The sequence below is a fragment of the Ruegeria sp. AF1 genome, assembly GCF_056542125.1.
In genome coordinates, this window is the sequence record NZ_JBQFZG010000016.1 from 1 (window position 1) to 55,780 (window position 55,780).

A 55,780-nucleotide genomic window follows, 5' to 3' on the forward strand; every position below is an offset into this window, starting at 1 on the left:
TCCAGCGCTTCCAACGGCTATAAAGCGTCTTGTGTGGACCATAGGCTTCAGGAGCGTCGCGCCACCTTAACCCATTGCGGTTGATGAAAATTATCCCGCTCAGAATCCGCCTGTCGTCGACCCTTGGCTTACCGTGCGACTTTGGAAAGTAGGGTTTCAGACGCGCCATCTGTGCGTCGGTCGGCCAGAAAGGATTGCTCATGTCACCGCTCTGTTTTCAGAGCCGTGAAACACGCAGCGCTCGGGAAATCAATGCATCCTGACCCTAAGAAACTACGCATTCCTTGTGATGACGCCTTGAAAGGTAGCGAAGTCCGCCCTGGCGCTGCGATCATTCATTCGTCGAATCGTCATTCCGGCTTGGGAAGTGACCTGCCCCGAGGCTCCCTCATTTATAACGAGAGTCTGCGGGTCTGATTTTCATATTCCTCTTCGTCGTTTTGGGTAAGCGCGTCGGTCGCGGAGCCATCAAATTGCTCAAGCGTTCGACGCGCTTCTACGGGTGTTTGGTTGCCGAGCGATGAGTGCGCCCTAACGTTGTTGTAGTCGTATCGCCAGAGCGCTAGCTTTCACCGTGCATCAGGTTGCAAGGCTCCACTGTCGCTAGCCTACCTAAGTCCAAAAGGTGGATATTTGGGTGGATAAGTTAAGCCAGATGCATGATTTATTCATTATAATCATAAAATTAGGAGATTTTTATGGTGCCGGGGGCGGTAGTTCTGCTCCCGTTACAGGCACTTCTTCAGCCGGTTTCTCCAGCAAAACAAGGGGTACGCGACGGGCTGTGTCGCTGTCAACAGGCACCATATGGTCTACGGAATGGTCTACGGCTGCTGTGAGAGTCCCTCAGCGACGCCCTGAGGATCAATGCGATTCCCGGGGGCGGAGTATAAAAGGATACATAAGCTTATAATTTATAATCAATAATTACCCAGATAAAACTTAGTGTACCCCGATCGATACCCCCAAATTGTCTAGCCCCCATGTTCTGGGCCATTTCGGACTAGAGTTTCGGGGACTGATGGGCGCATGTTGAGGGCCTGATGGGGTCGGGTTTGGTTGTATTGCCTGAGCCAGCAATTGATCACAATCTGTGCCTGCTTGGTCGTTGTGACCCATTCGGAATTGAGAACCTCGCGGCGGAGCGTTCCATTGAACCTCTCGTTGTATCCGTTCTCCAAGGGAGAGCCCGGGTAGATCCGGACAGGGTTCACACCGACCTTCCCGAGCCAACTCTGGGTTGCCCGTGAAGAGAACTCTGGGCCGTTATTGCTCCGAACGAAATCAGGCTTTCCATGGCGCAGGAACAGCCCGTAGAGTACCTCCAGCACATCTTCAGAACCCATGCGGGTCCGAACTACCACTGCAAGCGCCTGGCGGGTGTATTCATCCAGAACCGTGAGCATCTTGTAGCTCCCCCATTGCTCAGCGTGTCGTGAACGAAATCGACGCTCCAGACAGGGTTGGGATGCGTCGGTCGGAGCCGAATGATCGAGCTGTCCTTGTGGTAGAGGCGACGCTTCTTCTTGTACCGCTGCGGGAGTTGCAGACCTTCCTCCCGCCACAGCCGTTCTACCTTCTTGTGATTGACACGCCAGCCCTCGATCCGAAGCAGCTGTGCCACCTTGCGGTAGCCGTACCGGCCATAGCTCTTGGCAAGACGGATCATGGCCAGTCGAGGAGCATTATCGTTCTTCTCTACGGCCTGGTATTGCATGGAGCTGCGTGCAAGGCCGACCACCTTGCAGGTGCGGCGCTCTGATGTGCCGAGCTTCTGGAGAGCATGAATGACGGCCTGACGAAGTTGGCTCGTCGTCAGGCCCTCGGTGTTAGGTAGTTCAGACTTTCCTTAAGGATCAGCTTGTCCAGTTCGGCCACGATCTTCTTCAGTCGGGCATTTTCTTTCTCCAGGCTGCGCAACTCCGAAAGTTGCGACTTGCCCATGCCACCGAACCGACGCCGCCAATTGTAGTAGGTCGCAACCCTGACACCGACACCACGACAGGCCGTCCGAACATCGTCGCCATCTGCCAGCTTCAGTTCAATCTCACGCAGCAGCTTCAGAATGTCTTCGTCCGAGCATCGCTTCCGAGCCATCTCTTGTTCCCCTTCTCGGCCAAAGTAGTGGCCCAATTTTAGGGGGCAAAGACACTTCGGGAAGAAGGGTTCAAGACGGGCCATCTACTCGTCGCTCAGCCAGAATAGGTCAGACATGTTCACCACTTGTTTTAGGAGCGATGAAACACGCGGCACAGCGGATTTCAATAGGTCCTGAGCCTAACACGAGCCGCTAAGAAACTGATTTTATTGATCCCAAAGGTGAATCTGAGGGTGTAAGCTTGTACCATTGGTATACAGCGTGAGAAATTTGGTGCCTACCAACGCGTTTTGACTGAGACCAAACGGTGCTAACTAACTTTTGGTACCGAAAAAAACAGAGTTTCGGGTTAAACTTTCCAAAACATCGAAAACTTTCTTTTCTAGTAGGCATCGAACCTACCAGTAAATTAAAGACAAATTCCTATTGCAACGAACTGCTTTGTTATTCCTAGTATGAATCCACTACTCGGCAAGACTTCCAAAGGCCTACACGAACTGGGGACACAACCTTAACCCAAGCGCCATTGCGCCGAATCACCATTTACGGTACTGTTCCACTTTATTGTTATTTTTGAGGTACCCTTCAATGCCTCCATTTTCACAACTGATATTTCTAAGCTTTGGCATACTGTTTCTTGCCCAGCCTACGATTCTTTACAGCGAGCCTGCAAAAACGAGATACGAGGGTATGATCGTGTTTAGAGATGAAACTGGCGTAGAAGTTGAAACTCCAGTGGAAGTCGAAAGGTTAGAACAATTTCTAAGCGCCGAGTTGAAAGACCATCAGAGCCCGGAAAATACTGCTTACGGCTTCTTGCCGGTTACTTTTGACGAAGAGCCAGACGAAGAGCTAAAAACACTCGTTACATACAACCTCACTCTCAACAATCTTTTCCGCGCACCTCCGGTATATATCGATATTGATTACAACTTTGGAGGTTACGACTTAGATGAAAGACTGGAGATTAGAAGGCACAGAGGTGACGTTCAGCATCATCTAATCGTGACGCGTTACTTCCCAAATCGCGATGCCAGAATAAACGAAATCAATCGCTCTCTAGCAATCCAACCGCTTGAGCCAAACGATTGGGCAAGAGTATTTCGAATGGCCGTTGGGCTCAGTCAGGACGACATGTTGTCTCTAGAAAATGGCGCGCCAAACTTGAGCGCGAAATTCGAAGACTACAGGCGAATTGTAGATATTCTAAGGCGGATGATACAGTCTGAAGCTTTGGTCACACCTCAAATAGTAAGTGAACTACGAAGGATGGAAGAAAACGGGACTTTCTTAGAACTGGAACCAAAACACCAATTCAAGATTCTTGCCGGAGTTGGTAGGTGGATGTCTAAATCCAAGACACTGGACCAACCCATTTCTCCTGACTTGACCTACTATCAGCTCGCGCAACAGTTCTTTCAGTTGGCAGCAAACTTGGCTAGATCTGATCCAACAAAAATTAGTGCTAGTGATAGCATTAGGATGCTTCAAGAGTGGTATTTTTTCGAATGCGAGCACGGGTTGCCAGAAGACTGTTTTTATACATTGAAGGATGCGGCAGATATCGAACGGCGCGTTGATGTACGGTCCTACGCTTCGATAATAAAGAGATTTGCAACAGAGTTAGAGCTGTTGTCAGGTATCAAAAACAATACGCTTCCAGAGCCTCAGTTTAGACGGAAAATCGCTTGTAATAGTGATCTAGTATTCTACTGGGGAATGTACAACGATACAGCAAATTTACACGATAAGATGAGTGAAGCGTCTAAATCTACAAGCAACCTGAGGCTCAACAAGGAGCGTGCAGAAGCAATAATCGTGGCTGAATGCCTAGAAGTTGAGTTGGCACAAGCGAATGTTGGAGACTAGATGGATACTACAAACGCACGAGTGGATGGACCGGATCAATTTCTCAAACGGTTTGTTGTTATGACAGTGATCTCCGTTTCATCTGTCATTGCTTTAGCAGTTATTTTTGCAGTTATACTTTTACCTGCGCTAGGAGTTAGCCAAGCGCCAGATGAGCTAAAAAACTGGGGCGGCTTGATCATTGGTTTTTACTTTGGGACGTTCCTAGGGTTGCTAAAAGACTGGCTCTCAGATCCACGCACAAACGAGAATGCGATGAGCTCCTCACTTCAACATGGAGGTACACTTACTCCTGTCACGACTCGTGATGTAGGTGTACCAAAGTCGACGTCTTCAAACTGAAAAGGACGACATCTTATGAACTACTTATCAGCCATTTTCTTAGTTGTCGCGGCTCTTTCGGTGACTTCTCCGCAAAAGAGTTTCGCAAATCCATCATGCCCGCCAAATGTGAACTCATGTTGAAAAGCTCTTTTTGGAGAATTGTCCAACTTCTGGTGGCAGCAGCTTACTTCAATTTTCCAGCCGTTGCACACGCAGAAGTGACTAAGTCGCATCAGCTTCAGACTTTGAAACAAGAAGTTATGAACGGAAATTACGAGCGCGCCTTAGGACTCGCTGATATCCTGCTTAAAACAGAGGGATTGCCTACTGAGACCGCGGTAAGCGCACTAGGATTAAAAGCGACCGCAAATAAGAAACTTGGAAACTATGAAGAAGCCTTGTCTAATAGGTCGTCAGCACTCGCGCTGTCGCCCAATGACTTCTGGCTGCTAATGAGCTCCTGCCAGGAATATGCCCAAGCAGGATTTCTTGAGAAAGCTAGCCGCGATTGTGATCGGGCTCGCTGGGTAATACGTAGAATAGCCGACCCGAAACTAGCGCTTCAAGCAAAACAGTATTTAAACTATTCTGAGGCACGTCTCGCTCAAATAAATGGTGAAATTGACTTGGCTTTGAAGTTGGTCGAATTAATTGAGAAAGACGGCGGTCCTGTTTTTGATAGATGGTACCTGGACCAACTTAAAGGGGAATTATTGAGCTCTACCGGACAATACGAAAGGGCTATTTCAGCATTTGATTCCGCTTTAGAAAGAGAAAACGGGCTAAATATTCATCAAATCAATAAGTCAAAATTCTCCAGAGCGCTGGTTTACCTTTATGAAGGACAAACTAAGCGAGCTACCGATGAAATTCAAAAAATCATCAAAAATGAAAGGTTGCACGGAGAAGATACTACCGATCTTTCAAATATTGACTATGCATATGCCCTGTGCGCGATTTCGGTAGAATACGAGCTTGTGGACGAAGCTCAAGTCGCTTGCGAAATGGCTGCGAAAATTGAGCCATACAACTCGGCAGTTCTGGAACAATTGGGAAATGCACAAGTCATTAGCGGAAATACTGAAGCCGGGATACAGACTTATCATCAGGTCCTTAAGCTTGATCCGGGGAACAGCTACGTTCAACAGCGACTAAAGACGTTGACTAAGTAGAGCGTTTCGATTTTGTGACGAGCTTGCGCAAAGAGGTTCCAAATCACACTGAGCACTCGAGCGTTTCGGACTCCAAAATAAGTGTAGTGTTTATCAAACGAGATGGCTGTGGTTAGCAAGGCTACTGCAGTGGTTCTGGCCGTTCGGTAGACCAAACATGTTGGGCGCTGGGCAAAAAGACTAGGCTCAGGGCCTATTGAAATCCGCCGTGCCACGTGATTCAGCGATTACATCAGCGCACGGGCTCTCGTTGGCAGTCCGCCAAAGGTGGATTGGCTACTCGGCGATCGCGGTTACGACGCGGACTGGTTCAGAGAAGCGTTGAAAGACAAGGAGATACGCGCCTGCATCCCGGACAGGAAGCAACGAAAGATGACCGTCCGATACGATAAGCACGTTACAAAAGACGTAACCGCATTGAGATCCTGTTTGGTAGGCTCAAAGACCGGAGGCGCTTAGCAACCCGATATGACAGATGCCCAAAAGTCTTCATGTCGGCAATCGCGTTGGCTGCTCTCGTCATTAACTGGCTATGAGATGCTGTAACGGGGCCTGCGTCACGCACGACCGTTGCCACTTGTCAGATCAGCGCCGCGCTGTCGCCATTCCCGTATTGAACCCACATGGAGGATGACGGGATGAAGTTGTTTGTTGGATTGGATGTATCGCTTGCGAAGACCTCGATCTGCGTGATCAGTGAGCATGGCAAGATCATCAAAGAGGCGGAGACTGAAAGTGAGCCCGAAGCTCTGGCGCGCAGGTTGGACGAACTTGACGGCTGCATCGCAGCAATTGGCCTGGAGGCTGGACCATTGTCGCAATGGCTTCACCGAGGGCTTATTGAAGCAGGCCTTGATGCAGTACTCTTGGAAACGCGCCAGGTGAAAGGAGCGCTGAAAGCAATGCCGATCAAGACAGACCGGCGGGATGCCGAGGGGATTGCGCGTCTGCTTCACCTCGGCTGGTTCCGTCCGGTGCATTGTAAATCTGTCTCCGCTCAGGAAACCCGGGCGGTTCTCGGCGCTCGAAAGGCAATCCAACAGAACATGATCGCTCTGGAGATGTCACTGAGAGGTCTACTGCGGAACTTTGGCCTCAAGGTTGGCGCGATCTCTCGCGGCAGATTCGAGGCCCGCATTCGAGAATTGGCAGATGGAAATCCCATGCTGGAAACCGCGACAGCACCAATGCTGCGTGCCAGAGCATCTCTGCGACAGGAACTGGCCGGTCTCGAAAAGCGCGTGCGCCAGTTGGCCGGGGATGATCCAGTATGCCTACGCCTTATGTCGATGCCTGGGATCGGTGCAGTAGTAGCGTTGACATTCCGTGCTGCGGTCGATGATCCGGCTCGCTTTCGGTCGTCAAAGAGAGTTGGTCCCTGGGTTGGCTTGACGCCTTCACGCAATCAGTCCGGTGAACGGGACGTGTCAGGCGGTGTCACCAAAGCTGGTGACGTGAATCTGAGGCGGGCGTTGTGCCAAGCCGCAACCGTCATGATGAACCGTGGCCGGTCGACTTGGTTGCGAACATGGGGCGCCCAATTGGCTCGACGCCGCGGTCGTAAAATCGCAATGGTTGCTCTCGCACGCCGCATCGCTGTCATACTTCATCGGATTTGGATCGACGGCACCGAGTTCCAGCCCGATGAGGCACCGAAAATGACCTGACCTTGTCGTTGCCTTACCCGTTGCCTGCTTGAGCGCGGGCTTTCGAGGTCCCCCAGGGACGTGGTTCCGATGATGCCGTGGTCAGGACTGTCGCTGTTCTTTGCCAAGCACGCCTATGAGATGGGCACATCGGAATTACATCGAACCAGCATCATGTTGGCAGCCATCGCGCTGACCACGAACCGAAGCAAGTACCCGAAGGATCTCAGCCGAAAGCCGCGAGAAAAGGCGGAACGGACACTAACAATACCAAGGCAGCCGCTCCGGCGGATCAATTGTCATACCCAAAAACCGCTTGACTGAAGCGACCCCGTTACCGAAGTCCTGAGCCTAGCCTGCGCTCTAAATTTTAGCAGGATTTAGAGTCGCCTTCTGTTGCTTCTCGCACCATACTAAAAAACACCCATTCTAAATGCAAATGACTACGGACTTAAATTTCGCACGAGGTAAAAACAAACTGGCAAGCAACGGACATAGGAAAGTGTTCCGTAGGAATGGTGTACTACAGCTGAAATAACATAAATGGCCTGCAACGCTTAGTGACGGTTTAGATCGCAAACATGTGTGATGGGATTCCATCATTCGCTTTTTCTTATCAAGAGACTATAGTTGTGGCATCTAAGTGTTTCTCAAGCGCGAGGGTACTATGCTTTTTATTACTAATCGATTTCCCACCCAGAGCATTCGATCGCGTAAAGGGCGAAAGTTCAATTTTGATCTAAAGAATAATGCGCCTAGTAACTCAGTCTTTTTTTGCGAGACAGGTAAAGACGGTGATCACTTGGAGATAGGAAGTTTGGATTTCTTGAAGCGTTTAAAAGACTCCAAGTATCGGCAGATACTTCTTTTTGTACACGGATTCAACAATTTACCGGACTTCATCTTTCAAATGGCAAACGAATTGCAAATGCTATGTGATCGTGAGACCAAGAAGGAAGCACTGGTTGTGCCGCTCATTTGGCCCTGCGACAATGATTTGGGGATAGTAGAAGACTACTGGGATGATCAGAAGTCAGCGGACCAAAGTGGTTACTCTTTTGCCAGAGTATTAGAGAAATTCTTGGCGTGGCGGAACTCTGAGGCCAATGATCCGCAAGAACACCCTTGCCTGAAACGTATAAATCTGCTGGCTCATTCGATGGGAAACCGAGTGCTTCGCCAAACTCTTATAAGTTGGGATCGTTACGACCTCGCAGCTGGAGTTCCATTAATTTTTAGGAATACCTTCATGGTCGCTGCAGATGTTGTCAACGAAACACTTCATGAAGGTCATCCCGGAGAGTTGATCTCACACGCATCTCGAAATGTCATAGTTTACTACGCTTCGGACGATTTGGCTTTGCGCGCCAGCAAGGCAGCAAACTTAAAAAACAAAGTTGCGTCTCGGCGGTTGGGTCATACCGGACCAGAGAATATCGAACACACGCCACGAAACGTATTTCAGGTTGATTGTGACGACATTAATACAGAGTATGACACACCTAAAGGGCACAATTACTTCCGCTACGGCAAAAAAAGCGGTCAACCTGGGAAGGTTTTTGATCACATTTTTCAGTGCATTAAAACCGGGCGCGTCTTCCCAGATGACCCCTATCAGCGCTCTACAATTTTGAAATAATTCGATTGAAAAAATCAACTTGAAAAAGAAGAATATGCGCATGATTTCTCTAAACACCGAATTTCCTTATTTTCAGTGAGCTATTTTCTAAAAAATAATTTGCTCGACAGTAATAGTGTTCAGAACACAGGCATGGATACAAAAAAGCGAAACATCCATTCTTTGGCGTGATTGTCGACAAAGTCTTGAAGCAAAGTATTGGTAGAGAAAATACGTTGACCCATTGAGGGTACAATAAGCGGTTGTCAACTCCGAAGAAACTGCTTCAAGAAGGAAGCGACCATGTGCCAACTCCTTTCTTGAAGATTGAGTAGGCTCGATTTTTTGACGTAACAGTCTTTAAAGCTAAGCTATTCGAATAGTCTATATTCAGCTTCAAAGCTATCATTTATCTTAAGTCGTTTTTGTTCTCGTCGAGCGACAGTCGAAGAATGCCCAAACTACAATTGAATGACCCAACATTCTTGGCAGCAATACCTGAAAGGGAGATTTGCCTAGCGTTGTGTCTTCTAGCGACAGTAAGTGCCAAAGATCTCTTTCGTTACCATTAGAAGGTTGTGACGATCTTATGAAAATGTGCTAAGCTACCTGTGAGAAATAAGGTTTGCAGCTCTATTTCCAATAGTCTGAACAAAGTTCAATTTTTCATATTGTTGATGCTGTAACGGGAGGGGTGAGTGTCTTTTGTTGAGTGGGTACAATCACGTTTAATCGCTCATGGGTTCGATCCAGGTGTAGTTGACGGAGTTTGGGGCAGGAACACGCTTCGCGCGACTATAGAATTTCAGAGGTTTCGTGGCCTACCCGAAACTGGAAACCTTAACGAAGCAACCATTTCAGCTTTACGAACTTTGCCCGGCGAATCGAAAGTTGCTGGGGAAAACAAGCCGCCAGATATACCGCAGCAAGACTTACTGGATTTTTTTCCTTGGATGATGCTAGCGTTACGCAAAAAGGGCCTGCACGAAAATTTACATAATTACAAACTTCGTGAATTCTTGAAATCCGATGGAAAAACACTGGGCGACCCCGCAAGACTCCCCTGGTGCGGAGACTTCGTCGAAACGTGCGTAGCAGTAACACTGCCGGAAGCGGTTGTTCCAAATAATCCTTATCTCGCGCGAAACTGGTTGTATTTTGGGCAGGCTGTTGAACCTTGTTTCGGTTCAATTCTTGTCTTCTGGAGGGGTACTCGGTCGGGGACCAGTGGACACGTTGGATTTTATTATTCCGAAGACGAAACAACGTACCATGTATTGGGCGGAAATCAGTCAAATTCCGTTTCAGTGACTAGCTTGAAAAAGAACAGACTATTGGGCGCTCGTTTACCACATTTAGGAGGTCCGTTCCCACGAAGAGTTGTAAATTCTAAGGCAGACTGGAAGATGACAACTAACGAGTTCTGATACTCCGAGGTGACAAGTTACCAAATCGTCAGCGTATTTTAGAAGAGGGTGCCAGGCGTAAGGATTGTTGGGAATGAAACATGCTGGTATTCTTGGGATTGCGCCACTGTTGAGCCTATACCTACTCGTGGGAACTCCCGCAAAAACGACCGCTCAAGATAGCGTACCGGTAAAGACTGGTGGCAATACCTACCTCGATGCGATACTCGGGATTGTTGCTTGTGGAAATTGCCCAGCCGCAAAAAGCTATACAGTTATTCTGGGCATCGCGGATTGGTATCATTACTCTCCCGCGAAAAGTGTCATATGGCTTGCCCCCTTTGGCCGATGACCTGGCTAAACTGAGCAGCCTCATCTGACTGGTCCGATTTGATTGTTAGTGCATCATCGGCCTGTGATCCATCGGGATGATGGTTTCAGGTGCTGGCGGGCGATAGCCCAGTGCACTGTGGGGGCGTTTTGTGTTGTAGTGTCTCCTCCATTGTTCGATCAGAATTTGAGCTTCGCGCAGGCTGTAGAAGACTTCACCGTTGAGTAGCTCATCCCTGAACCTGCCATTGAAACTTTCACAGTATCCGTTCTCCCACGGGCTCCCAGGTTCAATGTAAGCCGTCTGGGCGCCAACTGCGGCGATCCAGTCTCGGACGGCCTGGGCGATAAATTCTGGCCCATTGTCTGAACGTATGAAGCGGGGTGCACCGCGCAGTATGAACAGATCCGTCAGGGCATCGATCACATCGACCGAGTTCAGCTTGCGCTTCACTCTGATCGCAAGGCACTCCCGGCTGTGCTCATCAAGGATGTTCAGCGTCCGAAAAGCTTTGCCATCGTCGGTTCGACAATGAACGAAGTCATAGCTCCATACATGATTGCGATACTCCGGCCTCAGCCGAACACACGAGCCATCGTTCAGCCAGAGCCGCCCCTTCCTCGGTTGTTTTGCGGGAACCTTCAGCCCCTCTCTCCGCCATAGTCGTTCGACACGGCCATCGCTGACCGACCAACCTGCCTCTCTGAGCAAGGCCGCAATCCGACGATAGCCGTATCGACCATACTGCCTGGCCAATTCGATCATGTCGGCAACCAACCGATCCTCATCGACACGGCCTCTCGGGATGTGCCTCTGTGTGGAACGATGTTGTCCCAGCACGCGACAGGCTCTGCGCTCAGACACTTTGAACTGGCGACGCACATGTTCGATGCAGGCGCGACGGCGAGCGGGGCTCAGAAGTTTCCCTTTGCAGCCTCCGTCAAGATCAGCTTGTCGAGCGTCAGGTCTGACACAGCTCGTCTCAGCCGATCATTTTCCTTCTGAAGCCGCTTCAGTTCCTTCAGTTGATCTACACCCATCCCGCCGTATTGCTTGCGCCATCGGTAATAGGTCTGTTCAACAACACCAATCTGTCTGATTGCATCCAGCCGGGGCATGCCTTGCCCCATCAGCACCTCAACCTGCCGTAACTTTGAGACAATCTCTTCCGGCTTCGGTCGCTTGTTTGCCATTCTTGGTCCTCCGTTTCCTAAACATAGCGGTGGACCCGTTCAAATGGGGAGGCTCACGGATGAGCATTATAAAACTCAAGGGGTGGCTCATTTCGACTGCTTTTCAGTGCAACTCGAACCGCATGAAGTGGCGATAAAATTCGATCTGAATAGACCGTTAGAGCCTCAGATCGAAGAAGCGCGTGAGCTAGCTAGACAACTTCAGGTACGCCTCAAGGGAAAACTAGTGGTAAACCGACGGCATCCCAAAAAATGGCTGGGCTACCTGCGCACCTTGGACGCACGTGAAGCTGGTGCCTCCTGGTCAGAAATCGCTGCTTTGCATCCTGCAACCGCGCAAACAGAGCAATCAGCTCGCGATATTTGGGAGCAAGCGAGTGCCTTGTGTTTTTATTTCTGATTTCTTTTCACAATCCCAAAGACAGGCTCCTCTGGTCACGGTTGCACCATCCCGAACCAAAAAGGATGGTGACTATGAAATTCCTCAACTTCGCAGAACTGCGCAAAAAGCTAGGCGGGCGGTCACGCTCTGCAATTTATCTCGATCTCCAGGCCGGGCGTCTGCCGCAACCGGTTAAACTCGGCGGGAAGCTTTATTGGCCGGAAGACGAAGTGGACACTCACGTCCGTGCCCTTCGCGACGAAAAAGCCCAGTAACAATAGCCCCCGGCGCTGAGCGACCACTGGGAGCAGGGTTGAGATAAACCAATCGCAGCCCAATCCTGTACTTAAAGGTTCGCCAGCGCCTCAGTGGTGAGGTAAAAATGAGCAAACAAAGCTGGAATAACACCACCGACACGTGTTTGCGTCGCTCCTCCCTGCCCCTTTGTGAACATGGGCAGTTGGACTCTGATGCCACTAACGTCACGAATCTACCACTTGCTGGCTGTGCAGAACTTGGTGTTTGCCCCCAATGCAGCAATCTGTCGCACAAGGTGGGTGTAAGTATCGCTGATTACATTCCTGAGCACATTAAAAAGGTGTCGCGTTCAATTGGGTACACCCTTTGGCTGAACGGCGAAGGCCAGTGGCTTGGCCTTGAATTAATCTTACAGGCACACCTGGATCAGCAGCAACGTGAAGCGCTTGCCTATATGGCGCTGAAAACTCTCAGCTACGACGCTGCCAAATTGATCGCGGAGGTCGTGCTGGACAATGGTGCAGGACAGCCTATTGCGCCCCTTCTAAACTATATGGACGAGGCGTTGTTCTGGGCTGACGTGGCACTTCCTGAAGAGCTTGATGCCTATTGCCTTGCGAGCTTCGGACAGATGGATCCGGCTAAGCAGGCGGCTTTCCTCGAACAGGTGCAGGGTGGCAAATAAACATGGCGCATAATTTTGCAGACATGGTTATGCAGCTTAAAGCACACCAAGCCGAGTTTCCTCGCCGGCGATCGGATCTGTTGCCAACGGTATTTTCTTGGCGCGACCCGTCCACCATTCCGCCCCGACCTTGGCTCTATGGGCAGCATCTAATCCGCAAACAGGTATCAGTGACAGTTGCCCCCGGCGGAGTCGGGAAATCATCTCTGACGATCTGTGAGGCGCTGGCAATGGTCTCTGGGCGGGAGCTTCTGGGCGACTGGACCGCCAAAGATCTCAAGGTCTGGATCTACAACCTTGAAGACACGCGCGACGAATTGGATCGGCGTATTATAGCAACCATGCAGCACCACCAAGTCACCTCTCAGGAAATCGCGGGGCGGTTGTTTGTGGACTCTGGTCGGGAACGTGAACTTAGCACTGCGATCCAAACCCGTGAAGGCGTCCAGATCATCAAACCGGAAATGGTAGCCCTAGCGCATGAAATTGAGGCACGCGAGATCGATGTTCTGATCATCGACCCGTTTGTTTCGTCGCACCAGGTTGGTGAGAACGATAACGGTGCAATTGACATCGTGGCAAAGGAGTGGGCACGGTTGGCGGACCAGTGCAACTGCGCAATTGAACTCGTGCACCACACTCGCAAAACCAACGGCGAAGAAGCAACGACCGAAAGCGGGCGCGGCGCAACCGCGCTTTTGGCGGCGGCGCATTCCGGTCGGGTACTTAACAAGATGACAGAGAGCATGAAGGCTGAAGCGGGTGTGAAAGAGGATCCGTCTACGTATTTTGCTGTGACCCGCGACAAGGCAAATCTTGCCCCCACCGCAGGTCGTGTCTGGCGGCGCTTGGCTTCAGTCCACTTGTCAAACGGTGACAGCGTAGGCGTGGTCGAAGTCTGGAATTGGCCCGATACCTTTGATGGAATTACATTGGCCGACCTTCTTGCTGTGCAGAAAGCTCTGAATGGAAAAGGACTACGGTAATAGGAACAGGCTCGTGACGATTGGGCAGGCGAAACTATTGCGGAAGTTTTGGAACTTGATGCCTGTTCAGACCGCATACGCATCAAAAAATTGATCGAGGCATGGTTGAAATCTGGTGCCTTGAAGAAGGTCAAATTATTGGATGCAAAACGTATGGGACGCCCGTGTTTGGAGGTAGGTGAGTGGGCAAACACATAAGTGCCACACCCACCCCAAAAAGCAGAGGTGTGGCGGGGTGTGGCAAACATGCAGAAAACAGTTGCCACACCACCGCCCCCCTAAAGGGGGCGGGTGGTGGTGTGGCGTACCGAACCTCCATTGAGCGAGATAAGCTGCAGTACTCAATGAAATTTGTGAGAGCCGAAGGCCAAACACTGCGCGCATCATGGGGTTTGTAGACTATGTTAACAATTGTTGGGGTTTTTTGATGGGACGACCGACCAATTTTGAGAAGAAATTCCGTGCGCGATTTCAAGGTGACCCCATTGATTGGCAGGCACTACAGTCACGTTGGCGGCCGTGCCCAGCAGAGGCGCACAAGCACCCAAACTATCGGAGGGATTGCTCACAGTGTCGCGGTGCAAACTGCAAACAGATGGCGGAACTGGGCTTGAATGATTCCGGTGAACCACTGCCCAAGTCAGAGCGCCCAACCTGCGGCGCAAAAACTCGAGCAGGAGGCCAATGTCAGGCCCGGGTAGTACCTGGAAAGCGGCGTTGCAGGTTGCATGGCGGCCTCAGCACCGGCCCAAAGGTAAAGCGAAAAGCTAAAGCCAAAATTGAAACAGAGGGTGACTAAAGGGAGGCGGTGCAACGCACCCGTAGCGCTGCCGGTGAAGCACGCAATCCGTACCCATCAGATTCCACAACATCGCTCACAGTGGCCACAGGGAGAAATTCCCCCGTATGATCCGATTGGATCATGCTGTGCACAAGAAATCTATCAAAGCAAGTTTCGGTTTTGCTGCGGCAACACAACATGCAGCGGACTTGCCAGGCAGTGGTTGGACTGACGTGACTGCAGTTACAGTATGGCGTATTCTCGCAGTAGATAATTCAAGACAATCATGTTGCGTGGCACAGGTGCGGCACGAACTGGCGAAGCGATCAAAAGAGGAAAACAGTTATGTCGGTCTACACCGGTCCACGCAGCTTTCAGAGGCAACTAGAACCCGAAAAGGTGGGGCAGGTTGGTTGCTTCTTTGAAATGCTAAATCTTGAGCGCGGGAAGCCAAAAGAATGTGTCCTGTTTTTTCTAGAGGAACCACGATACGCCCCAAACTATGGAGAGCAGGGGCAAACGGACCTCATCATGAAGTCAGTCGCAGTTCCAACACCATATGGAATTGCCTTTCTTCTACTCTGGAAGATCGCTCCGAACACAAAAAATGAGATCGTTGTGGAACACTACCTGAACGGTACAGATTTTCCTTATAGCGATTTTTGTACAGCCCTTATCTCCCAAGAACGCCTCTTTCTGATCGTCATCGACAACATAGATGGTATCAGTGAGGGCTTCTTTGCCTTTCCGAACGTTTACGATTTTGGCGATGTGGCGGATGCATTTCGTAGTATAGCTTCTGACCACGATATCGGCGACCAAACTAAGTCGATTGCGTACGTCCAGGAAAATATCCACATCAAGCAACTGCGTGAGATGGCGGATTTCTGACGGATGTCATCGGCAATTGTCGGAAGCATCGTACCCAACTGAGCCAACACTCTTCGGCGAGGACTGCTAGCTACTTTCGTCAATCTGGTGATACAGGGCTTAGTTGCCTTCGAGTTCTCCGCCATGGTGCGTCTGCGCCATTGCACTATTGCAGACCCAATCATGACCAACGCGTCTTGATGAACGTTTAATACCTCGATTGGAATGAAAAATTCACGCTAACGGCTAACCGTTCACAAGGCATTAACAAGTTGCGTAGCGGTCCCCGTTGTCGATTTCTCTGACCTTTCATACAGGCAGAAACTGCTCGTTCGGCTCTGGAAGCACATACGAAACTTGACGGTGGGTAACCGGTCACAAAACACTGGGTGAAGTTCAGAAGCACACAGAGGCGACAAGCCGGTCTAAGGTGGCAGACACGGCGATGCTGAAGATGACTCGGAAAAAGAAGGATGAGTAGCTGCAGCCCAACGAGGCGAACCCCCAAAAATGGGTTCGCCAAGATCTTAGGCGAAACACTGACAACGCCGATGAAAAAATTTGCGGTTTGATGCTACAGCTTAATTCGAACGTCTATTTCCAGTTGCTCTGCACGAACACCCATTTCTTCAGCCAGCAGTTTCTTAAAACGGGCCATAACCCCGCTTTGTCGGTCGGTTTCGTCTCTGGGGGTTTTAAATCCTTCTAATACTGCTTCTTCTACTTCAAGATCAGTTTCTATTATTCTTCCCTCGTCTCGCTGCTGTTCAATACTAGTCCTTTCGGCCCAAATAGCTTCATTTTCAAAACCCGACCCAGTAAACCGAACCCCCTCTTCAAACTTAGGATTGAGCCAAATCGGGATATGATCTTGACCGACATTTTTGAGTGCTGTGCGCGCCGCCTGAAATGCTTTTTCAACGGTAGATTTTTCGAACAGGCTGATCACCAGTCTACCTTTGTCGGAGCTGGAGTCATTTACGTGAAGCACTAAGTCGGCTTCATCTAGGACTTTAAATGTGTTGTCTTCATGAACAAAATGTATGCGACCCGTTGTCGTATATTTGACCATGCAAACAGCTTCATTGCCATCTTTTTCAACAAGCAAGCGTGATAGTTTTGGGACGCCAGTTCCCGAAGAAACATCTGTCACACGGTATCCCTTCTGACTTAAAATTCGGACTGCTTCTTCTCTCGCATTTCTTTCATACTTTTTACTACTCATCCGCCATTCTCCTTGTACCTGCAGATAGGTTGGCAGTATAAAGTAAAAAATTCAAGTAGAAAGAAGTATAAAATGTAAGAGGCCAAATTGAGTTGTTGGTTTTTGCCGTCACTTCACTCGGAGACAATCGAGGCGACGGTCAAATATCCTTGGATTTACAGTTTGATAACCACAATTGCCCAAGGTGCCACCATGGACCTTGCCGGTCCGACAAGTATCAAAACGATTAATGTAGGTGCAGCCGAGGAGATCGCGAGATCAATGCGAAACCTCATCGGAGGACACGAATTTTGACAGCGTGTTCTTAGCATCGTCATAGACGGACAAAGACATGGTGAGTTTTAGTGATGACGGACACGCTTGTTCGAGCCCTTGAAGCCCATCTGGACACCAAGACCCCCATCAGGCTGCCTGACGGGGTTCAGATCATCTGGGAGACGTTTCTGGCCCTTAGCCATGCCCGGAGCCACAGCCAGGGCATGCCCAACCCGATCAGCTATCACGAGATCGAGGCTTACACCCGCTTGATGCGCGTTCCGCTGGAACCCCACCACGTGCGCGCCATCACTGATCTGGACGTGGCATGGCTGCGCTGGGTGGCATTGCCTAAGAAACCGCTGCCGGATCTGTCAGTGGCCGCGTTCGACGCGAGAATTGGGGTGTGAGGTTGTAAGTGCCCTCAGCTTCTACACGCTAGAACCTGGCGCTGGTGGCCGACACGTCGCTGTCAGGCTTGCGGGTCACACGGGAACTGGACCGGGTCATTTCCGAGCGCGGGATGCCGGGAACAATCGTTTCGGACAACGGCACTGAATTCACCAGCATGGCCATACTGCGATGGGTGCAAGAGACTGGGATCGACTGGCACTATATCGCGCCCGGCAAACCACAGCAGAACGCCTTCGTCGAAAGCTTCAACGGCAAGCTTCGAGATGAATGTCTGAACGAAACGCTCTTCGGCTCACTGGCCGAGGCCCGTAACACGCTGGAAGAATGGCAGGAGGACTACAACACCCACAGACCACATTCGGCGCTCGGAAACCTGACGCCCAGAGAATTTGCTGAGAAAAGAACGATGGACAAACTGGCCGCGTAAGGCCATCAAATCGAACCCAAGGACTCTCCGCGAAGTGGAGGTAACTTGGGGCTCAGGTCACCAATGATACCCCCAATCTGTAAAGGACAGTATTCGGTTTCGCGAACCATTCTTGCTGAGACCTTCCAATTACGAATTTTGCCGTCCAGGTGTTGGACGTGACTGGATCAGGCCTGCTGAACCCGCATAACTCATTATGATTGCATTACTAATTCTCGTGTCGATCTTGGACGGTGCTGGACGATGCAAGAGAACGTTTGACGTACATCCCCTACTAATCCCCTACTAACTGACAGGACTTCCGGGCACCGATTGCTCATGGTGGCGCTCCACCTTTTTCCGGTAGCATGCAGTGCGCCGCCCACCTCTCTCCAAGTATCGAAGTTCAAAAATGCGGGCCTCATGTACTACCTGGCGCCAACTGGCGTATCCATACCTCTCAGGTACTTGGTCAGGGTATCGCGCGGCAACCCATCCGCCTGCCTCTGACACGGTTGCCCATCCATCGAGAGCTAACTCGCCGGCTGCCTCTTGTAAAGCGCGCAGGATACCTGTGTTGGCCAAGCGAACGGTCTCATCTGGTGAGTTCCCAGTGACCACAAAGTCGCGAAACTGCTCAGATTGGACGAACTGTGCCATCAGGCCGTGCAGCTTCCGCATGTCGTCAGCCCATGTCCGAAGTTCATTGAAGCGATGATCGATCTTGTTGAAGGCATCAACCAAGGCATCGCAACCAAGACGGCATCCGTCCAAGCTCTCGAGGTCGTACTGATCAATGAAGTGATGGACCAAGTCGTTCCGAAGGAGCACCAACTCTCTCAGACCGTTTTTTGTATGCTCGAAATCGGCGTCCGATAAGGCAATTTGAGTCCCTATGCTTATTGAATTGGTATCCCCGAAGGAGTCGGCCGCTGGGTTCAAGGGTGGGTCGGTCTGGTTGGCGACGACATATGATCCGAGTAGATCTCCTACCAAGGTTCCAAGCGTCTTGCGGGCGGAATCGGCCATGCGTGCAGCCTGCATACTCTCTAATTCATGAATTGGTCCTGAGATTTTCTGTTGGGCGATGAGGGCCTTGATCAGACGTTCATACTGTTGAAGTCGAAGCAGACATCGACCCAACAAACGTTGGACTTCATTCTGAAGATCCTGCAATTCGTCGTTAGACAATGCCGTCATGTTGTAACCCGATTACCTATCCATTTAAGTCAATCATATGTGGGCGCGATAGGCTATTCCGTGTGTTGTATCACGGGTGACTTGATCGCTTCCAGCGCCAGCAAACCCGGCAGACCCCACCCCATGCACGGTTTTTTGTGGATGCAAGCCGCAGGCGCTCACCCGGTCCACCGTCTCTCGCTCGCTTACGTGGAGTTTAGGAAGGATTTCCTGGCGATGAAGCGAAACCGCAGGACCTCCGCCCTGGCTAAGTCCACGCCGGCACGCCATAATCTCTGCAAAACAATGCGCTAGCATTTCAATTCAGACTAAGTATTCGAATCGCCGGCCTGTCTGTGCCGTCGGCTCGTCTCCCCGATCACTCAACCGCACAAGCCCGCGGCGACGATAGCGAATTATGGACAAAGACGTAGAGAAAATCCTTGAGTATTGGCGTGTTTCGCTGGCCGACAGTGCCTTGGGCGACGGCAAGTTCACCCAAAGAGACCGAAAACGGTTCATCGAGGTATCCGGTGAGACGGTTCGCTCAGGGAAACTTCCAGACGCAATGCTCGAAAGAGTATTTGGTGGACAGAAGTCGGCGAAGAGCGTTGCCGTACGATTTTGGCCGCTCGTGATGGCTCGAAAGTCTTCTCACGGAGCGGCCCGCGTCGATGGCTTACCTGAGATCGTCGCGCCAGTTGTGACGGAAGCAACAGTCGAGCGCGACGGGCACATCACACCGTTGCGCAACGCTCTAGCACGAGATGTCTTGTCACCCCTTCCATCCGGCGAATTTTCAATCGGTAGCGTCGAAGATCTTGATGATTTTCTAACCGAAACGCCCCTGCCGGACATGATCGTCGAAGGCGCATGGCAGGAATACCTGGGTCATTGTCGCAAGATGGTCGATGCTGTCGCAGAGGGCTGGCCGAATGGTGATGAAGACTACCAGTCAATGGGCTTTGGTTTTCTCGAGTTAGCCGAAGATGCCAGTGCCACGATCCGCAACATTGTGGATCTCTACGACAAGTTGCTGAGTGAAAAGCCAGACGTGTCGCTACTGAGACAAGTTGCTGCGCCTCGCAAAATGACATCCACTGCTGACCCCAAAGTAGAGTGTGAATTCAGTCGCCGCTTAGGCCATTCCAACCCAAACTTCCCTTTATCAGAGCATCAGCGCCAGGTTTTGGCTTACCTCGACGTGTCGTATCCTGGAGAAGTCATTGCGGTGAACGGCCCGCCGGGCACCGGCAAGACGACAATGCTGCTATCGGCGGTGGCAAGTCTTTGGATCAAAGCAGCACTCAAGGGTGAAGAACCGCCAATCATCGTTGCCGCATCCACCAACAACCAGGCAGTCACGAACATAATTGATGCTTTTGGGAAAGACTTCGCTAAGGGCGACGGACCGTTCGCCGGGCGTTGGCTTCCCGATATCGGGAGCTTCGGAATCTTCCTTCCGTCGCATTCTCGTAAGTTGGAAGCAGCGAAGAAATATCAAACAGAGGACTTTCAGTCTGCATGCGAGAGCGTTGACTATTTCTCACTGGCCAAGGAGAAGTACCTTCAAGCGGCGCAGATCGCTTTTCCTGCTCTGTCGGAAGCCCGCGTCGAGCTCGTAGTGGAAGCCATTCAGAGTGAAATGGCAAAAGAGGCTAAGAAGCTCTCCCAACTAGATCAGGCCTCCAAAACCCTGGCAAAGGCTCAAGAGGCGGTAAAGACAACCCTCGGCGAGAGCCCTGCTGAAGCGGAAGAGGCGCTAACCAAGGCGGCTGACGAGGCGCAGCAGAACCGAGAACGGGTTAAGGCCGCAAAAACCGCCCTGGAAGCACACCTTGCGGCGGAGTCTACATTCTCAGCACTTTTCGGCTTTCTACCAGCCATCAAGAAGAAACGGGCGCTGTCGGCCCAAAACGCAATCCAGGAATTCATGCCGGACGCCGATGGGTTCAACCGCGTTACAGATGTGGAAGCGCATGTCGCTAAAAGCCTGCAGTCTGTCGAGCTGTTGGCGAAGCAGGCTGAAAAGGACCTAGAAGAGGCTCGTCGTCTTCGTTCCTCGCTGGCGGACGCTGAGAGCCAATGGGATCGCGCGAAAAGTGCTGTTGCCGATGCAGTGGAAGACCTGGAGAGCGCCGCTGATCTTATCATTCGCTTCAAACTCTTTCTGCTGGCGACCCACTATTGGGAAGGACGTTGGTTGCTGGCTATGGAGGAAGACCTCGCGGGCATAACAGGTTCATCAAACAAGAAGGGTAAGGCGACACTAGTTCCGCGCTGGCAAAGACGCATGATGCTTACGCCTTGCGCCGTTGCCACGTTCGCCAGTTTGCCGGGAAAACTGACATACAGTCGCAAGACTGGGGGCAAATGGGCGAAAGAGTACCTGTACGACTTCATTGATCTATTGATTGTGGATGAGGCTGGACAAGTCTTGCCGGAAGTTGCCGGAGCGAGTTTTTCTCTGGCGAAGCGAGCTCTCGTAATTGGTGACACCCAGCAGATTGAGCCCATCTCGTCTGTGCCGAAACCAGTTGATATCGGGAACCTCCGAGAGGTTGGCCTTCTGCAAAAAGATGACGATTGGAGTGCGTTGTCGGAAAGAGGTATTTGCACCACAACCGGAAGCGCCATGCGGGTTGCACAAGAAGCCTGCCTCGTCTCACCGTATGCTGAACTTGAAAAGGGGCTGTATCTTTTCGAACACCGTCGCTGCTTTGACGAGATCATCGGGTACAGCAACGCACTTTGCTACAAGGGGAAACTACGTCCACTTCGAGGCCCAGTCCCAGCTGACGCAAAGCTACCAGGACTGGGATACTTGCATGTCGATGGGCGGGCAATTCGCCTGGGAAGTAGTCGCGCAAATCTGTTGGAGGCTCGGACGATTGCTGCGTGGCTGGATGCCAACAGATCGGAGTTGGAGAGTCGCTATCGGGCGCGCCTGGAGCAAATCGTTGGCGTTGTGACGCCATTCGGTCGGCAGGTGCGTGAAATCAGGACTGCGTGTGCGAACAGAGGTATCTCGGTTGACTTGCGCGACGGCATGACGATCGGCACGGTCCATTCACTACAGGGTGCAGAGAGACCGGTGGTTATCTTCTCGCCGGTCTATTCGAAACATGCGGATGGAAATTTCATCGACGCATCGGCCAGCATGCTCAACGTTACCGTATCCCGCGCCAAAGACAGTTGTCTTGTTTTCGGTGACATGGACGTTCTGACTACCGCCCCTCCGGGATCACCTCGTTCGATGCTTGGTGATTTCCTGTTCAGCTCAACGGAAAACGCACTTGAGTTCGAAACGGAGCCTAGGAGCGATCTTCAGGATGATAGCGGCGAGCTCCAGATGCTTCGCGATGCTGCTGAGCACGATGCTTTCCTTATCGATGCTCTAGCAGGCAATGGGCGCCGATACTCGATCGTTAGCCCCTGGATCATTGCGCGTACCATGGAGAACGTCGGCTTCCTGACTGCCTTTGAGAAGGCGATCGGTCGGGGTGCGAGCATAGATGTATTCTCAGATCCACTTCTGAACGCCAATGTGGCGAGTGACGGTCAAACCCAGATGTCGTTGGCAAAAGACACGCTCACCAAGATTGGCGTGCGTCTCCACGAAGTGCCTCGGTTGCACAGCAAGATCGTAGCCGTCGACGACGATCTATTGGCGATTGGATCGTACAACTGGCTTAGCGCAGATCGACACGGCAAGTACGCGCGGCATGAGACTTCGTTTGTTTATCGAGGCCAGCATTTGGAGTCAGAGATCAAAACTATTTTTCAGAGCCTTGGCGGACGAGAGAAGTAGCTGCAACGGTCCGATAGGGTCCATTATGTTAAACAGAATTTTCCTTGAGTAAGACCCGAGTGCGTCAAGAGGCAAACGCTTTCGTAGTCGAAAAAAGACTACAACATGGGGCCTCCAAGGTTTCCCTGGCAAGTCGGTCCCTCAGTATAGGTAATTAGAATCCGCCAGCGCCCTATTCGCTAAACTCTTGGTTGAATTTTCTCTCAAAGACAGCCATCCATCGAGAGCAACCGAATGGAGAATTGCATGATCGTATGGATATCTGGACCAACTGGTTCAGGCAAAAGTACAATAGTTGAGAAGTTGCAGGAAAAAGGTTGGGAAGTCGTTAGAGAAGAAATCAAACCATCGACTATGCAGGATTTTACAAAAAATCCAGTTCAAAATTGCGCAAAACTCCAATCTGAGATCATGCACTCAAGACATAGTCAGTGGTCCAACGGTTCGCTGACGGGGATGGTCGCGTTTGATCGAAGTATCCAGGAGGACCACGCCGTGTTTTGTAGGTTACACTACGAAAAAGGCTATCTTTCTGAAGACGAATTCTCGGAATTATCTGATGTCGCAATCAAGCTCCAACAGGCCATCCCGAACCCGGACCTAATTGTTTTTCTATCCGCAGAAATTGAAGTGTTGCATGAACGCCTTGTGCGTTTGGGGCACCCCAAAGCCATACGTGAAACACTTCAGCGACAAAGCGAGCTGTACGAAGAGTGGTTAACCAAGCAGACTGCTGATGTTCTTCGTATTGACAACTCGCGCTGCTCGAAATCTGTCGCAAACATTCTTTGGAGTTAGTATATGCTTAGTAAATTACAGAAAGACATTTTGTTCTGGATTTTCTGCATTCTAACAGTGTTTTTGGGTCTTTCTGAGGTGCACTTAATATACAAGTTATCAGTGAATGAGATAACTTGGGGGAAGTCGATAGCATTTTTATTGAATTCTGGTTTGCTTGCTGGGTCGGGAACAATATTCAAGAAGCTGTTGGCTCAGAATTTCGTGGACAAAGAAGTTCTTCCTATGAGGCGCCTTCATTCACTTATCTCCATGCGGCGAAGTATCGTTGATGCCGCTAAGCGCAATGGCCTCGACGAAGAAACAGTGCGCAAAGACTTGGTGACGAACACGTTGAGGTTTGCAGAATTGACCCTAAACGGATGGATACCGGGCACTCACTTTGAGTTGTGCGTATTTATCGACGCAGATCAGCCGGTAATGTTCTCATATTTTGATAGCAAGCACGATGAATCCGCGCGAAGCATGAAAGAACGCAGCAGGAACCCATATTTTTACATCGAAAAATCATACGAAGTTAGCAAGATGCTGCAGTCTCCGTCATCAGAGCCAAGAATAATCGAAAACACAGCAGATGAAAAAAAGTCATATAAATTTGTTACCGAGCAGCAGCAAAGGCAGCTTAAGTCTACGGCAATTTTTGCTATCGACATCAATTTTCCGAGCGCCTTAGTTCTTTCAAGCAACGCTCCAAATGCAATTCTTGAGACTAATGATGAATTGCTGTCATTTCTAAGGTTTGTGGTTGAGCAAATCCGATTTGACCTAAGCGAAAACAATTTCCTTGAAAACTTTCGTGAAAATTGCTCGGGTTATTTTTCTTCAGAGTTGCCGATTGCGTTTGGAGGTGAAGCTAAATTCGAAGGTGTCAAAGTACAAGCGCCCTTATGTTAGATTGGCATGTAGTGCTGTTTGGTTACCCCGTCGCACCGGCGCTAAGGGTAGCGCCAAACCCGGCAAACCATGCAAACCCTGGCAACCCATCCCCCTCGACGGGTTTCTACGCAAAGGCCCGTTAAGCTGCTCCGGGTTCGACGTCTTTGGCGAGCAACTGCAGAAATCTATGCAAGATGGAAATGCTCCAGCGGGAATAATCAGTCTTCTAGGAAAAAGTCTTCGTCGACACGATGAAGTTCGAAAATCTTGCGGGTTCTAACGCCAACACCGGATTCAATCATCAGCTCTACCAGGCGTTGCCCATCAATGGTAATCACGCGAGCATTCACTGTTCTGAGGTATTCCAGTGCTCCGGGTGAGAAACGCGAAGTTGTGACAAAGACGCCCTTGTGTGCAGAAACACCAGCCAGAGTGCCGACGAACGCTTGCAACTCTGGACGCCCCACCGTGTTGTCCGGCGCATACCGTTTGGCTTGAATATATACGACATCTAGACCGAGTCTGTCTTGGTGGATGATACCGTCGATGCCACCATCACCAACTTTGCCCATTACTTCAGCCAATGAGTCAGGGCGCCCGTAACCCATCCCAGATAAGAGCTTCACTACGAGGTTTTCAAAGAACGCGGGTGAATTCTGGAGAATCCGTTCCAATACCTGTTCTTTGAGTTCGGCTTCTACTTCTTCGTAGGCTGCTCCGATTAACTCTTCCGGGCTTCGTTCGCTGTCTGGTGTTACCGATGTCTTGATTTCGCTACCATTGCCTTTTCGCGTTCCTTTTCGGTTCAAGAACTCAATGAAGGCTGGAATTTTCTTCAGATAGGCGAGATTCAACTTTTCCAGGTCGTTTTTTAGAACGGACCTGCCTTCGTCAGTAATGATAAAATGGGCTCGGCGGGGTCGTTTGATCAGGTCCGCTTGAACCAGATAGGTCAGCGCCCACTGCACTCTGCTTGAAATCAGCGTCTCTGAACCTGAGGGAATTTTTTCTGCGCGCTCTAGATCAGTCAGATTAAGCTCATCGGACACGATTGCTATGGCATCGCGCACCCTTCGTTCTTCGGCGGCGAGGCGAAGTACAGTCGGCATTAGCTGTTCATAGCTTGGAACTGGCAAAGATATCTGTCCCCAATTTTTTGTGTTTTTTGATGCTTAGCACTCTTCCAACGGATTAACCAAGACGAGGGCGCGGAATGCTGATCTTTGTGCCATCAATCTCGAATTCAAAGCTCAAGTACGTTATTTCGACTTCAACGCCGCCATAGTGCATTTGCCGGTGATGATTGGCACAAACAGTCATAATGTTTGACGCGTCCAAGGAGCCGATTTGCAATCTGGATACCGGCATAACGTGATGCGCTTCTACATATGGGTCGCCGTTCGGCTTCCGAAATCCAAGCGGTTCATCTCCCAAAGCCTCGCAAACTTGACACCTGTATCCGTTGGCTTTCTTCACACTCGCGCCAACCGTACCGCGTTCGATGTACCGACTTGTTCTTTCTTTTACCTCGGGTGCCCCATTCAGATACCGCTTCTCAAGATCCGGAACATCCGTGTTGAGGTCATCTTTGGGCACGGACACATCATCGATATCAACTCCATCGGTTCTTAGGAGATCAGCGATTTTATGGAAATCTTCGGGTGAGATTGGAAACGACCTGGCCTGAAAACCGTCCAGGATCAGCTTTGAAATTTCCGGCGCATGCATACGCAGTTCATCTATTTTCAAAGGGGAGTGTGGGTAGGTTTCGAGATACCGGATTCTGACCGTTGGCCGACCAAATTCTGGTTCCTCGCCCTTCGCCCAAAAATTTGCATCGGCACCGGCAGCTGTTGATTTCCGCTGAGAAGTGACCCGGTATTTTCACCGAGATTTGACCCATGTGAACAACTTGCCCCGACGGTTTCGTTTGGGGAGATTTGGAGTGATCGACATGGGATTTTTGAGTGTCATACGACGTTGGGCATTGCGTGACAAAATGCCAATTCGCGAGATTTCACGGCGCACTGGGCTGTCTCGCAATACCATCAAAAAGTATCTGCGTGAGGGCGCAGTAGAGCCGAAATTCAAGACCCCCGCACGACCGAGCAAGCTGGATCCCTATGCGGATCGTTTGTCGGCTTGGCTGCTGGTGCAAACGCGTAAATCACGCAAGGAGCGTCGCACTGTAAAGCAGATGCATGCTGATCTGGTGAAGCTGGGCTATAAGGGTTCCTATGGGCGTGTCGCCGCTTTTGCCCGTACCTGGCGCGCGGATCGGCACTGGGCGGAGCAGACGACGGGTCGCGGCACATTCGTGCCCTTGGTGTTCCAGCCAGGCGAAGCGTTCCAGTTCGATTGGAGCGAAGATTGGGCCAATATCGGCGGCGAACGGACCAAACTGCAGGTCGCTCATGTCAAGTTGTCTCACAGTCGGGCGTTCCTGGTGCGGGCCTATCCGCTGCAAACCCACGAGATGCTGTTTGACGCCCATTGGCATGCGTTCCGTGTCTTCGGCGGCGTTCCTGGTCGCGGGATTTACGATAACATGAAGACGGCGGTGGATCGTGTTGGTCGAGGCAAACAGCGGGACGTCAATGCCCGCTTCAAGGCCATGGCCAGCCACTACGTCTTTGAGCCTGAGTTCTGTAACCCGGCAGCCGGATGGGAGAAAGGACAGGTCGAGAAGAACGTACAGGATGCGCGTAACCGCCTGTGGCAGGTCATGCCGGTCTTCAGCGATCTGAACGAGCTGAACCAGTGGCTGGAAGATCGCTGTATTGCCCTTTGGGCCGAGACAAAGCACCGGGACCTGCCCGGCACGATTGCTGATGCCTGGGAAACAGAGAAGCCGATGCTGATGGTGCTGCCCCCGGCTTTCGATGGGTTTGTCGAACACAGTAAACGGGTATCGCCAACATGCCTCGTGACCTTTGAACGCAATAGATACAGCGTTCCCGCCAGCTTTGCGAACCGCCGCGTCAGTTTGCATGTCTATCCGGATCGACTGGTCGTGGTTGCCGAAGGCCAAACCGTTTGCACCCATGACCGCGTCATAGAGCGCTCGCACCATAAACCCGGAAAGGTCATCTATGATTGGCGCCACTATCTGGCAGTGATCCAGCGCAAACCCGGGGCCCTGCGCAACGGCGCGCCGTTCACGGAGATGCCCGAAGCCTTCCGCCGTCTGCAGGATCACATGCTGCGCAAAGAGGGCGGTGACCGAGAGATGGTCGATATCTTGTCCTTGGTTCTGCATCACGACGAAGACGCCGTTCTATGCGCCGTGAAACTGGCGCTGGAAGCCGGGGTGCCCACCAAGACGCACATCCTGAACCTGCTTCACAGGCTGATCGACCGCAAGCAAACTGACCATCCCGAGGTCGATCCGCCAGACGCCCTGGCCTTGGAAACGGCACCAAAAGCCAACGTTGATCGCTATGACAACCTGAGACAGGCCGGGGAGAAGCGCCATGCGTCATGATCCTGCAGGAGCCTCGATTGTGATTATGCTACGGAGTCTGAAACTGCATGGGATGGCGCAAGCCGTTGATGATCTGGTCGCCCAGGGCGCACCAGCGTTCGAGGCTGCAACCCCGATGTTGTCCCAACTGCTCAAAGCCGAGATTGCAGAGCGAGAAGTGCGCTCAATCGCATACCACACAAAGGTTGCGCGCTTCCCGTCCTACAAAGACCTCGCAGGCTTTGACTTCAAGTCCAGCGAGATCAACGAAGCCACTGTCCGTCAGTTGCACCGCGGCGAGTTCATGGAAAATGCGGAAAACGTCGTCCTGATCGGTGGACCCGGGACGGGCAAAAGCCACATCGCCACGGCCATCGGCGTTCAGGCCATCGAGCACCACAGATGCAAAGTGCGCTTCTACTCGACCGTGGAACTCGTCAACGCGCTGGAGCAGGAAAAGGCGCTCGGAAAAGCCGGCAAAATAGCCGAGATGCTGACCAAAATCGACTTGGTCATCCTCGACGAACTGGGCTACCTCCCGTTCAGTTCATCAGGCGGCGCGCTTTTGTTCCACCTCTTGAGCAAGCTCTACGAGCGCACCAGCGTGGTCATCACCACCAACCTCAGCTTCTCCGAATGGGCCCAGGTCTTCGGCGATGCAAAGATGACAACGGCCCTTCTCGACCGGCTCACACACAGATGCCACATCCTAGAAACCGGCAACGACAGCTACCGCTTCAAAGCCAGCTCCGAAGCCGCAAAGAAAACAAGAAAGGAGACGCCAACATTGACCACCAAATAAGCGCTGATACATAGACTAGGGTGGGTCAAATCTCGGTGAAAATACCGGGTCACTTCTCGGCGGAAATCAACACTCGAGGGGCGTCAACCGACGGACCTGACCCTCGAACGGATCATCCGAAAACCGATGTCCTTCGACTGGGATGCCCAGGCAAAGGCGTACGGGTTCACGGGTGGCGCACGGCATCCCTGATCTAGGCATGGCGTTCCCTGTTCTTTCGCAAAAGTTCCCTGATAATCGCGAAAATGTTCCCTGTTATTTTCCGCAGGGAATTCTTGCGCAACCCACTGATAACAAGTGATGATTCAGGTGCTAAAATCAGCCCAAAGGCTCAAATCTGAAGTATTTCCCTGTTAATTCCCTGTTAGCAGGGAATTTTGGCTCTAACCGAAGCGCGTGATGGTGCCTACGGAGACACTAAGCAGAAATCGCGCTAGCTCACTGGATTACGGTCGTCTCTCTGGCAGATGGCATAGCCCAAGCGCCCGGAAAAACGGGAGAAAACAGGGAAAGAAAGACTGTGCTGACAGAGATAGGGGTGGGTGGCGGAGACGAGGGGATTCGAACCCTCGAAACGGTTTCCTGCCTACTCCCTCAGCAAGGAATGGACTGCGAAACCGAATTAAGAATTGCGAGCACCATGGTCGCATAGGTGGATATTTAGGTGGTTATAATTCGTCTTTGATTCGAATTTTACATAAAAATCTGCATGTTAAGGCAATTAAATGGTGCCCGGGGGCGGAATCGAACCACCGACACGAGGATTTTCAATCCACTGCTCTACCCCTGAGCTACCCGGGCACGGGAACGACGTTTGTCGTTGGGTGGAGGCGTTCTATGACTTGCTACCGGCAGTGTCCAGAGGCTTTTTTACATTTTTTCAGTGCGGTCGTATTGTATTGTGTTCGTCCGTATCTCCCTCGGTCTCAGGGTCGTCTTCGCGCTGAGACGGGACCGCGTAAGAGCCATTCAGCCACTTGGCCAGATCAATGTCTGCGCAGCGTTTCGAACAGAACGGGCGGAACTTCTTTTGCGTTTCTTCTCCGCAGATCGGGCAGCTCATTTCAGGATCTCAGCGACAGGTAACCGGCTGCGTTTGCGCTGCAACTCGAAATGACCCAGAGGTGTCCACCCCGCCAATATCGTCTCGTCCGGATCCGACTTGAAGGCGGCACGCAGGACGGATTCGAACCCTCGGCGGTCTTTCTTGGGCATTGGGGCCAGATCCAGTGTGATCTGCCCTGCCAGCCCACGCACACGCAACGCACGTGGCAAAGTTTTGGCACAAGCGAAGTTGGCTTTTGTTCCTGCCGCCAGCGACGTATCCGCGCCTGTGTTCACATCTACGGCCACTAATGCGCGGGTCGGTTCGATAAAAAGGTATCCGCCTCCGGGTAGAGGTTCGGAGATGCCACGGGCAACATCCAGCGCATCCAGCACACCATGGGTTTCAAAACTGCCGGTTTTAGTCACAACCTCGGCAGGATCGGTCCAGTCGCGCCATGCGAGGATATGCGGGCTGTCACCTTCGCTGAGCAGTTCGACGTCGGACCCCTCGTCGTTCATCACTTGTTCAGCTTGCGCAAGCATGGCCGAAATGTCGTCGGCAATGTCACCGGCATCCGCATCCATGCAGCAGGAGCGGAGGATCAACCCGTAGGGGCTGTCGCCCATTTGTTCATGCGCGATTTCAAGCAGTTGATCCCGCCTGTCTTCATCCTTGATGCTGCGCGAGATGTTCAGGCCCGGCGCGTCGGGCGTGACAATGGCAAAGCGACTTTTGAACAGGATACGGTTGGTTACAGGGATGGCCTTGCCGGGCTCGGCATATCCGCCAACCTGCACCAAAAGCGTGGCACCCGGCGCTAACCCTTTGACTTGTCGCAGAAAAGCTGGGCCGTCGGGTGTAATCAGGAACATGCCGCCCTGCCCTTTGACCGGTCGATCGGCACGGGCGCGATAGATGGTGCCGGGCGCGGGTGCGTCGGTGGCGATCAGGAGATCATCAAGCTTTCCGTCGACCATCAATGCCGCGGCTTCGCGGTCTTGGATATGGTCCAGAACGATGGTTCGACCCTTCATGATGCCTCGCTATATAGTGGGTAGCCGATCCCTTGCAGCAAGGCGGCGGTCTCGGACAGGGGCAGCCCCACGATGCCAGTGAACGAGCCCGAAATCCATGGGATGAATGCGCCAGCAGGGCCTTGGATCGCATAGGCCCCGGCTTTGCCCTGCCAATCACCGGTCGCTAGGTAGGCGTTGATTTCAACGTCCGACAGGCGTTTGACCTTGACCTGCGAGACGACATCACGTTGCAGGATGCGATTCCCGCGCCGAACGGCGACCGAAGTGATCACCCGGTGACGACGACCGGACAAAGCGTACAGGAACTCTGCGGCCTGACCCTCATCCTCGGGCTTGCCCAGAATACGCCGCCCCAGTGCAACAGTCGTGTCCGCGCAAAGCGTGATGTCGTCGCTATCCGATTGAACTGCCTTTACTTTTTCTCGTGTAATGCGGCTGCAATACGGAACAGGAAGCTCACCCTTCAGCGGTGTTTCGTCGATGTCAGGGGGGCGGATGGCGTCGGGCTGCACGCCAAGCTGCGCCAGCAGGTCCAGCCGCCTTGGGCTGCCCGATCCCAGGATAAACGCCATCTCGGCAGACGTTATTTGAAGCGGTAGTTGATCCGACCCTTGGTCAGATCATAGGGGGTCATCTCGACCTGAACCTTGTCGCCGGCCAGAACACGGATGCGGTTCTTGCGCATCTTTCCTGCCGTATGTGCGATGATTTCATGGCCGTTTTCCAGCTCGACCCGAAACGTCGCATTAGGCAGGAGTTCCTTCACGACACCGGGAAATTCGAGCGTATCTTCCTTGGCCATGTTGTCTCCATCATTAGGTTGCGCCCGCAGAATCTGCGGGGATGTGCGCTTAAATGAGCCTATTTTTCCCTTATTTCAAGGGCGGATTCATCTAAAGGGTGGATAATGTGACCGTTTCGACTCGGGCGTCCTGCTCTGACCAATGGGTCCGGTTCAGCACGTGGCCATCGGCGCGAACCTCTGCGATGGCGGACAGGTCGACATCCGCATAGGTCCAGCCGGGCTGGTTCAGAGCGCCCTCGGCCAGCACTCCGGTGGCCGGAAACCCCTTGTCCGGCGGGCCGAAAACGCCGCCCATGCCGGTATTCATGTCCACAGCTTCGGACCATCCGTTAGCTCCGACCAGCGATGACATGACCGTAACGCATTGATTTTCCAATGCTCTTGACATCGATCCAATGCGAACACGCCAATACCCTGACAGCGCTTCGGTGCAGGACGGTACAAGGATCATATCCGCGTCGCTGAGTGCGCGGCCCAGCAAGGGAAACTCGCTGTCATAGCAGATCAGAACACCGATTTTGCCCAGCGCGGTATCGAACAGCTTGAGCGGACCACCCGGCGCAATGTCCCAATCCTCGCGTTCAAAGCGGGTCATGATCTGCTTGTCCTGATGGTCGCGGCCACCGTCCGGGGCGTAGAACGCGGCGCGGTTCACCGGGCGACCGGACCCATCCACAACCGGGGCCGATGCACCCAGAATGTACGTTTTGTACGCGCTTGCGAGGCGCGAGTGCAAATTTTGTACATCCTCGAACCGGTCGGAAACCGCGCGGATCGAACGTTCAAGATCACCCGCCACCTCGGCACCATCAAGCGTCGACACCTCCATCGCGCCGTATTCGGGGAACACCAGCAGCCCGGCCCCCTGCCCGGCAGCCTCGGCAACCCAGCGGTCCAGCTTGTCCTCGTACTGCGCCCAGCTGTCGAGCCAGTCGAGATTATACGCTGCGGTTGCGACTTTCATTGATGGGGTCCCCTGAGCCGATGTGTCGAAGCACTAAACCGTGAGAGCCGCCGCGTGTACAGATCAATCTGGTGGTGACGGGGTGAAGGGGGGTGGAAGAGCCCCGAGCCGACATTGCCGATCTATTAATCGCTGCATTTGCATTCGTCAGGTTACGTATGTAGGAATTACTAGACTGGGCAAACTGTAGGTACGATTTTCAAACAACTTGTTAGAACCGAAGCGACTGTAGCGATTTTTTCAAACGATTGAATAGGGAAGACCATGAGCGAAGCAATCTGGGCATTGATAGGCGTCATCGTAGGTGGAGCATTGACAGGAGCAGTGGAGCTTTTTCTACAAAGGCGACAGTTCGTACATGAAATTGGGATGCTAAAGCTGCAGCGGCAAGGGGCCGAAGTGGCAAAAGATATCCTTACTGAAATGTTGAACCACCAGACACATATAGACCGATCATTCGCCGCGCTAAGAAGACCGATAGGTGGTTTTTCCGACGATGAGGTGAGGCAAATGTTACATGATGTTGACGCTCGAAGAGTCGAGCGCGAAGATGGGTCGGAGTGGTGGTATCTTAGGTCTCGTTCGGAAGAACGCAACGAACGACGCAAAGCTAATGCTGGATAATCAAACAGTTGAAATCGCATTCCAATATAGGGCTGAAGCGTCCCAACAGAGGGCTTTTGCACATACATTGCTTGGTCATAGAACATGAGCCTTGTTAGTTTGGTCAAACCCTTGATTGATCTTTTGCGTTCACCCAAAAACTGAACTAGTTCAGCTTCAGTCAGCGGAACGGTATCGTACTGTTAGCTTTGCTACCCCGGATCGGTCATCGAAAAGTCAGATCATAGCGCGTAACCGATTTTGATGCAGCTGCAGCGAATGGCAGCTTTGCTGGCCTCCATTCACTTCCGGCAACACACAGAAAAACCCTGCTGCGCCGCCCCCAACCCGGACCCTACAAATCCCTGATCCAGAACTGCAACGGCTTCAGCGTTTCTCCCTCTTCCCCGATATCCTTCCACGAGAATTGGGCGATTGCGCCGGGTAAGGGCTTGTATCCGCGGGCGCGCCAGAAGGTATCCAGTGGGCGGTAGTGGTCGGGGCGCAGGGGGTGGTCGGTGGGGCGTTGCACGCTGCAAAAGGCGCATTTGGCAAAGCCCAGATCGCGGGCGTGCCCCTCGCGCGTGTCGAAGAATTTGTGGCCGACGCCCTGCCCGCGATAGTCGGGCAGCAGGACGGATTCAGCGCAATAGAAGATCTGCGACAGGTCCAGCCCGGTGTCTGCGAAGGCCGCGGCGAAATCGTCGGCGTGGTCGGTCAGGGGTGCGCCGGTCGAGGCGCCGATCAGGCGGTCGCCGTCGAAGGCGCCGACCACGATGGCCTTGTCGCTGTCGCGGTAGGATTGCAAGTATTTGCGTTCGTATTCCAGATCGCCGTCATAGAGGTAGGGCCAGGCGTGAAACACCCTGATCCGCAGGCGGGCGACATCGTCCAGAGCGGCCCCGAGTGCCGCTCCGGTCAGGGGGCGGACGTCGGTGACGTCAGCCATTCGAGACCTGTTTGGTCCAGTCTGCAAGGTTATAGAAGGTGGTGACGCGGGTGATCTTGCCGTCCCTGAGATCAAAGAACGACCCGGCAGGCAGGCGATAGGTCTGGCCGTGCGCGTCGGGCAGGCCCTCGTCGGTTTCCAGATAGGTGCCGTTGACGATGAACTCGGCCGCGGCGCGGGTGCCGCCTTGGGCTTCGAACACGACAATGTCGGTCAGGTTTTCGCGGTAGCAGCGGTTCATATGGGCGCAAAAGGCCGCGAACTTGTCCTTGCCGACGCGAATCTGACCTTCGTTCACGTGATGGGCCACGTCATCGGACAGGCAGGCCAGCATGCCATCGACGTCACCGGCGTTGAAGGCATCGAAATAGGTTTTGACGGTCTGGTTCATGTCCCCTCCGTTGGTTCGCCCCAGCGGTCTTTCAGATGCTGAATGATCTGGTCGCGGGTCTGTCGGTAGTGATGTAGCTTTTGTTCGCGGGTCTCGCCCATCCCGGTAGGGTCCATTATTGGCCAATAATCGACATCGAGGTGAAAAACACGGGTCAGTTCCAGCGCCTGACGCTGGCTGGCGGGTGAAAGCGCCACAACCAGATCGAACGAGCTGAGGTCATCGCCCCATTCCTGCATCTCGTCGAAGGAGCGCGACCGGTGGCGGGACAGTTCCACGCCCACCTCGTGGCAGACCGCGATGCTGAAGCCGTCGATTTCCAGATCGTTATGCACACCGGCGGACTGAACATAGGTGCCGGTGCCATAGAATTTCTTCATCAGCCCCTCGGCCATCGGGGACCGAACCGCGTTGTGGTCGCAACAGAACAGGACCGACTGCGGCAGAGGCTTCACGCGTCAGCCCCCAAAATGCAGAACGCAGATCAGCGTGAACAGGCGGCGGGCGGTGTCGGTGTCGACATCTGCCTTGCCTTCCAGCCGTTCCTGCAAAACACGGCTGCCTTCGTTGTGGATACCCCGGCGGGCCATGTCGATGGTTTCGATCTGGCTGGGTGGCAGCGATTTCACCGCGTCAAAATAGCTTTCGCAGATCTGGAAGTAATCCTTGACCACTTGCCGGAAGGGGCCGAGCGACAGGTGAAACTCGGCCGCTTTTTCGTTGGCCTCGGTTTCAATGTCGAAGACAAGCCGTTTGTCGCGGATCGAAAGCTGGAGGTGATAGGGGCCCTCGGGCACAACGCGGTCGTCGCGTTTGGGCAGCGAGAAGCTGTTTTCTTCCAGCAGATCATAGATGGCGACCTTGCGCTCCTGCTCGATCTCGGGCGTTGGCGGCGGCAGATTTCTATCATCCAGTTCGATATGCGAGATGCGGGTCATCTTTACAGTCACATTCCTTGCGTCAGCACAGACCTATAACAATGATATTCGGCGAGCAACGCACAGAAACGCCATATGCGCCCGGTCTTTGCGTCATTTCAGCCATTCAGGCGGTTCAGGCGCGCGGTGACCGAGAGGCCATGCGCCTCGAGGCTTTCCGAGCGCGCCAGCTGTTCGGCGGCAGGACCGATGGCACGCAGGGCTTCGGGGGTCATCTGGCTGAGCGTGGTGCGCTTGAGGAAGTCCATCACGCTGAGGCCAGACGAAAACCGTGCTGAGCGGGCGGTGGGCAACACGTGGTTGGGACCGCCGACGTAGTCGCCGATGGCTTCGGGTGTGTACTGACCCAGAAAGATGGCTCCGGCGTGGATGGTTTTTTCGCTCAGCGCGCGCGGGTCGGCCACGCAAAGTTCCAGATGTTCCGGAGCAATGCGGTTGGACAGGGCTGCGGCCTCGTCCAGGTTGCGCACGGTGATCACCGCGCCGTAGTCACGCCAGCTGGCCCCGGCGATGGCGCGGCGTTGCAGGGTTTCCAGCCGTTTTTCGACCGCCTGCGCGACAGATTGGCCGAATGCGGCATCGTCGGTGATCAGGATCGACTGCGCGCTTTCGTCATGCTCGGCCTGGCTGAGCAGGTCCAGCGCAATCCAGTCGGGGTCATTGTCCTTGTCGGCGATGACCAGAATTTCCGAGGGGCCCGCGATCATGTCGATGCCGACCTTGCCAAAGACGCGCCGCTTGGCGGCGGCGACAAAGGCGTTGCCCGGCCCGGTGATCTTGTCGACCGGCGCGATGGTGTCGGTACCATAGGCCAGCGCCGCCACGGCCTGCGCGCCGCCGATGCGATAAACCTCATCCACACCAGACAGTTTTGCTGCCAGCAGCACCAGCGGGTTCACCTGTCCGTCCGGGGTGGGCACCACGATGGCCAGCCGTTCCACACCGGCCACCTTGGCTGGGATCGCGTTCATCAGCACCGATGACGGGTACGAGGCCAGCCCACCCGGCACGTAAAGCCCTGCGGCCGAAACAGCAGACCAGCGCCAGCCGAGTGTTGCGCCCGTCGCATCCGTCCATTCCTGATCCTCGGGCATCTGCCTTTCGTGGTAGGCCCGGATGCGGGAAGCGGCCAGTTCCAGCGCCGTGCGATCTTCGTCCGAGACCTGCGCCACCGCATCCGCGATGTCCTGTGCGCTGAAGGCCAGTGTTTCGGGTGTCAGCGTCAGCCGGTCGAATTTGGCTGTCAGTTCGATCACCGCCGCATCGCCCCGGTTGCGCACATCGTCGATGATCTGCGCCACGACCACATCCACATCCGGGCTGTCCTCGCGCTTGGCCGAGAGCAGGGTCCGGAAGGCGGGTTCGAATTCGGGTGATGTGGTATCAAGGAAAACGGGCATGATCTGGCACTCCGGGCGTTGCGCATTGGGACATATCGCCCGGAGCGCGCGGCCTCAACCCTCAGTCCCCAAAGTGCAGCGATTTGCGCATCGGGTATTGCGGAATGCCGTGCCAGTCACCGGGCCGGCCTGCCGGTTGCCATCCCTGTTTCAGATAGAACGCGTGCGCCGTTTGGGTGGCATCCAGATGCGCCTCGGCACAGCCGCACACAGTCAGTTGCCGTTCCAGCCGGTTGAGCAGCGCACGCCCCACGCCCTGCCTCGTATGATCCGGATCGACATAGAGCAAAGTGACCGTCCCAGTTTCCAACAGCCCCCCGACGGCGGCCACCTGCCCCCGGTGTTCGGCCAGCCAGATCTGCGATCCGGGCCTGAACCAGCCCCGTATGGTGGCCGGGTCCTTGTTATCGGTCCACCGCCTTTGATGGTCCGGGTCATTCTTGTGATCGGCCGCGCAAAGCTGCGTGATCGAGCGGATCAGAACCCGGCTGAGGTCGAACACGTCGAACACGGTGGCCGGACGCAGGGAGATCCCTTCGGGCACCTTTGAAAACGCCTGAGAAATCCCGCGCTTGTTCTGCATCTATTCGGGGTGATGCGGGGCCTGACGGGATGGGGCCTGATAGGGGCGCGTGACGTCCTTGAGGGTGGCATCCAGCGCCTCGACCGTCAGGCGGATCGCGCCGTCACCGGCCAGCGTCAGCAGGACATGGCCCGCGCCATCCTCGCCGGGTTCGAAAACAACTGACATCAGCGACATGACCATGTCGGCGTCACCGCGATCAATGCCCTGACTGGACACCGAGAGAACCGAACCGAAGACCAGCACCGACTGCACCCGTTCAAACGGGCGGTCGCGGCGGGCGGCGGCATCCTTGTCTTCCCAGCGGAAGCGGTTCAGCAGCAGGCCAAAGCGGCGCTGCGCCGGTTGCCACTTCATCTCGGTCACAGGAAACACGGCATCCTGCGCGAGGGTCGAGATTACCTGAAGGTCATCTGCATCCTCGGCCCCAAGATTTAGCGGCGCCTCGCGCCCGTCTTCAAAACTTGCGTCTGTCATTGACCCTTGATCCGTTCAATCTTTGCACCTACGCCTTCCAGCTTGCGCACCACATGTTCATATCCGCGGTCCAGATGATAGACCCGGCTGACCGTTGTTTCGCCTTCTGCCGCCAATCCGGCAAGGATCAGCGAGACCGAAGCCCGCAGATCCGTCGCCATCACCGGCGCCCCTTTCAGGCGTTCAACACCGGCGACCGTAGCGGTGCCGCCATGCACCTCGATATGCGCGCCCATGCGCACCAGTTCGGGGGCGTGCATGAAGCGGTTTTCGAAAATGCGTTCTTCGAGAACCGAGGTGCCCTCAGCCGTGCACATCAGCGCCATCATCTGCGCTTGCAGGTCGGTCGGGAAGCCGGGGAAAGGTTCGGTCACCACATCCACCGCGCGCACGCGCCCGTTTTTGCGCGCCACTTTCAGACCGCCTTCGGTTTCTGAAACGCTGACGCCTGCCGCATCCAGTTTGGCCGCAAAGGATTCGACCAGTGACATGCGCCCGCCCAGCAGTTCCACCTCGCCGCCACAAATCGCCGGGGCCAGCATATAAGTGCCCAACTCGATCCGGTCGGTGACAACCTGATGTGTGGCCCCGTGCAGCCGGTCGACGCCCTGAATTTCGATGGTCGAGCTGCCTTCACCAGAGATCTGGGCACCCATCTTGCGCAGGCATTCAACCAGATCGACGATCTCGGGTTCGCGCGCGGCGTTCTTGAGCACCGTGGTGCCCTTGGCCAGCGTGGCGGCCATGACGATGTTTTCTGTTGCTCCGACAGAGGCAAAGCGCATCTGATGCACGGCCCCTTTCAGACCACCCGGAGCCTTGGCGTGCAGATAGCCGTCCTTCAGCTCGATCTCGGCGCCCAGCGCCTCGAGCCCTTCGACATGCAGGTCCATCGGACGGGCTCCGATCGCACAACCGCCCGGCAGTGACACGACCGCCTGCCCGAACCGCGCCAGCAAGGGACCCAGCACAAGGTTGGACGCACGCATCTTGCGCACGATGTCATAATCGGCGGTCTGACTGGTCAGGCTGTGACTGGACATTGCAATCACCTGACCGTCCTGCAGCGACGACACCTCGGCCCCCAGCGATTGCAGCAGCGCGGTCATGGTCTTGATGTCGCTCAGCCGCGGCGCATTGGTCAGCGTCAGCGGTTCTTCGCTTAGCAATGTTGCGGGCATCAGCGTCAGGCACGCATTCTTGGCCCCCGCAATCGGTATCTGACCGTTCAGCGGGCCATTGCCCGTTACCAAAATCGAATCCATCTGCTCTTATCCCTTGTCCTTGTCAGGCTTGTCCCCCGCGGTCGCGCGCGCCTTGGCCTGCGCCTTGCGACGCGCCATGTTGGCCTTAAGCGCCGCCTTCAGCCGCGCCTCGCGCGCATCGCCGGATTTACCTTGTTTTTTGGGTGAATTTTTTTCCGTCATGATCTTTCTCTACAGGAGGCGAAAAAAACCGTCCAGACACCCTTGCGCCGCGTTTCGTTTGAGTCTAATCACCCGCCCACAGCGCTGCTGTAGCTCAGAGGTAGAGCACTCCCTTGGTAAGGGAGAGGTCGAGAGTTCAATTCTCTCCAGCAGCACCATATCCCTTAAAAATTCACGTAGTTATCAATATATTACGCTTTTGAGTATATTTTCGGCTTACTCCTTGGCCCACCTTATGGAAATACCATTCTCAATTTGGTTGTTTGCTATCCGAAAAATCGGCGCGAGTACCAACTGTGGTATACGATATTGGTTTTCTCGAAGCCTTGCGACACTTCCGGTAGCACAGCAGCGCCATCAAAGGGGCTGTCGAGGGTTACTGTCATCCCAAATTCCGCCATCCGTCAGCCTGCCGGCGTGTACCAGATCGGCGAGGTATAGGCGCGCTCCTGCTGCGACATTGGTGCGCCTTCAGGAATCTCGATCCCGTAGCGATAGGCATCGTAGACATACCAAGGCGGTGTGGGGATCTCCAATACCCGGGCGTAGTAGAAGGCCGGGCGTGCCGGATCGAAATCCGGGTCGGTCCAGACAGTCGCGAGTTCGGATGCGCCAATCGAGTTAGCCCAGCTTGCCGTCGCCACATTCACCGTATCGCCTACCGCGGGCAGCATGCCATCCGAGCCGGGGACGCGCCCGTCGGACCAGGCGACGTCATAGATGGCTTCGCTGGTCGTGCCGTCCTCATTGAGCCAGCCCTTCACGACCTGGATGCGGTCGAGGTTGGCGCCAATCGGATCCCTTAGCGCGGCCACCATGAATGTTGGCGCCTCGGCACCATCGGGTGCAGCGGACAGGTCAGCGCCCATTGGCACGCCTTTCGAATACCCTACGGTTGACGGAATACGAGATGCGATATCGGCCTCGTCAAAGTCCCAGCCACCGAAGAAACGAACCGATATTCTAGGGCCGGTCGTGGCGTAGACTTCCTTGCGCGCCATGGCGTCGAAGATGCTTTCGCGGGTATTCTCCTCGGCCCAGACCGCCGTGAGACCGGCAGCGACCATCTGCCAAGCGAACAGCTCACCGTTTTCATTCTTCATGAAAGGATGCTGCATCCGCTCTGCGGACGGCTCGTACCCGGTGTGCTTGCCAAAGAAATTCTCCTCTTCGGCGGTCACAAGACCGGTATGACTGTCTGTCGCGCCGCTGAACCCAAACTTGTAAGGATTTGTCCCGAACTCAGCTTCCAGCGCCAGCCCGCTCTTCAGCGCTTCGCGGGCATATTCTCGCGCCAGCATATCCTCGGTCTTGGCTTCGGATAGATCGAGGTTGCCGACATCCCAATTGTAATAGTCGGCAAACTCGTCATTCGGGCTGAGAAACGGGTGTGCCTCGCCGTCGCCCTTGATTTGCGTGATTTCATAAAGCGGTTCCCATTTGGCCCGGGCTTCAACGTACTCTTGAGTGACAGGCGAGCCGTCGAACCGGATGTCGATCGGAAACATCACCCCGTTGGACAGGTTGCCGTTATGTGCAAGTGCCAGCACCGCGCCGTTGGTCTTCTCCTCGTAGGCCTCGAGATAGGCATAGAGATCCATGGGATCGGGACTGCCCCAGGGCGGCGTCATCACCATGGGAACAACTTGCCCAACGCGGTCCGGCCCATCGCGGAAAATCACGTTGCGGTGCATGTTGTTGCCCGCGACGAGCGAAGTCCATTCGAACCCGAGCATTGGGGTAAAGATGCCGGGCTCGTAGAAGCGCTCGGCGGTCTTGAGGTTGTCCGACCAAATCGTTGCGAACCTTCGCGAGCCGGGCATGTAATTGTTGAACATTTCCTCTTCGATGGCGCCCTGAGAAACGCTTCCGATCAGGTCAAGCGCTGTATCCACTGCTGTCTGTCCGCCCGCGCGGAACCCGTCGGACCAACGTTTGCCCTGTTCATAGCGCGTAACCGACGGATTGCCTGCAAGAGCGTCGAAGATCATGCCCATACCGTCCGAGTGATCTGCAATAACCAGCCAGTCTAATGGGCGCGACAGGCGAACAGGCTGGCCAGAGGACGCGATGATCTCTTCTCCGCGCGCAAAACGATAAGCATCCTCATGGTCAAGGCGCGCACCGAAACCTCCGGCGTCCATAGATTGTCCCGTATGAAGATGTGTCTCTCCCCACAGCGGCCGCTCAGGGAAGGTTCGTCCGGCATAAGGTGAATAGGCCGGCGCTGGATAGGTATCGGCGAGCTGTTCCGAAGCTGGGGTCCATTCCTGCGCATGGGCTGGCATTGCCGTAGTGAGGACAGTCGTTGCGAGCAAGGCAATCGCGTTTTTTACGGCGGCGTGTCTCTGCTGTTCCATGTCTTCTCCTCCCAACGCTTCTGTTTTAGCATAAAACCATATTTTAGCGGTTTGGTCGAACAGTAGCCATGACCGAGATCAAACGGACGTCGTGCTTGGTATAGAGATTTGGCGCGGGCAATCTGGCCTGATTAAGGGCGCCTGTTTGGTGTCAAAGCTTCCGTGCCATGATACCCTTGCTCATCGTAGAATGCATGGAATCAGGCGGCAAGCGTCGCGAGGTTGGCGATTGTATATGCCTCAAGATTACTTGGGTTTTGTGTAATAGCTTGCAATCACATCGCCGACCGTAGAGCTTACCCCCTTGTGGCGACTGATACCCGAAGGCCTGATGATACGCATGCGCACGCTTCTTCTTTCCCCGCTTGTCCATTTCTTCGCGCTTGGTGCCCTGATCTTTGCCGCATACGCGGCGATCGAGGATGAGCCAGTTGCGCTCAGCCCCGATATGATCAGCTTGACCGAGAGCGAGGCAAACCGACTGGTGCAGAACTTCATTGCCACCTGGAACCGCCCCCCCACGATCCGGGAGTTGGAGAACTTAATGCAATCGTGGGCGCTGGAAGAGGCCTATGTCCGCGAGGCGCTGATCCTCGGACTTGATCAAGGCGACGTGGTCATACGCCAGCGATTGAACCAGAAGATGAAGTTCCTCGCAGAATCCGGCGCCGCGATGGTGGAACCAGATGAGGCCATGCTTCAGACGTATCTGGACCAAAACCCGGAACGGTTCACGCAAACCGCTCGAATGGCTCTGGAACAGATCGTTGTGCCCGGAGATCGGGATACCTTAGAACTTCTGGCGCTGCTGGAGAACGGTGCCGACCCGGCGACGCTGGGACCGGCTACTCTACTGCCACAGTCCTTTCCGATAACGCCTTCGCCGGTGATCGACCGCACATTTGGAGAGGGGTTCCACGAGGCGCTGGCGGACCTGCCGGTCGGAAAATGGCAGGGTCCGGTCGAGAGCGGCTATGGCCTGCATCTCGTGCGGGTAATCGAGAGAATGGACGCCGTGCTGCCACCGCTGTCCGAAATCCGCGACCGCGTAAAGGCCGAATGGCTCGCCGCTGAGACAAAGAAGATGCGCGAAAGCTTCGGTCAAGCGCTGCTGGATCGCTACACCATTATCTTGCCCAACGCCGAAGAGGTGTTGAACAGATGAAACGGCTGCTGTTACTTCTGCTCGCCATTTCCGCCATCTGTCTGCCGGGATACGCGCCGGCCCACGCGCTTGATCCAGGGTATCTCGATCTCGCGTCCATGGGGCAAGAGCGCTGGCGCGTGACCTGGCGCGCACCTGACGTGAACGGTCGAATGATGCCCATAGAGGCTCGCCTGCCAGGGAACTGTTCACATGAGCCGCCTCCGTCACCGTCCTTTGATGGACGTGCCTGGACAACCGCATGGGTAACCACCTGTCCAGGAGGCCTTGAGGGCGGTGTGATCGAGATCGTCGGGCTGGAGCAGACCAGAACGGAAACCTTAGTGCGGTACGAATTGGAACCCGGACAGACGCAGGTGCGTCGCCTGACATGGACCGAAACCGCATTCACTGTACCTGAGGATCCTGGGGTTCTCGACATCCTTTCGAGCTATGTCGCGCTCGGAGTGACACACATCCTCGAAGGCCTTGATCACCTGCTTTTTGTCTTCGCGCTTGTGCTGCTGATACGCGATCGCAGTCGGTTGTTCTGGGCGATCACGGCGTTCACCGTTGCGCACAGCATCACGTTGGCTTCGGCCACTCTCGGCTGGCTGAACCTCCCTCCTCCACCTGTCGAGGCCGTGATTGCGCTTTCAATCGTGTTCCTCGCCCATGAGCTATCGCTTTCACCGGAGAACCGTGACCCGTTGGCCGTGCGATTCCCCTGGATCGTCGCTTTCGCATTCGGCTTGATACATGGTCTGGGGTTCGCCGGGGCACTGAGAGAGATCGGCTTGCCTGAAGGGGACATTCCACTGGCCCTGTTTGCTTTCAACGTCGGGGTAGAGCTTGGTCAGATCCTGTTTATCGTTGTGGTACTGACCATTGGGTTCGCGGCCCGGCTTCTCTATCCGGCAGTAAAAGAGCGAGCGGTCCAGCTTGAACACGTGACAAGTTACTGCATTGGTAGTCTAGCCGCCTTTTGGGTGATTGAACGGATTGCGGGATTTTGAGCGAAGTTTGAAGAAGCTACCGAAAAGCCACTGGTGCAAACCTTCGCCCGCGAACACCTATCCAAGCTTTATCGGCGGCTACGCCAAGTTGTCTGACGTGGATTGGAATAAGCGTGAGGTCATAGCAATTCATCTGGTTCATCTACGAAACTACACAAATGCATTACTGCGGTAGTAGGATTGGTTTGATTGAAACTGGGCTTTCAGATCAAAAGAACCACTTATGCCGTCATCGTTATTGATTTCGGTGTATATAAAAAGTTGGGTGAAAGGCCCTCTGGCTAGATCAATTCAGTGTAAGTGGTGACAGTGCCAGGGTTGGTACTAATGGTCGTGTCTTAGGCTCAGGACCTACAAATCTTGCTCGTATAAAGTGATCGGCTGGCTGCGAGGAGCTGCAACTATTCAATTCGGGCAGAGGTCTGCCTTGGTTCAGGGGATTTAGGCTCGCAATGTTCCGCCGCCCCGGATTTCCGGAGCGGCGGTTGTCATGTGATACTTGGAGGGGTCGGTCTAAGTTTCAGGAGTTCGCGTTGCAGGTCCCCCATTTTACGTCGCCATTGCCATCATTGGCCTGCTGGATGAGGTCGGCGCAGACAGGACCGTCGAAGGCCTTCGTGTCCTCAATGTTGAAAGTGATCGTCTGAGCCGTATCCATGGCGCGGGTGCGAATATCCCCATTGTCCAAGTTGTACTGGAAGCTTACCCAGGTGGGGTAGTCATCGCCTGCGCCGTTGTCCTGCGGGTCCTGGATGTTCAAGGGCACGGTCACCGAGTAATCGAAGGCCTGCTGGATGCGGCCCAGCGTTTCGGCGTAGTTCAGATCGCTGTAATCCTGGTTCATTGACGTCCAGAGCATCCGGACATTGCGGTTGGCCGACCCGATGTCGGCAGGGATGCCTTGCCCCGACGGATTGTTTGCAAGATCAAATTGGGCGGCGTACTCGCGCTGGTCCTGCTGGAGCGGGCTGTTGACCATGACCCGCAGATCGCTGTCGGTATCGCCGGTGTAGACGACCTCCAAGCCACCTTCGTTGAGCTGGAAGAGTGCGATATGGCCGCTTTTGTCGACCGCCGAGAAGTGCACGCCGTGGTAGCTGTCGCTGCCGCGCATCTTTGCTCCCCAGGCGATCTGGAAATCTCCGGCCTCGTGTCCGGCGACGACCTCGGCCACGGTGGCGTAGTTCTCGGCGATGAATGTCGTCAGGTCTGCCATGTTGACCGCTGGCGCACCGCTATCCTTGTGCTCGGTAACGAACGGTTTGGAGTCGTTCATGTAAAGGCCCATGGCGCTCAGGCCCTGGTCGTTGATTGCCTCGGCGGTGACACCGTGGAATGTCTCGTGCTCTTCCATGGCAACCGTGTGATACTTGACGGTCCATTCCTTTACGTTGGCGTATTCGGCAACATCAGAGGAAACGCGGGCTTCGCCCTCCGGGTGGACACGGGCATAGGCGCCCAGACGGCTGCCGCCCCAGTCCAGCGAACGGGTCACGATTGTGCCATGGTCCGTGTCGGCAACGAAGCGCGAACAAGCATTGGCTGTGACGGCAGTGGTGGTCACAGTGGCAGCCAGGATGGCGGTGATGGCGGTGGAGGTCCAGGAGCGGTTCTTGGTGTTGGAGGCTTTCATCTTTCTGTTTCCCTTCGGCTTTTGCGGATCTGTCCGCGTTTTTGATGATTGGGACTTAGCCAACAGTGTGATGAAGCGGGACGTCGACAACTGTTAACAACAGTTGGGCGATCAGAGCCGAACGCCAACCGATCCACCCGATGGGGAGCAATTTTGCAAACAGGTTGCAAGCGCGGGCTTGCGGCTTAGAGTTTAGGGGTTGAAGCTACAGAGGCTGACCATGAGAGACCAACCGAGCAACGAAGAGATAGCCCAACAACTTGAGCAAATCCTGGCATCGCCTGACTTTACGGCTGGCCCAAGGATACAGAAATTCCTCGCCCACATTGTTACCGAAGAACTTGAGGGTCGGGGCGAATACCTGAAGGGCACTGCTCTTGCGATGGATATCTTCGGACGCGGCGCCGATTTCGACTCAAACAATGACTCCATTGTCCGGATCGAAGCGATCAAGCTGCGCAAGGCAATTGAACACTACTACCTGACGGCTGGTGTCGCCGACGAGATCATAATCACTGTTCCGAAGGGCAGGTATCGCCCGCAGTTCGTGCGGCGCGCGGTAGAGGAAAGCAAAAACCAAAAAAGAATCCCTCGTGGACTACCAACACTCGCAATCTTGCAGTTTGAAGGTGCGGACTCCGAAAAAGCCCTGATTTTCCGAGAAGGGTTGCCTGAGGAGATCGCGCTCGAGCTCGCCCGCTTTGGCCAGATCAAAGTGTTGTCAGGTTGGCACACCGACCACTCAACGCGGGAGATAGGGCAACAAGAACTTATAGAGAGCTCAGACTACATCTTGAGAGGCAATGTCCGGGAGGCTGGTGGGAGCCTGCGTGTGTCAGTTCAACTCGACCGAAACCCTGGAAAAGCTTTAGTCTGGTCCGACAGGTTTCGCGTTTCCGGCGATTCAGAAGATCCCTTCGATGTGCAGGAACAAATTGCGCGGCAATGCGCGACCCGTATGGCGGACGCCTACGGCGCAGTCGCCGAAGATCTCAATGCGCAATACTCCGGGAGGCGTGCGGAAGATGCAGGTGTCTTTGAGGCCCTTCTGGCGTTTCACGCACACATGCGGACTTCACGCCGATCCAGTCTCGAAGAGTTCAGTGACCTCATCGACACCGCGCTACGCGACAATCCTTCGAGCGGGTTGGCCCACGCGCTCAAGGCCATTGCACTAATCGAGGAAGCAGCTTTGGGCGCCCGGTCTGCGGAAGATGTTGTCTCCGATGGAAGGAGCCATGCAGAAACGGCCATCGCGTTGGCACCTAACTGTCAGGAAGCTCTCTACGCCGCTGCGAGTTTCGCGCGATTCCACGGTGAGAACACCCGGTACGCAAACCTGATAGAGCGCGCTATCGAGGCGAACCCGAATGCCACGTTGTTGACTGCGATGGTGGGAGGTTGGCTCGCCGCAATCGGGGACACGCGAGAAGCGACAGCCATGATCGAAGGCGCAAGAGAACACAACCCGCTACTGCCAATCTGGATCAACATCCCTTGTGCGCTCGATCCCTTCATGCGGGGCGAATACGAGGTGGCCTCGGATATGATCAGCGAGGTGGATGGCCGTGACAATCTGTACGACTGGATGCTGATTGCCGCCATGCATGCAATGGCCGGGCGAATAGATATGGGGAAAAAGGCTCTGGCGGCATTCTTCGAGGCCGGGGTCGACCCAGAATATTTCCTGCGTTCGATCCCGCTTGCGGAGCCTGTCGCAGGACGCATCGAGCAGGGGATTAGCGCTCTACTCTCCGTTAAATGAGCTCCAACCGAACGCGGGCTTTGGAAATTGGCGCTGTGTTTTGCTAACGGTTGCCCCTTCCGTCAGACGGCGGAAAAGTCGGCATTCTTGACGTTCGATATGGCGGTTCCAACCGGCGTAAGCCCGTGATTCAAGGGCGACGGGAGGAATGCACATGTCGCATCTGTTTTGGCATAAGTCAGACCACGTGAACCGCATCAAACACCTTTTCCCGAAACCTCGCGGGGGTGGACGATCCGACGACCGAATGGTGCTTAGCGGTATCATCCATGTCATTCGAAACGGCCTTCGGTGGCGAGACGCTCCGGCGGATTATGGGTCGCACAAGACGCTCTACAATCGTTTTGTGAGATGGTCCCGCATGGGTATCTTTGCCCGTATCTTTAGGGAACTGGCTCAGCCAGGACAGGATGGTGAAACCATCATGATCGACAGCACTCACCTGAAGGCACACCGAACAGCGTCAAGCCTCTCAAAAGGGGGGGCTCGAACGCGTGCCATCGGTCGCACAAAGGGCGGTTTGAACAGCAAACTGCACACGGTCTGCGACAGACGTGGAAGGCCACTGACGTTCTTCCTCTCATCTGGCCAGATGAGCGATGCAAAGGGTGCTATGGTGTTGCTGGGCAACCTTCCACGAGCCAAATCACTCTTGGCAGACAAAGGGTATGATGCAGACTGGTTGTGTGAGGCGCTTGCCGAACGCGGCACCGAGGCCTGCATACTGGCGCGACGTGGTCGAAGAAATCCGGCTGAACATGACGCCAAGCTATATCGTCAGCGCCATCGCATCGAGAATCTGTTTGCCAGATTGAAAGACTGGCGCCGTATCGCGACGCGCTATGACAGGTGCGGTGACTTGTTCCTGTCCGCCATATGCCTTGCCGCGACCGTCATCTTTTGGTTGTGAGTCCTGACCGTAGGGACATGGCAACCTGGAACGCATAACTTTGCCCCGAGACATCAATTGAGCTGTTTGGGTCAAAGTTCAGCCAGACGCAGAATGCGGAATCGTTGCTTTCGGCATTGGTTAAAGTGATAAAGAACGTGCGGTTTTTCGGAAGAATTGTCTGCTTCTTAAACCTTAGATTTGTTCTTTCTCTGTCGGCCCCCAACGCTACTGCAATTGCAAGATATCCGGAACGCATAGCTTTCTTTTTGTCGGCATTTTGTCCGCACCATCCGATCGTTTCAGTCTTTTTGGTCCGTCTTTGACCTTAACCTTCGGCTTAGCCAGCGGGCCCTTTAAAGTCACTGGCCACGGACTTCTCGAAAGAGGCTCTCCGATTTTGCGGGGTTGTAGATTTAGGTCCAAGGCCTTGCCCGCCAAATCAACAGCACCAAAGACGACAACCTGGACGTGATCTGTTTCCAACGTGGTTTGTTTCGTCGAGAGGTTCCCATTGGAAATACTAATCGGCGCTCGCAAACATACAATTGGAGCTACCTTCTGTTTTTCCTTGGTAAACACCCAAGGTAGCAGCCCTAACCCTGCCAGATCTAAAAGCTGAGTTTCGATCGAGCCATCACGCAGTGACACTGTGGCGTTGCCGCTCATAGTGTTAGTAAAATGCTTAGGTGAATCGGTTCCCCCTGTCACCGAAAAGTCTGTATAGATCTTACCGCTCGCGCCTTTCTTGAAGTTCAGATTGTGAAGAATATCCTCCAACTGCCAGCCACCTGCTTTGCCGGTCAACGTGAGCAGGTGCGCGTCGTTTGATAGATCCATTTGCCCGCTGACGTCAAAATTTGCGCCCCCGTATTCAAACTTCAAAGGCCCAGCCTTCAGCTCGTTTTTGTTGAGCGTCAGTTCGCTCTGCAAACTGCTGATGCCCTTGGCACCCTCTATGTGCCGAAGGTCGATGTCGACATCCATATCCATACCGGACAAGAGAATTGAACGCCCGATAGGTTTAAGCGTTACATCTCTTAGCGCACCTTGGTCGCGCTCGTCTTCTTGCTTAGTTTCTTTCTCTTCCGGCTCTGGACCGCCTATTTTCCTCAACTGTGCAGCAGCCTGAACGATGGTTCGGATCTGATCTACCTTTATCAGGTCACTCTCTATGGAACCCTGCAGTACAGGGTCACTTGTCGCATCATCAAGATCGGCCACAATTTGCAAGACCGAGTCGGCAACCTCGACGTTGGCACTCGCGTTCCAATCGGTGCCTTCACTAACGATGTCTATTTCAAGGCGAGCCTGCCCAGTTTCCACGCGTTCAAGCGATAGAGCCTCCAATAGGTCCGCTCCGGATGGGACTGCGACATCAATGGCCAAATCCAGGTCCTCGAATTTAAGTACGTTTTTAACAGTGCCATGCACCTCGAGGTTCCAGACTTCCGTTTCGCTTGTCTTTGCATCCAAATTCGTCAGCGAAAGCTGATTGATGTCACCGTTCAAATGGAAGCCGCCGGAAAACCTGCCGAGTTGGTCGTCCGGTCCTAGGAGTTCTGGTGAGATCAAACTGCTTGCATGAATATCCATTAGGCCTTCGGCTGATATTCCTTGCACCTGAAGCGCGTCATCGACCGAACCTTTCAAAATGATAAACGGATTGGCGGGTTCCCCAATTCTCAGGTTGATGCTCCCGACCCTTAAGGCGCCTTCGGGTGTTCTAGAGAGCTCGGAGAACTCTATCGGGGGCGGGCCTTCGCCAGACGTGTCCAACGTGAAGCCGTTGGTCTCAATAACCATTTGTCGCTGCGGAACCTGCCCGGGCACGCTGTCAATAACCATGTCGACCGCGATAAGTTTAAGATCATATCGCGATGCGGCAGGGGCTGGTTCAGCATCTTCAGGGTACAACCTAATGCGGGTTGTCAGCGATACGTCTTCCGGGTTTCCCAATTCTCCGACCTGCCCCGTCAGCGAAAGGCTTTGTCCGCCTTCTAATTCAGCCGATACAGATAGGTCGTCAATTCGTGCTACGCCGTCAACTGATTTGAACGTTGCACCAATATTCCCAGTACCTTCCAAAACGCGGTTTAGCTTCAGGATATCGAGAAACTGGCCAAGTTCGGCAACATCTAAGGTCGTTTTCACTTGTAACCCGTTCTCTTGAGGGACTTCCTGAGCGGCAATCGAGATCTGTTCGAAGTTCACTGCAACCTGAAACGGGTCTTCCGCGGGAAATGTCCCGTTCAGATCAAAACTCTCTCCGTTTAGCGAACCAGTCCCAACTGCGGTCGCAACGTCGGTTTCCGTATCACGCTTCAAAAGCAACTCAGGCAGCTGCAGATTCAACTCAAGCCCGTTTAGATCGTTCCGGTAAAGAACGGCAACATTAGTCAGGTCAATTTTGTGGTCCGATAGAATTCCAGCTACTGGCAGTTTCGGAGATTTTGCAGGTTTCCCGGCATTAACGTCCGCTTGGGAAATGGACTGCCAGTTTCCGACGCCTGCTTTGTCTGTGATCAGGTTCAGGTGAACCCCCAAGAGAGAAAGGTCACTCAGCGAAAGTTTACTGTTCCAGAGGTCGCGCGCGGAAACTTCAAACTCAATTTCATCGATTGCTGCCAAGTTCACATCAGCATTCGGAGGTCCAGGCAATACCAGCCCCGCCGCTGATACCTGCAATTGCCGACCAAGACCCAGACGCACTTCATCTTCAATTCTAACCTCTTGACCAAGTTTCTTAGAGATCAGATTTTCAACGAAAGTTTTCCTGACAGAGGAAAACAACGCAGAAGACAGGAAAAGCCAAGCTGCCAACACAGCGACAAACGCGACAGCGCAACAAATCAACATACCTTTCGCAACGTATCGCAAGGCTTTCTCCCAGTATTCCGTTTCATCCCGTGGGCAACCTAGACCATTTGATCAATAAGTTAATGAAATATATGGTCGGCTACTATTCTGAACTGTAAATGACCTTGACCGTATAGCTGGCACTCTCGCCGATTTGGTCGAACGTCTAAGAAACGGGTAAATGACCAACGCTCTGTTTGTGCGGCACACCGGCCTGTTGCACAAATCAGGGGGTGAGCACACTTCCCCTTTCCCCGGACGGATTTATGCTACGGGCTCAGTGTTGGTTATGCCAAGAGCTGTGCAGCGGTTGAGCACCGCAATCCGGACCTAGAACTCGGCAACCTGCCGATTGAAGTCTCGGGCCATGATGCCTTGGCCAAGGAGTTTGACGCAGTTCATCTTTGTCTCTGCGCGGCTTTGGGCATCGCCGATGTTGCTTGTCGTGACATCAACCGCGCGGATCTCCAGTGTTTCTTCATCTATTCCGAGATGAAGCTTTCGCCACAGGCGCTTTTTTACTCCCGCCATGTTTGCGGGCGTTCCACTCACCTTCGCCCTCAGCTTTGATCCCGGTCGCGTCGATCAACAGGTGCAACGGCCCAGTTCCACCGCGGTATGGGATAGAGACGTTCAACGTCTTCTGGTGACGACAGAGGGTATGAAGTCCGGAACTTTCCGGTCAAGCCCTGCTGGGCGCAACAGGCTTTCGACGAACCCTGTCGTCTGGCGAAGAGGCATGCCGAACAGCACCTTCAACATCAGACAAACCTGGATCGCTGCATCGCTGAACTCTGGCTGACGACCGCACTTGCCCGTCGCAGGCGCATACCATGCCATCTCAGGATCAAACCAGATCGATAGTGAACCGCGCTGCTTCAACGCCGTGTTGTACGACGTCAGTTCTTGGTCTTGTACTTCGTAGGGGACCAACTGCTCATACTCTCCAGCTATCAACTTGGATTCATGGAGTGAATCCCTAAGCGCAATTGTGCAACAAAACCCGGCACACCCAGTTTGAAGTGGATTTCAAAAGCCAGAAACGGACACGTTGCATGAGCTTTGACTATGGCTGCTGGACACATCTTCCAAACTACAGGCAATCAGATTCCTTCTATTCCCCACATTCATGTAATTACTGCTATATGTGAATTCTTCAATCAACGAGGACAAGATGAACTCACTAACCAGAATAACACGAGGGATAGGCGTCGCTTTCAAGGACGGTAGAGTTAAGGGCATCCTTGCCTTCACAATTGGAATGATTTTTTGGGCCTCGGTCTTTTACCACTTTGTCGAAGGTTGGAGTTGGCTCGACTCAATCTACTTTTCTGTAGTGACAATTTCGACCGTGGGGTTTGGTGACTTCTCCCCTGAAACTGCGGCAGGAAAAATCTTCACAATGGTATACATCATCGTGGGCCTCGGTGTCTTCGTGACAGCAGCTACCACGGTGGCAGATACGATCTTGTCTCAAGACGACGAAAAAACGGATAAATAGATTATACCCAATTCAGCCAAACTGAGTTCATGCGCAGGTATTAGTTTGACTAGGCACCTCAGGCCGCGCCCCAGATTAACTTGTGTCTTCAAGCTGATAGGCGGACGCATAAAACTAAAACATATATACATATTTTACTTTTTGAGTGTAATGTTCAGAAAACAGCTAGTGGAGGGATGGAATGGAAAAGACCCAGGACGCGAAGATTGTCGATCTGGCGATACGATTGCTCTTTCTCGGACTATTCCTTTACAGCGCTCTGGTCATGGTGGCCCCGCTTGCAAGCGTAGTTATCTGGGCAACGATCCTCTGTGTGGCGCTTTACCCGGTATTTAATTGGATGCAGTCCAAGTTAGGAGGCCGAAAGAAGCTTACAGCGACGATCTTGGTTTTGATGGGTCTTGTTCTGACCCTCGGGCCAGTCGCAACTGCGGTGTCTGGTGCCGCAGAACTTGGGTCTGAATTCGCGGAACAAGCAGACAGGGGTGAATTGAAAATCCCCCCAGCGCCCGAAGGTATCAAGGAACTACCGCTAGTCGGAGGAAAAATTGCCGATGTCTGGGGAATGTTCGAACGGAATCTGGACGGTGCGCTTGCAAAATACGGCGCCCAGATTCTTGAGATCACTAAATCCTTATTTGGAAAGGTGCTGGGGATCGGAATTGGACTTCTCGGCCTTGCATTGTCGGTATTGATAATGGGGGCTTTGTTTAGCCCAGGGCCGAATCTGGTTCAGGGCCTTCAGCACTTTGCAAACCGTGTATTTGCGCCGCGTGGCGGTGAATTCGTAACATTGGCGGGGGCAACGATCCGTAATGTAACAAAGGGTGTAATCGGCGTTGCAGCGATTCAAGCGGTGGTCGTTTGGGTATTGTTGGTGCTGTTCGGGATTGGCTCGGCCGCCACGCTGGCGTTCATCTGCCTGATCCTCTCGATCATCCAGATTGGACCCGGCTTGGTTCTTTTGCCTGTTATCATCTACGCATGGAGTTCCATGTCCGGAGGTGCAGCTTTGATCTTCACCATACTGGCGATTCCCGTAACAATTATGGACAGCTTCCTGCGGCCCGTATTTATCTCAAAAGGCCTTGATACGCCCATGCTTGTGATCCTCATCGGGGTGCTAGGAGGCATGATGGCCTATGGCTTAATCGGCATTTTCATGGGCCCCGTTTTGTTTGCTGTCTTCTATGAGTTGTTCAAAGTCTGGATCGACGCCTCACCGGGCACCGAAAACGCCGCTGAAGGAGTGGCGAAATGAGGAAAACGATCTGGTCTACATTGGCTGTCATTCTCATCTTTCTCGTCTGGTATCTGGTCGCTGACCGCAAGACACCTTTCACCGGGAACGCCAGAGTAAAGGCCGTGGCGACCCAGATCGTTCCGCAGGTCACTGGGACGGTGACCGAGGTTCTTGTTGAAAACGGTCAGGTCGTTTCGGCAGGAGACGTTCTAGTTCGGATTGATGCCAGACCTTACGAAATTGATCGCGACAAAGCCGAAGCCGATCTCGAGGCAGCCACTCAGGAAGTGGGAGCGTCGTCAGCGGAAGTAAGCGGCGCGCAAGCCAAACTGGCAAGGGCGCAGAGTGATCTCGACACCATGCGTCTGCAGACGGAGCGTGTGTTTGCGCTTGAAAAGAAAGGGTTGATTGCCGTCTCAAAGGCCGATGATGCCCGAGGGCAACTGGCACAGTCCGAGGCGAACTTTGAGAACGCAAAAGCAGATCTTGAAAAGGCGAAGCAGCGGCTTGGTGTTGACGGGATTGATAACCCGAAAATCCAGCGCGCGTTGGCGGCCTTGGCGGATGCAGAACTAAACCTTGAATGGACTGAACTGCGTGCTCCGGCGACAGGTATAATCTCAAATCTGCTGATAGCCCCCGGAACGTATGCGAGATCCGGCCAAGATCTTCTGACATTTCTGGATGCAACCGACATTTGGATCGAGGCGTACTTTACCGAGAACAACTTGGGAAGAGCTTCGGTGGGGTCTCCGGTTGATGTAGTGTTGGATATGCATCCCGGTCAAATTGTTACGGGCGTCATTGAGAGCTTCAGTGCCGCTGTGTCTTTGAGTGGCGGTGATGAACCCGGAAAATTGGCTAGCCCACCAAACACAAAGGGATTTTTGCGTGAGCCGGAAAGGTTCCCGGTCAGGATTATCTTGCCCGGCTATGAAGCTGGTAGTGCTGAAGATGATCTTCGTTTCCAACTGAACGGGCAGGCCGATGTGATTATGTATCTTAGTGACAACTCGTTGCTGAACCTCGTGGGCCGTACCTACATCCGCGTGGTATCAATTCTGTCCTATGCGTACTGAGGACCGCCGCTCTGTCACCCGGCTTGCGCTAGGTGTTACCGGTGTATTTACATTGGGCCTGTTTCTCGGGTGGCCACTCGCCGTCGTCGGGGCGGTTTTCACTGCCCTTTTTCTTCAAGCGCCTGCCGCTTTGCCTTTGGCAGCATTTGCTAAGTTGTTTGTCTTTTCAATTGGATTGATGTTCATTTCCTTCCTGGTCTCGTCAATCTTCTCGCCATATCCTCTTGTGTTCCTCATCCTCGTGGCCATTGGAATAATCCTGTCGTTCATTTGGTCAGTTTCTGGTGCCGGAGTATTGCCGGGTGTCATCGCCCTCATGGGGGCCTTGATGATTCCAAACCTGGTTCTGCAATCTCAGAATCTGGCTTTGGTGCTCGTGTATTGGATACCGTTGAACCTGCTTTTTGCAGGCTTCGTATCGACGCTGATGTTCGTGTTGATACCCGCTGAACCTCAAACGGCGGCTCAAAAGAAGGCAGCAACGTCGCCGGACTTCGACCCCCATCGCCGAATTGTCAGGATGTCGCTTGTAACAGTTCCGTTTGCTATGGCGTTCTTTATTTCCGGAGCGTCCGCATTGCTGGTTCTGTTTTTTGTCGCTCTGCTGAGCCAGCAACTTGCGGCTATGCCTGCCGCAGGCAAAACCGTTGCAAAAGCTATGGTGACGGCAAACCTTCTTGGGGCGGCAGTATCCATCATATGCTATGAAATAAACGTAATAGCTCCGGTTATTCTGACACCCGTTCTGCTATGTTTTTTCTTCTGTCTGACCCTCGGAGCACTTGGAAAATCTCAAGTCCCGCTCGCAGCTGCCGCCGGCT

Annotated in this window: 55 protein-coding genes, 2 tRNA genes and 4 pseudogenes (1 of these 61 cut by a window edge); 30 read left to right on the forward strand and 31 right to left on the reverse strand. The window is 53.7% G+C overall.

Going from position 1 to position 55,780, the window contains the following annotated elements:
* From ACR0BK_RS16850 to ACR0BK_RS16870, 5 genes and pseudogenes are all read right to left on the reverse strand, one after another.
* Window positions 1-202: transposase (locus ACR0BK_RS16850; RefSeq protein ID WP_480555559.1), on the reverse strand; the 202-nt coding region annotated here is incomplete at its 3' end.
* Window positions 203-392: 190 nt separating this feature from the next.
* Window positions 393-569: pseudogene (locus ACR0BK_RS16855) on the reverse strand (integrase core domain-containing protein); the annotation flags it as partial.
* A gap of 405 nt (window positions 570-974) precedes the next feature.
* On the reverse strand, window positions 975-1,457 hold the full coding sequence (locus ACR0BK_RS16860; RefSeq protein WP_480555636.1) for an integrase core domain-containing protein: 483 nt from the start codon (window positions 1,455-1,457) through the stop codon (window positions 975-977).
* Window positions 1,358-1,717: an IS3 family transposase gene (locus ACR0BK_RS16865; protein WP_480555560.1), complete on the reverse strand. Its 360-nt coding sequence runs from the start codon at window positions 1,715-1,717 to the stop codon at window positions 1,358-1,360. The genes ACR0BK_RS16860 and ACR0BK_RS16865 overlap by 100 nt, the downstream gene beginning before the upstream one ends.
* A gap of 98 nt (window positions 1,718-1,815) precedes the next feature.
* Window positions 1,816-2,097 carry a transposase gene (locus ACR0BK_RS16870; RefSeq protein ID WP_480555562.1) on the reverse strand — a complete coding sequence of 94 codons (282 nt, stop codon included), beginning with the start codon at window positions 2,095-2,097 and terminating at the stop codon, window positions 1,816-1,818.
* A gap of 691 nt (window positions 2,098-2,788) precedes the next feature.
* On the opposite strand from ACR0BK_RS16870, the gene ACR0BK_RS16875 reads away from it, so the two are divergent.
* From ACR0BK_RS16875 to ACR0BK_RS16905, 7 genes and pseudogenes are all read left to right on the forward strand, one after another.
* Window positions 2,789-3,967, forward strand: a complete 1,179-nt coding sequence (locus ACR0BK_RS16875) for a hypothetical protein (protein ID WP_480555564.1) — start codon at window positions 2,789-2,791, stop codon at window positions 3,965-3,967.
* Window positions 3,968-4,309: a hypothetical protein gene (locus ACR0BK_RS16880; RefSeq protein ID WP_480555565.1), complete on the forward strand. Its 342-nt coding sequence runs from the start codon at window positions 3,968-3,970 to the stop codon at window positions 4,307-4,309.
* Between the two features lie 116 nt (window positions 4,310-4,425).
* Window positions 4,426-5,463, forward strand: coding sequence for a tetratricopeptide repeat protein (locus ACR0BK_RS16885; protein WP_480555566.1), 1,038 nt, complete (start codon window positions 4,426-4,428; stop codon window positions 5,461-5,463).
* Between the two features lie 222 nt (window positions 5,464-5,685).
* Window positions 5,686-5,999: pseudogene (locus ACR0BK_RS16890) on the forward strand (transposase); the annotation flags it as partial.
* A gap of 102 nt (window positions 6,000-6,101) precedes the next feature.
* Window positions 6,102-7,130: an IS110 family RNA-guided transposase gene (locus ACR0BK_RS16895; protein ID WP_480555567.1), complete on the forward strand. Its 1,029-nt coding sequence runs from the start codon at window positions 6,102-6,104 to the stop codon at window positions 7,128-7,130.
* A gap of 646 nt (window positions 7,131-7,776) precedes the next feature.
* Entirely contained in the window at window positions 7,777-8,748 is a 972-nt protein-coding gene (locus ACR0BK_RS16900; RefSeq protein WP_480555569.1) for an alpha/beta hydrolase, read from the forward strand.
* A gap of 677 nt (window positions 8,749-9,425) precedes the next feature.
* Window positions 9,426-10,154: an NlpC/P60 family protein gene (locus tag ACR0BK_RS16905; RefSeq protein ID WP_480555570.1), complete on the forward strand. Its 729-nt coding sequence runs from the start codon at window positions 9,426-9,428 to the stop codon at window positions 10,152-10,154.
* Between the two features lie 121 nt (window positions 10,155-10,275).
* Here the strand turns inward: ACR0BK_RS16905 and ACR0BK_RS16910 are convergent, their stop codons facing one another.
* Both ACR0BK_RS16910 and ACR0BK_RS16915 read right to left on the reverse strand, forming a co-directional pair.
* Window positions 10,276-10,509: a hypothetical protein gene (locus ACR0BK_RS16910; RefSeq protein ID WP_480555571.1), complete on the reverse strand. Its 234-nt coding sequence runs from the start codon at window positions 10,507-10,509 to the stop codon at window positions 10,276-10,278.
* A 21-nt stretch (window positions 10,510-10,530) separates the two neighbouring features.
* Window positions 10,531-11,657 (reverse strand): IS3 family transposase gene (locus ACR0BK_RS16915; RefSeq protein ID WP_480555572.1). Its coding sequence is split into 2 segments (ribosomal slippage): window positions 10,531-11,393 and window positions 11,393-11,657, totalling 1,128 coding nucleotides; the frame shifts between segments, so codons are not numbered across the junction.
* On the opposite strand from ACR0BK_RS16915, the gene ACR0BK_RS16920 reads away from it, so the two are divergent.
* The 6 genes from ACR0BK_RS16920 (at window position 11,647) to ACR0BK_RS16945 (ending at window position 15,640) form a co-directional block, all read left to right on the forward strand.
* Window positions 11,647-12,057: a hypothetical protein gene (locus ACR0BK_RS16920; protein WP_480555574.1), complete on the forward strand. Its 411-nt coding sequence runs from the start codon at window positions 11,647-11,649 to the stop codon at window positions 12,055-12,057. The two genes, ACR0BK_RS16915 and ACR0BK_RS16920, sit on opposite strands and share 11 nt — an antisense overlap.
* Before the next feature lie 74 nt (window positions 12,058-12,131).
* Window positions 12,132-12,314, forward strand: a complete 183-nt coding sequence (locus ACR0BK_RS16925) for a helix-turn-helix transcriptional regulator (RefSeq protein ID WP_480555575.1) — start codon at window positions 12,132-12,134, stop codon at window positions 12,312-12,314.
* Window positions 12,315-12,421: 107 nt separating this feature from the next.
* On the forward strand, window positions 12,422-12,982 hold the full coding sequence (locus ACR0BK_RS16930; protein ID WP_480555576.1) for a hypothetical protein: 561 nt from the start codon (window positions 12,422-12,424) through the stop codon (window positions 12,980-12,982).
* Between the two features lie 29 nt (window positions 12,983-13,011).
* The gene (locus ACR0BK_RS16935) at window positions 13,012-13,968 is read left to right on the forward strand and encodes an AAA family ATPase (RefSeq protein ID WP_480555578.1); all 957 of its coding nucleotides are present in this window, start codon (window positions 13,012-13,014) and stop codon (window positions 13,966-13,968) included.
* Window positions 13,969-14,563: 595 nt separating this feature from the next.
* A complete protein-coding gene (locus ACR0BK_RS16940; RefSeq protein WP_480555579.1) occupies window positions 14,564-14,767 on the forward strand; it encodes an HGGxSTG domain-containing protein in 204 nt (67 codons plus the stop codon).
* A 327-nt stretch (window positions 14,768-15,094) separates the two neighbouring features.
* A complete protein-coding gene (locus ACR0BK_RS16945) occupies window positions 15,095-15,640 on the forward strand; it encodes a hypothetical protein (protein WP_480555580.1) in 546 nt (181 codons plus the stop codon).
* Window positions 15,641-16,193: 553 nt separating this feature from the next.
* Here ACR0BK_RS16945 and ACR0BK_RS16950 read toward each other — a convergent pair.
* Window positions 16,194-16,844 (reverse strand): hypothetical protein, encoded by a 651-nt coding sequence (locus tag ACR0BK_RS16950; RefSeq protein ID WP_480555582.1) that lies wholly within the window; start codon window positions 16,842-16,844, stop codon window positions 16,194-16,196.
* Between the two features lie 347 nt (window positions 16,845-17,191).
* Between ACR0BK_RS16950 and ACR0BK_RS16955 the strand changes: the two genes are divergently transcribed.
* Window positions 17,192-17,509 carry a phage tail assembly chaperone gene (locus ACR0BK_RS16955; RefSeq protein ID WP_480555583.1) on the forward strand — a complete coding sequence of 106 codons (318 nt, stop codon included), beginning with the start codon at window positions 17,192-17,194 and terminating at the stop codon, window positions 17,507-17,509.
* Window positions 17,510-17,544: 35 nt separating this feature from the next.
* A pseudogene (locus tag ACR0BK_RS16960) lies at window positions 17,545-17,940 on the forward strand (integrase core domain-containing protein); the annotation flags it as partial.
* A gap of 285 nt (window positions 17,941-18,225) precedes the next feature.
* On the opposite strand, the gene ACR0BK_RS16965 reads toward ACR0BK_RS16960, so the two are convergent.
* Window positions 18,226-19,119 carry an OST-HTH/LOTUS domain-containing protein gene (locus tag ACR0BK_RS16965; RefSeq protein ID WP_480555584.1) on the reverse strand — a complete coding sequence of 298 codons (894 nt, stop codon included), beginning with the start codon at window positions 19,117-19,119 and terminating at the stop codon, window positions 18,226-18,228.
* 397 nt (window positions 19,120-19,516) lie between these two features.
* Between ACR0BK_RS16965 and ACR0BK_RS16970 the strand changes: the two genes are divergently transcribed.
* The 3 genes from ACR0BK_RS16970 to ACR0BK_RS16980 all read left to right on the forward strand — a co-directional run bounded on the left by ACR0BK_RS16970 (window position 19,517) and on the right by ACR0BK_RS16980 (window position 24,601).
* Complete coding sequence (locus tag ACR0BK_RS16970) at window positions 19,517-22,909, forward strand: AAA domain-containing protein (RefSeq protein WP_480555585.1); 3,393 nt, start codon at window positions 19,517-19,519, stop codon at window positions 22,907-22,909.
* A 246-nt stretch (window positions 22,910-23,155) separates the two neighbouring features.
* On the forward strand, window positions 23,156-23,707 hold the full coding sequence (locus ACR0BK_RS16975; protein ID WP_480555587.1) for a deoxynucleoside kinase: 552 nt from the start codon (window positions 23,156-23,158) through the stop codon (window positions 23,705-23,707).
* Window positions 23,708-23,710: 3 nt separating this feature from the next.
* Window positions 23,711-24,601 (forward strand): hypothetical protein, encoded by an 891-nt coding sequence (locus ACR0BK_RS16980; RefSeq protein ID WP_480555588.1) that lies wholly within the window; start codon window positions 23,711-23,713, stop codon window positions 24,599-24,601.
* Between the two features lie 200 nt (window positions 24,602-24,801).
* Here ACR0BK_RS16980 and ACR0BK_RS16985 read toward each other — a convergent pair whose 3' ends face one another.
* Window positions 24,802-25,692, reverse strand: coding sequence for a restriction endonuclease (locus ACR0BK_RS16985; RefSeq protein ID WP_480555589.1), 891 nt, complete (start codon window positions 25,690-25,692; stop codon window positions 24,802-24,804).
* 82 nt (window positions 25,693-25,774) lie between these two features.
* Entirely contained in the window at window positions 25,775-26,311 is a 537-nt protein-coding gene (locus tag ACR0BK_RS16990; RefSeq protein WP_480555590.1) for an HNH endonuclease, read from the reverse strand.
* Window positions 26,312-26,537: 226 nt separating this feature from the next.
* Between ACR0BK_RS16990 and istA the strand changes: the two genes are divergently transcribed.
* Both istA and istB read left to right on the forward strand, forming a co-directional pair.
* Window positions 26,538-28,067 (forward strand): IS21 family transposase, encoded by a 1,530-nt coding sequence (gene istA, locus ACR0BK_RS16995; RefSeq protein WP_480555591.1) that lies wholly within the window; start codon window positions 26,538-26,540, stop codon window positions 28,065-28,067.
* Window positions 28,057-28,848, forward strand: a complete 792-nt coding sequence (gene istB / locus ACR0BK_RS17000) for an IS21-like element helper ATPase IstB (protein WP_480555592.1) — start codon at window positions 28,057-28,059, stop codon at window positions 28,846-28,848. The genes istA and istB overlap by 11 nt, the downstream gene beginning before the upstream one ends.
* Window positions 28,849-29,574: 726 nt before the next feature.
* On the opposite strand, the gene ACR0BK_RS17005 is transcribed toward istB, so the two are convergent.
* From ACR0BK_RS17005 to ACR0BK_RS17030, 6 genes are all read right to left on the reverse strand, one after another.
* Window positions 29,575-29,649 (reverse strand) — tRNA-Phe (locus ACR0BK_RS17005).
* A 79-nt stretch (window positions 29,650-29,728) separates the two neighbouring features.
* Window positions 29,729-29,911, reverse strand: a complete 183-nt coding sequence (locus ACR0BK_RS17010; protein WP_480555593.1) for a DNA gyrase inhibitor YacG — start codon at window positions 29,909-29,911, stop codon at window positions 29,729-29,731.
* Window positions 29,908-30,930, reverse strand: coding sequence for a ribonuclease E/G (locus ACR0BK_RS17015; protein WP_480555594.1), 1,023 nt, complete (start codon window positions 30,928-30,930; stop codon window positions 29,908-29,910). Before ACR0BK_RS17015 ends, ACR0BK_RS17010 begins: the two co-directional genes overlap by 4 nt.
* The gene (locus tag ACR0BK_RS17020; protein WP_480495053.1) at window positions 30,927-31,505 is read right to left on the reverse strand and encodes a Maf family protein; all 579 of its coding nucleotides are present in this window, start codon (window positions 31,503-31,505) and stop codon (window positions 30,927-30,929) included. The genes ACR0BK_RS17015 and ACR0BK_RS17020 overlap by 4 nt, the downstream gene beginning before the upstream one ends.
* Before the next feature lie 11 nt (window positions 31,506-31,516).
* Window positions 31,517-31,735: a translation initiation factor IF-1 gene (infA, locus tag ACR0BK_RS17025; RefSeq protein ID WP_005978431.1), complete on the reverse strand. Its 219-nt coding sequence runs from the start codon at window positions 31,733-31,735 to the stop codon at window positions 31,517-31,519.
* Between the two features lie 91 nt (window positions 31,736-31,826).
* On the reverse strand, window positions 31,827-32,702 hold the full coding sequence (locus tag ACR0BK_RS17030) for a carbon-nitrogen hydrolase family protein (protein WP_480555595.1): 876 nt from the start codon (window positions 32,700-32,702) through the stop codon (window positions 31,827-31,829).
* A 264-nt stretch (window positions 32,703-32,966) separates the two neighbouring features.
* Between ACR0BK_RS17030 and ACR0BK_RS17035 the strand changes: the two genes are divergently transcribed.
* On the forward strand, window positions 32,967-33,326 hold the full coding sequence (locus tag ACR0BK_RS17035; protein WP_480555597.1) for a hypothetical protein: 360 nt from the start codon (window positions 32,967-32,969) through the stop codon (window positions 33,324-33,326).
* Between the two features lie 334 nt (window positions 33,327-33,660).
* Here ACR0BK_RS17035 and ACR0BK_RS17040 read toward each other — a convergent pair whose 3' ends face one another.
* From ACR0BK_RS17040 to ACR0BK_RS17080, 9 genes are all read right to left on the reverse strand, one after another.
* Window positions 33,661-34,254, reverse strand: coding sequence for a GNAT family N-acetyltransferase (locus tag ACR0BK_RS17040; protein ID WP_480555599.1), 594 nt, complete (start codon window positions 34,252-34,254; stop codon window positions 33,661-33,663).
* On the reverse strand, window positions 34,247-34,645 hold the full coding sequence (locus ACR0BK_RS17045; protein WP_480488382.1) for a ketosteroid isomerase-related protein: 399 nt from the start codon (window positions 34,643-34,645) through the stop codon (window positions 34,247-34,249). Before ACR0BK_RS17045 ends, ACR0BK_RS17040 begins: the two co-directional genes overlap by 8 nt.
* A complete protein-coding gene (locus ACR0BK_RS17050; RefSeq protein ID WP_209505795.1) occupies window positions 34,642-35,100 on the reverse strand; it encodes an arsenate-mycothiol transferase ArsC in 459 nt (152 codons plus the stop codon). Before ACR0BK_RS17050 ends, ACR0BK_RS17045 begins: the two co-directional genes overlap by 4 nt.
* A 3-nt stretch (window positions 35,101-35,103) precedes the next feature.
* Window positions 35,104-35,583: a UPF0262 family protein gene (locus ACR0BK_RS17055; protein ID WP_480520976.1), complete on the reverse strand. Its 480-nt coding sequence runs from the start codon at window positions 35,581-35,583 to the stop codon at window positions 35,104-35,106.
* A gap of 98 nt (window positions 35,584-35,681) precedes the next feature.
* Window positions 35,682-36,983: a histidinol dehydrogenase gene (gene hisD / locus ACR0BK_RS17060; RefSeq protein WP_480555601.1), complete on the reverse strand. Its 1,302-nt coding sequence runs from the start codon at window positions 36,981-36,983 to the stop codon at window positions 35,682-35,684.
* A gap of 61 nt (window positions 36,984-37,044) precedes the next feature.
* A complete protein-coding gene (locus tag ACR0BK_RS17065) occupies window positions 37,045-37,566 on the reverse strand; it encodes a GNAT family N-acetyltransferase (RefSeq protein ID WP_480555602.1) in 522 nt (173 codons plus the stop codon).
* Window positions 37,567-38,043: a DUF2948 family protein gene (locus tag ACR0BK_RS17070; RefSeq protein ID WP_480555603.1), complete on the reverse strand. Its 477-nt coding sequence runs from the start codon at window positions 38,041-38,043 to the stop codon at window positions 37,567-37,569.
* Window positions 38,040-39,308 carry a UDP-N-acetylglucosamine 1-carboxyvinyltransferase gene (gene murA / locus ACR0BK_RS17075; protein WP_480555604.1) on the reverse strand — a complete coding sequence of 423 codons (1,269 nt, stop codon included), beginning with the start codon at window positions 39,306-39,308 and terminating at the stop codon, window positions 38,040-38,042. The genes ACR0BK_RS17070 and murA overlap by 4 nt, the downstream gene beginning before the upstream one ends.
* 6 nt (window positions 39,309-39,314) lie before the next feature.
* Window positions 39,315-39,470 (reverse strand): hypothetical protein, encoded by a 156-nt coding sequence (locus ACR0BK_RS17080; RefSeq protein ID WP_480555605.1) that lies wholly within the window; start codon window positions 39,468-39,470, stop codon window positions 39,315-39,317.
* Window positions 39,471-39,553: 83 nt separating this feature from the next.
* On the opposite strand from ACR0BK_RS17080, the gene ACR0BK_RS17085 reads away from it, so the two are divergent.
* Window positions 39,554-39,628, forward strand: a tRNA-Thr gene (locus ACR0BK_RS17085).
* 246 nt (window positions 39,629-39,874) lie between these two features.
* Here ACR0BK_RS17085 and ACR0BK_RS17090 read toward each other — a convergent pair.
* Window positions 39,875-41,830, reverse strand: coding sequence for a DUF3604 domain-containing protein (locus ACR0BK_RS17090; protein ID WP_480555606.1), 1,956 nt, complete (start codon window positions 41,828-41,830; stop codon window positions 39,875-39,877).
* A 340-nt stretch (window positions 41,831-42,170) separates the two neighbouring features.
* Here ACR0BK_RS17090 and ACR0BK_RS17095 point away from each other — a divergent pair, with 340 nt between their 5' ends.
* Window positions 42,171-42,995 (forward strand): peptidyl-prolyl cis-trans isomerase, encoded by an 825-nt coding sequence (locus ACR0BK_RS17095; RefSeq protein ID WP_480555608.1) that lies wholly within the window; start codon window positions 42,171-42,173, stop codon window positions 42,993-42,995.
* Window positions 42,992-43,990: a HupE/UreJ family protein gene (locus tag ACR0BK_RS17100; protein ID WP_480518992.1), complete on the forward strand. Its 999-nt coding sequence runs from the start codon at window positions 42,992-42,994 to the stop codon at window positions 43,988-43,990. The genes ACR0BK_RS17095 and ACR0BK_RS17100 overlap by 4 nt, the downstream gene beginning before the upstream one ends.
* Before the next feature lie 520 nt (window positions 43,991-44,510).
* Here the strand turns inward: ACR0BK_RS17100 and ACR0BK_RS17105 are convergent.
* Complete coding sequence (locus ACR0BK_RS17105; RefSeq protein WP_480518990.1) at window positions 44,511-45,623, reverse strand: linear amide C-N hydrolase; 1,113 nt, start codon at window positions 45,621-45,623, stop codon at window positions 44,511-44,513.
* Window positions 45,624-45,843: 220 nt separating this feature from the next.
* Here ACR0BK_RS17105 and ACR0BK_RS17110 point away from each other — a divergent pair, with 220 nt between their 5' ends.
* Complete coding sequence (locus ACR0BK_RS17110; RefSeq protein ID WP_480555610.1) at window positions 45,844-47,388, forward strand: hypothetical protein; 1,545 nt, start codon at window positions 45,844-45,846, stop codon at window positions 47,386-47,388.
* A 154-nt stretch (window positions 47,389-47,542) separates the two neighbouring features.
* A complete protein-coding gene (locus ACR0BK_RS17115; RefSeq protein ID WP_480555612.1) occupies window positions 47,543-48,298 on the forward strand; it encodes an IS5 family transposase in 756 nt (251 codons plus the stop codon).
* A gap of 207 nt (window positions 48,299-48,505) precedes the next feature.
* Here ACR0BK_RS17115 and ACR0BK_RS17120 read toward each other — a convergent pair whose 3' ends face one another.
* The 3 genes and pseudogenes from ACR0BK_RS17120 to ACR0BK_RS17130 form a co-directional block, all read right to left on the reverse strand.
* The gene (locus tag ACR0BK_RS17120) at window positions 48,506-51,157 is read right to left on the reverse strand and encodes an AsmA family protein (protein WP_480555614.1); all 2,652 of its coding nucleotides are present in this window, start codon (window positions 51,155-51,157) and stop codon (window positions 48,506-48,508) included.
* A gap of 309 nt (window positions 51,158-51,466) precedes the next feature.
* A complete protein-coding gene (locus ACR0BK_RS17125; protein WP_480555637.1) occupies window positions 51,467-51,667 on the reverse strand; it encodes a hypothetical protein in 201 nt (66 codons plus the stop codon).
* A pseudogene (locus ACR0BK_RS17130) lies at window positions 51,615-51,976 on the reverse strand (transposase). The gene ACR0BK_RS17125 and the pseudogene ACR0BK_RS17130 overlap by 53 nt, the downstream one beginning before the upstream one ends.
* 334 nt (window positions 51,977-52,310) lie before the next feature.
* Here ACR0BK_RS17130 and ACR0BK_RS17135 point away from each other — a divergent pair.
* The 4 genes from ACR0BK_RS17135 to ACR0BK_RS17150 all read left to right on the forward strand — a co-directional run.
* Window positions 52,311-52,637 carry a potassium channel family protein gene (locus ACR0BK_RS17135; protein ID WP_480518982.1) on the forward strand — a complete coding sequence of 109 codons (327 nt, stop codon included), beginning with the start codon at window positions 52,311-52,313 and terminating at the stop codon, window positions 52,635-52,637.
* A gap of 181 nt (window positions 52,638-52,818) precedes the next feature.
* Complete coding sequence (locus ACR0BK_RS17140; protein WP_480518980.1) at window positions 52,819-53,898, forward strand: AI-2E family transporter; 1,080 nt, start codon at window positions 52,819-52,821, stop codon at window positions 53,896-53,898.
* Window positions 53,895-54,959: an HlyD family secretion protein gene (locus tag ACR0BK_RS17145; protein ID WP_480555616.1), complete on the forward strand. Its 1,065-nt coding sequence runs from the start codon at window positions 53,895-53,897 to the stop codon at window positions 54,957-54,959. Before ACR0BK_RS17140 ends, ACR0BK_RS17145 begins: the two co-directional genes overlap by 4 nt.
* Window positions 54,949-55,780, forward strand: partial view of a DUF2955 domain-containing protein gene (locus tag ACR0BK_RS17150; protein WP_480555618.1) — the 5' portion only. It continues 179 nt past the right edge of the window; the window shows 832 of its 1,011 coding nt (coding positions 1-832); its start codon is at window positions 54,949-54,951; its stop codon lies beyond the right edge, outside the window. Before ACR0BK_RS17145 ends, ACR0BK_RS17150 begins: the two co-directional genes overlap by 11 nt.

Excerpts from the sequence above, each read along its gene's own strand:
- ACR0BK_RS16865 (WP_480555560.1), bottom strand. The coding sequence starts at position 1,717 with ATGCAATACCAGGCCGTAGAGAAGAACGATAATGCTCCTCGACTGGCC.
- ACR0BK_RS16870 (WP_480555562.1), bottom strand. The coding sequence starts at position 2,097 with ATGGCTCGGAAGCGATGCTCGGACGAAGACATTCTGAAGCTGCTGCGT.
- ACR0BK_RS16875 (WP_480555564.1), top strand. The coding sequence starts at position 2,789 with ATGATCGTGTTTAGAGATGAAACTGGCGTAGAAGTTGAAACTCCAGTG.
- ACR0BK_RS16880 (WP_480555565.1), top strand. The coding sequence starts at position 3,968 with ATGGATACTACAAACGCACGAGTGGATGGACCGGATCAATTTCTCAAA.
- ACR0BK_RS16885 (WP_480555566.1), top strand. The coding sequence starts at position 4,426 with ATGTTGAAAAGCTCTTTTTGGAGAATTGTCCAACTTCTGGTGGCAGCA.
- ACR0BK_RS16895 (WP_480555567.1), top strand. The coding sequence starts at position 6,102 with ATGAAGTTGTTTGTTGGATTGGATGTATCGCTTGCGAAGACCTCGATC.
- ACR0BK_RS16900 (WP_480555569.1), top strand. The coding sequence starts at position 7,777 with ATGCTTTTTATTACTAATCGATTTCCCACCCAGAGCATTCGATCGCGT.
- ACR0BK_RS16910 (WP_480555571.1), bottom strand. The coding sequence starts at position 10,509 with ATGAGGCTGCTCAGTTTAGCCAGGTCATCGGCCAAAGGGGGCAAGCCA.
- ACR0BK_RS16925 (WP_480555575.1), top strand. The coding sequence starts at position 12,132 with ATGAAATTCCTCAACTTCGCAGAACTGCGCAAAAAGCTAGGCGGGCGG.
- ACR0BK_RS16930 (WP_480555576.1), top strand. The coding sequence starts at position 12,422 with ATGAGCAAACAAAGCTGGAATAACACCACCGACACGTGTTTGCGTCGC.
- ACR0BK_RS16935 (WP_480555578.1), top strand. The coding sequence starts at position 13,012 with ATGCAGCTTAAAGCACACCAAGCCGAGTTTCCTCGCCGGCGATCGGAT.
- ACR0BK_RS16940 (WP_480555579.1), top strand. The coding sequence starts at position 14,564 with ATGGCGGAACTGGGCTTGAATGATTCCGGTGAACCACTGCCCAAGTCA.
- ACR0BK_RS16945 (WP_480555580.1), top strand. The coding sequence starts at position 15,095 with ATGTCGGTCTACACCGGTCCACGCAGCTTTCAGAGGCAACTAGAACCC.
- ACR0BK_RS16950 (WP_480555582.1), bottom strand. The coding sequence starts at position 16,844 with ATGAGTAGTAAAAAGTATGAAAGAAATGCGAGAGAAGAAGCAGTCCGA.
- ACR0BK_RS16955 (WP_480555583.1), top strand. The coding sequence starts at position 17,192 with ATGACGGACACGCTTGTTCGAGCCCTTGAAGCCCATCTGGACACCAAG.
- ACR0BK_RS16965 (WP_480555584.1), bottom strand. The coding sequence starts at position 19,119 with ATGACGGCATTGTCTAACGACGAATTGCAGGATCTTCAGAATGAAGTC.
- ACR0BK_RS16970 (WP_480555585.1), top strand. The coding sequence starts at position 19,517 with ATGGACAAAGACGTAGAGAAAATCCTTGAGTATTGGCGTGTTTCGCTG.
- ACR0BK_RS16975 (WP_480555587.1), top strand. The coding sequence starts at position 23,156 with ATGATCGTATGGATATCTGGACCAACTGGTTCAGGCAAAAGTACAATA.
- ACR0BK_RS16980 (WP_480555588.1), top strand. The coding sequence starts at position 23,711 with ATGCTTAGTAAATTACAGAAAGACATTTTGTTCTGGATTTTCTGCATT.
- ACR0BK_RS16985 (WP_480555589.1), bottom strand. The coding sequence starts at position 25,692 with ATGCCGACTGTACTTCGCCTCGCCGCCGAAGAACGAAGGGTGCGCGAT.
- ACR0BK_RS16990 (WP_480555590.1), bottom strand. The coding sequence starts at position 26,311 with ATGCATGCGCCGGAAATTTCAAAGCTGATCCTGGACGGTTTTCAGGCC.
- istA (WP_480555591.1), top strand. The coding sequence starts at position 26,538 with ATGGGATTTTTGAGTGTCATACGACGTTGGGCATTGCGTGACAAAATG.
- istB (WP_480555592.1), top strand. The coding sequence starts at position 28,057 with ATGCGTCATGATCCTGCAGGAGCCTCGATTGTGATTATGCTACGGAGT.
- ACR0BK_RS17010 (WP_480555593.1), bottom strand. The coding sequence starts at position 29,911 with ATGAGCTGCCCGATCTGCGGAGAAGAAACGCAAAAGAAGTTCCGCCCG.
- ACR0BK_RS17015 (WP_480555594.1), bottom strand. The coding sequence starts at position 30,930 with ATGAAGGGTCGAACCATCGTTCTGGACCATATCCAAGACCGCGAAGCC.
- ACR0BK_RS17020 (WP_480495053.1), bottom strand. The coding sequence starts at position 31,505 with ATGGCGTTTATCCTGGGATCGGGCAGCCCAAGGCGGCTGGACCTGCTG.
- infA (WP_005978431.1), bottom strand. The coding sequence starts at position 31,735 with ATGGCCAAGGAAGATACGCTCGAATTTCCCGGTGTCGTGAAGGAACTC.
- ACR0BK_RS17030 (WP_480555595.1), bottom strand. The coding sequence starts at position 32,702 with ATGAAAGTCGCAACCGCAGCGTATAATCTCGACTGGCTCGACAGCTGG.
- ACR0BK_RS17035 (WP_480555597.1), top strand. The coding sequence starts at position 32,967 with ATGAGCGAAGCAATCTGGGCATTGATAGGCGTCATCGTAGGTGGAGCA.
- ACR0BK_RS17040 (WP_480555599.1), bottom strand. The coding sequence starts at position 34,254 with ATGGCTGACGTCACCGACGTCCGCCCCCTGACCGGAGCGGCACTCGGG.
- ACR0BK_RS17045 (WP_480488382.1), bottom strand. The coding sequence starts at position 34,645 with ATGAACCAGACCGTCAAAACCTATTTCGATGCCTTCAACGCCGGTGAC.
- ACR0BK_RS17055 (WP_480520976.1), bottom strand. The coding sequence starts at position 35,583 with ATGACCCGCATCTCGCATATCGAACTGGATGATAGAAATCTGCCGCCG.
- hisD (WP_480555601.1), bottom strand. The coding sequence starts at position 36,983 with ATGCCCGTTTTCCTTGATACCACATCACCCGAATTCGAACCCGCCTTC.
- ACR0BK_RS17065 (WP_480555602.1), bottom strand. The coding sequence starts at position 37,566 with ATGCAGAACAAGCGCGGGATTTCTCAGGCGTTTTCAAAGGTGCCCGAA.
- ACR0BK_RS17070 (WP_480555603.1), bottom strand. The coding sequence starts at position 38,043 with ATGACAGACGCAAGTTTTGAAGACGGGCGCGAGGCGCCGCTAAATCTT.
- murA (WP_480555604.1), bottom strand. The coding sequence starts at position 39,308 with ATGGATTCGATTTTGGTAACGGGCAATGGCCCGCTGAACGGTCAGATA.
- ACR0BK_RS17080 (WP_480555605.1), bottom strand. The coding sequence starts at position 39,470 with ATGACGGAAAAAAATTCACCCAAAAAACAAGGTAAATCCGGCGATGCG.
- ACR0BK_RS17090 (WP_480555606.1), bottom strand. The coding sequence starts at position 41,830 with ATGGAACAGCAGAGACACGCCGCCGTAAAAAACGCGATTGCCTTGCTC.
- ACR0BK_RS17095 (WP_480555608.1), top strand. The coding sequence starts at position 42,171 with ATGCGCACGCTTCTTCTTTCCCCGCTTGTCCATTTCTTCGCGCTTGGT.
- ACR0BK_RS17100 (WP_480518992.1), top strand. The coding sequence starts at position 42,992 with ATGAAACGGCTGCTGTTACTTCTGCTCGCCATTTCCGCCATCTGTCTG.
- ACR0BK_RS17105 (WP_480518990.1), bottom strand. The coding sequence starts at position 45,623 with ATGAAAGCCTCCAACACCAAGAACCGCTCCTGGACCTCCACCGCCATC.
- ACR0BK_RS17110 (WP_480555610.1), top strand. The coding sequence starts at position 45,844 with ATGAGAGACCAACCGAGCAACGAAGAGATAGCCCAACAACTTGAGCAA.
- ACR0BK_RS17115 (WP_480555612.1), top strand. The coding sequence starts at position 47,543 with ATGTCGCATCTGTTTTGGCATAAGTCAGACCACGTGAACCGCATCAAA.
- ACR0BK_RS17125 (WP_480555637.1), bottom strand. The coding sequence starts at position 51,667 with ATGGCGGGAGTAAAAAAGCGCCTGTGGCGAAAGCTTCATCTCGGAATA.
- ACR0BK_RS17135 (WP_480518982.1), top strand. The coding sequence starts at position 52,311 with ATGAACTCACTAACCAGAATAACACGAGGGATAGGCGTCGCTTTCAAG.
- ACR0BK_RS17140 (WP_480518980.1), top strand. The coding sequence starts at position 52,819 with ATGGAAAAGACCCAGGACGCGAAGATTGTCGATCTGGCGATACGATTG.
- ACR0BK_RS17145 (WP_480555616.1), top strand. The coding sequence starts at position 53,895 with ATGAGGAAAACGATCTGGTCTACATTGGCTGTCATTCTCATCTTTCTC.